The 55,008-nt window shown below is 68.7% G+C and carries 55 protein-coding genes, 1 tRNA gene, 5 pseudogenes and 1 riboswitch (2 of these 62 only partly in view); of the genes and pseudogenes, 37 read left to right on the plus strand and 24 right to left on the minus strand.

What is annotated here, in order from left to right:
* The 4 genes from C7T91_RS34540 to C7T91_RS02735 all read right to left on the minus strand — a co-directional run.
* Positions 1 to 83, minus strand: the 5' portion of a protein-coding gene (locus tag C7T91_RS34540) for a hypothetical protein (protein WP_236638057.1). Its footprint begins 64 nt before the window's first position; the window shows 83 of its 147 coding nt (coding positions 1–83); it begins with the start codon at positions 81 to 83; its stop codon lies beyond the left edge, outside the window.
* Positions 71 to 1,102: a 5-oxoprolinase subunit C family protein gene (locus tag C7T91_RS02725; RefSeq protein ID WP_108257893.1), complete on the minus strand. Its 1,032-nt coding sequence runs from the start codon at positions 1,100 to 1,102 to the stop codon at positions 71 to 73. The genes C7T91_RS34540 and C7T91_RS02725 overlap by 13 nt, the downstream gene beginning before the upstream one ends.
* Before the next feature lie 19 nt (positions 1,103 to 1,121).
* Positions 1,122 to 1,334: a hypothetical protein gene (locus tag C7T91_RS02730; protein ID WP_108257894.1), complete on the minus strand. Its 213-nt coding sequence runs from the start codon at positions 1,332 to 1,334 to the stop codon at positions 1,122 to 1,124.
* A 96-nt stretch (positions 1,335 to 1,430) separates the two neighbouring features.
* Positions 1,431 to 4,100 (minus strand): translocation/assembly module TamB domain-containing protein, encoded by a 2,670-nt coding sequence (locus tag C7T91_RS02735; protein ID WP_108257895.1) that lies wholly within the window; start codon positions 4,098 to 4,100, stop codon positions 1,431 to 1,433.
* Between C7T91_RS02735 and C7T91_RS32140 the strand changes: the two genes are divergently transcribed.
* From C7T91_RS32140 to C7T91_RS02770, 8 genes are all read left to right on the plus strand, one after another.
* On the plus strand, positions 4,038 to 4,565 hold the full coding sequence (locus tag C7T91_RS32140) for a hypothetical protein (RefSeq protein ID WP_108257896.1): 528 nt from the start codon (positions 4,038 to 4,040) through the stop codon (positions 4,563 to 4,565). The two genes, C7T91_RS02735 and C7T91_RS32140, sit on opposite strands and share 63 nt — an antisense overlap.
* A 3-nt stretch (positions 4,566 to 4,568) precedes the next feature.
* On the plus strand, positions 4,569 to 5,105 hold the full coding sequence (locus C7T91_RS32145; RefSeq protein ID WP_161555708.1) for a hypothetical protein: 537 nt from the start codon (positions 4,569 to 4,571) through the stop codon (positions 5,103 to 5,105).
* Positions 5,048 to 6,439, plus strand: coding sequence for an aminotransferase-like domain-containing protein (locus tag C7T91_RS02745; protein WP_108257897.1), 1,392 nt, complete (start codon positions 5,048 to 5,050; stop codon positions 6,437 to 6,439). The genes C7T91_RS32145 and C7T91_RS02745 overlap by 58 nt, the downstream gene beginning before the upstream one ends.
* A gap of 385 nt (positions 6,440 to 6,824) precedes the next feature.
* Positions 6,825 to 7,463 (plus strand): DUF1326 domain-containing protein, encoded by a 639-nt coding sequence (locus tag C7T91_RS02750; protein ID WP_108257898.1) that lies wholly within the window; start codon positions 6,825 to 6,827, stop codon positions 7,461 to 7,463.
* Positions 7,464 to 7,478: 15 nt separating this feature from the next.
* Positions 7,479 to 8,102 (plus strand): copper chaperone, encoded by a 624-nt coding sequence (locus C7T91_RS02755; protein ID WP_236637933.1) that lies wholly within the window; start codon positions 7,479 to 7,481, stop codon positions 8,100 to 8,102.
* A 150-nt stretch (positions 8,103 to 8,252) separates the two neighbouring features.
* Positions 8,253 to 9,488 carry a CaiB/BaiF CoA transferase family protein gene (locus tag C7T91_RS02760; RefSeq protein ID WP_161555709.1) on the plus strand — a complete coding sequence of 412 codons (1,236 nt, stop codon included), beginning with the start codon at positions 8,253 to 8,255 and terminating at the stop codon, positions 9,486 to 9,488.
* A gap of 26 nt (positions 9,489 to 9,514) precedes the next feature.
* A complete protein-coding gene (locus C7T91_RS02765) occupies positions 9,515 to 10,696 on the plus strand; it encodes an acyl-CoA dehydrogenase family protein (RefSeq protein WP_236637934.1) in 1,182 nt (393 codons plus the stop codon).
* Between the two features lie 7 nt (positions 10,697 to 10,703).
* Complete coding sequence (locus C7T91_RS02770) at positions 10,704 to 11,162, plus strand: MaoC family dehydratase (RefSeq protein ID WP_108257900.1); 459 nt, start codon at positions 10,704 to 10,706, stop codon at positions 11,160 to 11,162.
* Between the two features lie 172 nt (positions 11,163 to 11,334).
* Here C7T91_RS02770 and C7T91_RS37705 read toward each other — a convergent pair.
* The 7 genes and pseudogenes from C7T91_RS37705 to C7T91_RS02805 all read right to left on the minus strand — a co-directional run.
* Positions 11,335 to 12,072 (minus strand): annotated as a pseudogene (locus C7T91_RS37705) (OmpW family outer membrane protein); the annotation flags it as partial.
* 143 nt (positions 12,073 to 12,215) lie between these two features.
* Positions 12,216 to 12,413: a hypothetical protein gene (locus C7T91_RS02780; RefSeq protein WP_108257901.1), complete on the minus strand. Its 198-nt coding sequence runs from the start codon at positions 12,411 to 12,413 to the stop codon at positions 12,216 to 12,218.
* 109 nt (positions 12,414 to 12,522) lie between these two features.
* The gene (locus C7T91_RS02785; RefSeq protein WP_161555710.1) at positions 12,523 to 13,116 is read right to left on the minus strand and encodes a phosphotransferase; all 594 of its coding nucleotides are present in this window, start codon (positions 13,114 to 13,116) and stop codon (positions 12,523 to 12,525) included.
* A gap of 96 nt (positions 13,117 to 13,212) precedes the next feature.
* A complete protein-coding gene (locus tag C7T91_RS02790; protein WP_108257903.1) occupies positions 13,213 to 13,983 on the minus strand; it encodes an ABC transporter ATP-binding protein in 771 nt (256 codons plus the stop codon).
* A 202-nt stretch (positions 13,984 to 14,185) separates the two neighbouring features.
* The gene (locus tag C7T91_RS02795) at positions 14,186 to 14,998 is read right to left on the minus strand and encodes an ABC transporter permease (RefSeq protein WP_108257904.1); all 813 of its coding nucleotides are present in this window, start codon (positions 14,996 to 14,998) and stop codon (positions 14,186 to 14,188) included.
* 57 nt (positions 14,999 to 15,055) lie between these two features.
* Positions 15,056 to 16,111: a putative urea ABC transporter substrate-binding protein gene (locus C7T91_RS02800; protein WP_108257905.1), complete on the minus strand. Its 1,056-nt coding sequence runs from the start codon at positions 16,109 to 16,111 to the stop codon at positions 15,056 to 15,058.
* An 86-nt stretch (positions 16,112 to 16,197) separates the two neighbouring features.
* A riboswitch (guanidine-I (ykkC/yxkD leader) is annotated at positions 16,198 to 16,305 on the minus strand.
* Between the two features lie 535 nt (positions 16,306 to 16,840).
* On the minus strand, positions 16,841 to 17,149 hold the full coding sequence (locus C7T91_RS02805; RefSeq protein ID WP_108257906.1) for a helix-turn-helix domain-containing protein: 309 nt from the start codon (positions 17,147 to 17,149) through the stop codon (positions 16,841 to 16,843).
* Positions 17,150 to 17,319: 170 nt separating this feature from the next.
* On the opposite strand from C7T91_RS02805, the gene C7T91_RS02810 reads away from it, so the two are divergent.
* Positions 17,320 to 17,919, plus strand: coding sequence for a helix-turn-helix domain-containing protein (locus C7T91_RS02810; RefSeq protein WP_269099623.1), 600 nt, complete (start codon positions 17,320 to 17,322; stop codon positions 17,917 to 17,919).
* A gap of 241 nt (positions 17,920 to 18,160) precedes the next feature.
* Here the strand turns inward: C7T91_RS02810 and C7T91_RS02815 are convergent.
* From C7T91_RS02815 to C7T91_RS33235, 5 genes are all read right to left on the minus strand, one after another.
* Positions 18,161 to 18,237: transfer RNA gene (locus tag C7T91_RS02815), tRNA-Arg, on the minus strand.
* Between the two features lie 50 nt (positions 18,238 to 18,287).
* Positions 18,288 to 19,694, minus strand: a complete 1,407-nt coding sequence (locus C7T91_RS02820; RefSeq protein WP_108257908.1) for a sensor histidine kinase — start codon at positions 19,692 to 19,694, stop codon at positions 18,288 to 18,290.
* A 7-nt stretch (positions 19,695 to 19,701) separates the two neighbouring features.
* The gene (locus C7T91_RS02825; RefSeq protein WP_236637935.1) at positions 19,702 to 20,526 is read right to left on the minus strand and encodes an FAD-dependent oxidoreductase; all 825 of its coding nucleotides are present in this window, start codon (positions 20,524 to 20,526) and stop codon (positions 19,702 to 19,704) included.
* On the minus strand, positions 20,523 to 21,554 hold the full coding sequence (locus C7T91_RS34550; protein WP_161555712.1) for a multicopper oxidase family protein: 1,032 nt from the start codon (positions 21,552 to 21,554) through the stop codon (positions 20,523 to 20,525). Before C7T91_RS34550 ends, C7T91_RS02825 begins: the two co-directional genes overlap by 4 nt.
* 283 nt (positions 21,555 to 21,837) lie before the next feature.
* The gene (locus tag C7T91_RS33235; RefSeq protein ID WP_201741945.1) at positions 21,838 to 22,161 is read right to left on the minus strand and encodes a flavin reductase family protein; all 324 of its coding nucleotides are present in this window, start codon (positions 22,159 to 22,161) and stop codon (positions 21,838 to 21,840) included.
* Positions 22,162 to 22,424: 263 nt separating this feature from the next.
* On the opposite strand from C7T91_RS33235, the gene C7T91_RS02840 reads away from it, so the two are divergent.
* The 16 genes and pseudogenes from C7T91_RS02840 to C7T91_RS02920 all read left to right on the plus strand — a co-directional run.
* Positions 22,425 to 23,261, plus strand: coding sequence for a MurR/RpiR family transcriptional regulator (locus C7T91_RS02840; RefSeq protein WP_161555713.1), 837 nt, complete (start codon positions 22,425 to 22,427; stop codon positions 23,259 to 23,261).
* 150 nt (positions 23,262 to 23,411) lie between these two features.
* Positions 23,412 to 25,025, plus strand: a complete 1,614-nt coding sequence (locus C7T91_RS02845) for an ABC transporter substrate-binding protein (RefSeq protein ID WP_201741946.1) — start codon at positions 23,412 to 23,414, stop codon at positions 25,023 to 25,025.
* A 16-nt stretch (positions 25,026 to 25,041) separates the two neighbouring features.
* Positions 25,042 to 25,365, plus strand: a complete 324-nt coding sequence (locus C7T91_RS34555; RefSeq protein WP_236637936.1) for an ABC transporter permease family protein — start codon at positions 25,042 to 25,044, stop codon at positions 25,363 to 25,365.
* A complete protein-coding gene (locus tag C7T91_RS34560) occupies positions 25,362 to 26,222 on the plus strand; it encodes an ABC transporter permease subunit (RefSeq protein ID WP_456237830.1) in 861 nt (286 codons plus the stop codon). The genes C7T91_RS34555 and C7T91_RS34560 overlap by 4 nt, the downstream gene beginning before the upstream one ends.
* Positions 26,223 to 26,237: 15 nt before the next feature.
* Positions 26,238 to 26,438, plus strand: a pseudogene (locus tag C7T91_RS34565) (RsmB/NOP family class I SAM-dependent RNA methyltransferase); the annotation flags it as partial.
* A 151-nt stretch (positions 26,439 to 26,589) separates the two neighbouring features.
* Positions 26,590 to 28,119 carry an ABC transporter substrate-binding protein gene (locus C7T91_RS02865; protein ID WP_108257912.1) on the plus strand — a complete coding sequence of 510 codons (1,530 nt, stop codon included), beginning with the start codon at positions 26,590 to 26,592 and terminating at the stop codon, positions 28,117 to 28,119.
* A 71-nt stretch (positions 28,120 to 28,190) separates the two neighbouring features.
* On the plus strand, positions 28,191 to 29,147 hold the full coding sequence (locus C7T91_RS02870; RefSeq protein WP_108257913.1) for an ABC transporter permease: 957 nt from the start codon (positions 28,191 to 28,193) through the stop codon (positions 29,145 to 29,147).
* Positions 29,144 to 30,691 carry a dipeptide/oligopeptide/nickel ABC transporter permease/ATP-binding protein gene (locus C7T91_RS02875; RefSeq protein WP_108257914.1) on the plus strand — a complete coding sequence of 516 codons (1,548 nt, stop codon included), beginning with the start codon at positions 29,144 to 29,146 and terminating at the stop codon, positions 30,689 to 30,691. The genes C7T91_RS02870 and C7T91_RS02875 overlap by 4 nt, the downstream gene beginning before the upstream one ends.
* A gap of 863 nt (positions 30,692 to 31,554) precedes the next feature.
* Complete coding sequence (locus tag C7T91_RS02885; RefSeq protein WP_108257915.1) at positions 31,555 to 32,319, plus strand: SDR family NAD(P)-dependent oxidoreductase; 765 nt, start codon at positions 31,555 to 31,557, stop codon at positions 32,317 to 32,319.
* Positions 32,320 to 32,333: 14 nt separating this feature from the next.
* Entirely contained in the window at positions 32,334 to 33,101 is a 768-nt protein-coding gene (locus C7T91_RS02890) for a crotonase/enoyl-CoA hydratase family protein (protein ID WP_108257916.1), read from the plus strand.
* 83 nt (positions 33,102 to 33,184) lie between these two features.
* Positions 33,185 to 34,225 carry a TRAP transporter substrate-binding protein gene (locus C7T91_RS02895; RefSeq protein WP_108257917.1) on the plus strand — a complete coding sequence of 347 codons (1,041 nt, stop codon included), beginning with the start codon at positions 33,185 to 33,187 and terminating at the stop codon, positions 34,223 to 34,225.
* A 4-nt stretch (positions 34,226 to 34,229) separates the two neighbouring features.
* Positions 34,230 to 34,769, plus strand: a complete 540-nt coding sequence (locus C7T91_RS02900; RefSeq protein ID WP_108257918.1) for a TRAP transporter small permease — start codon at positions 34,230 to 34,232, stop codon at positions 34,767 to 34,769.
* On the plus strand, positions 34,769 to 36,091 hold the full coding sequence (locus C7T91_RS02905) for a TRAP transporter large permease (protein ID WP_108257919.1): 1,323 nt from the start codon (positions 34,769 to 34,771) through the stop codon (positions 36,089 to 36,091). The genes C7T91_RS02900 and C7T91_RS02905 overlap by 1 nt, the downstream gene beginning before the upstream one ends.
* 9 nt (positions 36,092 to 36,100) lie before the next feature.
* A complete protein-coding gene (locus C7T91_RS02910; RefSeq protein WP_236637938.1) occupies positions 36,101 to 36,574 on the plus strand; it encodes a MarR family winged helix-turn-helix transcriptional regulator in 474 nt (157 codons plus the stop codon).
* 11 nt (positions 36,575 to 36,585) lie between these two features.
* Positions 36,586 to 38,400: a feruloyl-CoA synthase gene (locus C7T91_RS02915; RefSeq protein ID WP_108258474.1), complete on the plus strand. Its 1,815-nt coding sequence runs from the start codon at positions 36,586 to 36,588 to the stop codon at positions 38,398 to 38,400.
* Between the two features lie 88 nt (positions 38,401 to 38,488).
* Positions 38,489 to 38,779: pseudogene (locus C7T91_RS02920) on the plus strand (4-hydroxyphenyl-beta-ketoacyl-CoA hydrolase); the annotation flags it as partial.
* On the opposite strand, the gene C7T91_RS39005 reads toward C7T91_RS02920, so the two are convergent.
* From C7T91_RS39005 to C7T91_RS02945, 5 genes are read right to left on the minus strand one after another with little or no spacing between them, the layout of a single operon-like run.
* On the minus strand, positions 38,679 to 39,080 hold the full coding sequence (locus C7T91_RS39005; protein ID WP_108258475.1) for a pepsin/retropepsin-like aspartic protease family protein: 402 nt from the start codon (positions 39,078 to 39,080) through the stop codon (positions 38,679 to 38,681). The pseudogene C7T91_RS02920 and the gene C7T91_RS39005 overlap by 101 nt on opposite strands.
* On the minus strand, positions 38,971 to 39,435 hold the full coding sequence (locus C7T91_RS02930) for a M15 family metallopeptidase (RefSeq protein WP_145962752.1): 465 nt from the start codon (positions 39,433 to 39,435) through the stop codon (positions 38,971 to 38,973). The genes C7T91_RS39005 and C7T91_RS02930 overlap by 110 nt, the downstream gene beginning before the upstream one ends.
* A gap of 8 nt (positions 39,436 to 39,443) precedes the next feature.
* Positions 39,444 to 40,175: an FAD binding domain-containing protein gene (locus C7T91_RS02935; protein WP_236637939.1), complete on the minus strand. Its 732-nt coding sequence runs from the start codon at positions 40,173 to 40,175 to the stop codon at positions 39,444 to 39,446.
* On the minus strand, positions 40,176 to 40,664 hold the full coding sequence (locus C7T91_RS02940; protein WP_108257922.1) for a (2Fe-2S)-binding protein: 489 nt from the start codon (positions 40,662 to 40,664) through the stop codon (positions 40,176 to 40,178).
* Positions 40,665 to 40,684: 20 nt separating this feature from the next.
* Entirely contained in the window at positions 40,685 to 41,125 is a 441-nt protein-coding gene (locus C7T91_RS02945; protein ID WP_108257923.1) for a CoxG family protein, read from the minus strand.
* 260 nt (positions 41,126 to 41,385) lie between these two features.
* Here C7T91_RS02945 and C7T91_RS02950 point away from each other — a divergent pair, with 260 nt between their 5' ends.
* The 4 genes and pseudogenes from C7T91_RS02950 to C7T91_RS02960 form a co-directional block, all read left to right on the plus strand.
* Positions 41,386 to 43,503, plus strand: a complete 2,118-nt coding sequence (locus C7T91_RS02950) for an acetate--CoA ligase family protein (protein ID WP_236637940.1) — start codon at positions 41,386 to 41,388, stop codon at positions 43,501 to 43,503.
* A 55-nt stretch (positions 43,504 to 43,558) separates the two neighbouring features.
* Complete coding sequence (locus tag C7T91_RS02955; protein ID WP_108257925.1) at positions 43,559 to 44,356, plus strand: DMT family transporter; 798 nt, start codon at positions 43,559 to 43,561, stop codon at positions 44,354 to 44,356.
* A 31-nt stretch (positions 44,357 to 44,387) separates the two neighbouring features.
* On the plus strand, positions 44,388 to 44,909 hold the full coding sequence (locus C7T91_RS34570; RefSeq protein ID WP_236637941.1) for a hypothetical protein: 522 nt from the start codon (positions 44,388 to 44,390) through the stop codon (positions 44,907 to 44,909).
* Positions 44,906 to 47,437, plus strand: a pseudogene (locus C7T91_RS02960) (efflux RND transporter permease subunit); the annotation flags it as partial. The gene C7T91_RS34570 and the pseudogene C7T91_RS02960, both read left to right, overlap by 4 nt.
* A gap of 34 nt (positions 47,438 to 47,471) precedes the next feature.
* Here the strand turns inward: C7T91_RS02960 and C7T91_RS39010 are convergent.
* Together C7T91_RS39010 and C7T91_RS02965 are read right to left on the minus strand one after the other, a co-directional pair.
* A pseudogene (locus tag C7T91_RS39010) lies at positions 47,472 to 47,906 on the minus strand (DUF1028 domain-containing protein); the annotation flags it as partial.
* A complete protein-coding gene (locus tag C7T91_RS02965; protein ID WP_108257927.1) occupies positions 47,903 to 48,370 on the minus strand; it encodes a hypothetical protein in 468 nt (155 codons plus the stop codon). The pseudogene C7T91_RS39010 and the gene C7T91_RS02965, both read right to left, overlap by 4 nt.
* A 349-nt stretch (positions 48,371 to 48,719) precedes the next feature.
* On the opposite strand from C7T91_RS02965, the gene C7T91_RS37710 reads away from it, so the two are divergent.
* Genes C7T91_RS37710 through C7T91_RS02980 form a run of 3 tightly spaced genes read left to right on the plus strand, consistent with a single transcriptional unit; the run spans position 48,720 to position 50,929 of the window.
* Positions 48,720 to 49,520 (plus strand): ABC transporter substrate-binding protein, encoded by an 801-nt coding sequence (locus tag C7T91_RS37710; RefSeq protein WP_108257928.1) that lies wholly within the window; start codon positions 48,720 to 48,722, stop codon positions 49,518 to 49,520.
* Positions 49,424 to 49,909 carry an ABC transporter substrate-binding protein gene (locus C7T91_RS37715; protein WP_161555715.1) on the plus strand — a complete coding sequence of 162 codons (486 nt, stop codon included), beginning with the start codon at positions 49,424 to 49,426 and terminating at the stop codon, positions 49,907 to 49,909. The genes C7T91_RS37710 and C7T91_RS37715 overlap by 97 nt, the downstream gene beginning before the upstream one ends.
* A 36-nt stretch (positions 49,910 to 49,945) precedes the next feature.
* The gene (locus C7T91_RS02980; protein ID WP_108257930.1) at positions 49,946 to 50,929 is read left to right on the plus strand and encodes a branched-chain amino acid ABC transporter permease; all 984 of its coding nucleotides are present in this window, start codon (positions 49,946 to 49,948) and stop codon (positions 50,927 to 50,929) included.
* On the opposite strand, the gene C7T91_RS02985 is transcribed toward C7T91_RS02980, so the two are convergent.
* A complete protein-coding gene (locus C7T91_RS02985; protein ID WP_108257931.1) occupies positions 50,844 to 51,590 on the minus strand; it encodes a hypothetical protein in 747 nt (248 codons plus the stop codon). The two genes, C7T91_RS02980 and C7T91_RS02985, sit on opposite strands and share 86 nt — an antisense overlap.
* Positions 51,591 to 51,795: 205 nt before the next feature.
* Here C7T91_RS02985 and C7T91_RS02990 point away from each other — a divergent pair, with 205 nt between their 5' ends.
* The 5 genes in view from C7T91_RS02990 to C7T91_RS03010 are tightly spaced (at most 30 nt apart) and all read left to right on the plus strand, a layout consistent with a single transcriptional unit that may run on beyond the window.
* Positions 51,796 to 52,944 (plus strand): amine dehydrogenase large subunit, encoded by a 1,149-nt coding sequence (locus C7T91_RS02990; protein WP_108257932.1) that lies wholly within the window; start codon positions 51,796 to 51,798, stop codon positions 52,942 to 52,944.
* 1 nt (position 52,945) lies between these two features.
* Positions 52,946 to 53,473: a MauE/DoxX family redox-associated membrane protein gene (locus tag C7T91_RS02995; RefSeq protein WP_108257933.1), complete on the plus strand. Its 528-nt coding sequence runs from the start codon at positions 52,946 to 52,948 to the stop codon at positions 53,471 to 53,473.
* 21 nt (positions 53,474 to 53,494) lie between these two features.
* Positions 53,495 to 54,088, plus strand: a complete 594-nt coding sequence (locus tag C7T91_RS03000) for a redoxin domain-containing protein (RefSeq protein WP_108257934.1) — start codon at positions 53,495 to 53,497, stop codon at positions 54,086 to 54,088.
* Between the two features lie 30 nt (positions 54,089 to 54,118).
* Positions 54,119 to 54,643, plus strand: a complete 525-nt coding sequence (locus tag C7T91_RS03005; protein WP_108257935.1) for a methylamine dehydrogenase light chain — start codon at positions 54,119 to 54,121, stop codon at positions 54,641 to 54,643.
* 5 nt (positions 54,644 to 54,648) lie between these two features.
* On the plus strand, positions 54,649 to 55,008 hold the 5' portion of the coding sequence (locus C7T91_RS03010) for a c-type cytochrome (protein WP_108257936.1). The gene runs 87 nt beyond the window's last position; the window shows 360 of its 447 coding nt (coding positions 1–360); its start codon is at positions 54,649 to 54,651; its stop codon lies off the right edge, out of view.

Consider the following 55,008-nt stretch of genomic DNA (forward strand, 5'->3'; position numbering starts at 1 on the left):
GCCAGGCTGCCGTCGAGGATCATGCCGATGATGCGGCGGTGCGCTTCGGCGGCAAGCCCGCCGGAGGCGTTCAGCTCTGCCATACGACCTCCTCGGGGGACCAGATGCCGCCCACCAGGTCGCAGGACAGGAGGTAATGCGAGCTGAGCGCTCCCTCGGGCTTCGGCCGCAGCGCTTCCAGCCGGGCGCGCAGGCGGCGGCGGCTGTCGATCCAGATCTCTTCGGCCGCGTCGCGGGCGACGGGAACGAACCGGAACCGACTGCCGGTCGGCAGCTGCGCCAGCCGGGGCAGGTCTGCGCCGATCACGGTGGCGATCTTGGGATAGCCGCCGGTGGTCTGCGCTTCGGCCATCAGCACCAGCGGCCGCCCCGATCCCGGCACCTGGACGGAGCCCGGCACGGTACCGTCGGAGACGATGTCATGGCCGCCTTCCGCCGGGAGCGCGGGTCCGTCCAGCACCATCGCCATGCGGTCGCGCTGCGGCGTGACGGTGAACTCCTCCGCGGCGAAGCGGTCGAGGGTCGCCGCGGAAAAGCGGTCGTCCTGCGGGCCGGGCACGACGCGGATCTCGGCGGGGCCGTCCTTGTCGTCAGGCGCGGAGACCGCCGGGGCGAGGCAGGGATCGAACGGGTCGAAGTCGCCGAGCGGAAGCGCGTCTCCAGCCTGCAGCGCCCGGCCGTGCAGTCCGCCGAGCCCGCTGCGCAGATGGGTGGCGCGCGATCCCAGCGTTGCCGGGATGGCGATGCCGCCCGAGATCGCGAGATAGCCCCAGGTTGCGCCTGCGATGGCGCCGATGCGGACCTCCTCGCCTGCGCGGAGCCGGTAGGCTTGGCCCGCGACGCCCTTGTGGCCGGGCAGGGCGATGTCGATCCGCCCGCCGGTGACAGCGATTCGGCAGTCGGTTTCGGCGCGGAAGCTGCCGCCGAAGCCTGCGAATTCGATCGCCGCTGCACCCGGATCGTTTCCGGCCAGCGCATTGGCCAGCATCATCGCGGGCGGGTCCATCGGCCCGGCGGCCGAAACGCCCTGATGGCGCAGCCCGGCGCGGCCCGGATCCTGGATCGTGGCCAGCGGTCCGGGGGAAAGGATGGTCAGGGTCATGCGGCCTCCTCCGGCGCGATCAGGGCGGAGCCGGCCTCGGCGCCGGGTTCCCGGCCAGCACCTCCAGCCCCTCGGGGCCTTCCAGCGCCGCCGGATCGATGCCGAGCTCGGCGGCCAGCGCGCGGTTGACCTTGATCAGCCCCGGCGCCCGCACCGGCACCGGCGCCTGGCGGACATGGAACCGCTCGGGCAGGCGGCCATAGCTGTTGTCGAAGGGGATCTGCAGGGTCATGGTCGGCTCCGTTTCTGCTCCATCATATGGGCAATCGGGCCGCCGGTTCCAGTGCGGCCGGGGCGCGCGCGCGGAAGCCCGCGCCCCGGCGGAAGATCAGTAGTCGCGCTCGTAGGAGAAGCCGAGCCGCGTGTCGCCTTCGCTGTCGAAGCCGCCGCGCGCGGTGAAATTCGGCGTGATCTTGTAGTTCAGCCGGATCCGGCTGGTGCCGGCCGCGCCGACGGTGACGTCGGTATAGACATCCTCCGACAGGTACTTGCCCGCGGTGACCTCGGTATTGCCCTCGTCATCCGCCCCGACATTGAGCTGGTCGACGCCGACGCCCTGGCGGATCTTGCCGAAGAGCCCGCCGCCGCCGCCGGTCAGCGTGTTGATCGCGCCGAGCAGCTGCGCGACCTCCAGCGGCGACAGCTCGCTGATCGGGCGGCCGAAGAACAGATGCGACAGCACCTCGTCCTCGGGCAGGTCCGGCGAGGAGGAGAAGTCCAGCTCGGGGCTGTTGACCGGGCCCTCGATGATGATCTGGGCGTCGATCGGCGCGTCCTGGGAGGTCGCGACCATGTAGACATCCGGCACCAGGTCGCCGCCCAGGCGGATCTCGGCGGTGTCGAGATTGAGCACTTGGGTCAGGATGTCCATGCGGCCGCGGATCACCTCGAACTGGCCCGAGGGGATGATCCGCTGCGTGGTGCCGCCGATGGTCAGCTCGCCGCCGAACTCGGTGTCGAGGCCGCGGCCGCGCACGAAGAGGCGGCCCGGCGCCGAGATGGTGATGTCGAGCGGATAGGCCACCGGCGCCCCGGTCGATCCGTCGCCGTTGCCGGTCTGGATCAGCCCGGCCCGGTCGCGGGTGCGGTAGCTGCCGCGCGGCTCGCCGACATGGGTCATGTCGGGAATCGGCCCGCCGCCGCCCATCGCCGAGGGGATCTGGATTTCGGCGCGCGCAATGTCGATCTGCCCGTTGATCGAGGCACCCCCGGCCAGCGGCCCCGACAGCTCGATCCGGCCGCCCAGATCGACGTCGTAGAGGTTCGGATCGATCAGCTTCAGCTCGTTCAGCGCAACCGCGATGTCGCCATTGAAGGGCGCGGTCAGCGCGACCGGGCCCGAAACGGTGACGGTGCCGCCGGTATTGAGGTTGCCGCGGAAATCGACATTGGCCTGCGACTGGGCGAAGCTGAGGTTCAGCCCCATGTTCTCCAGCACGATGCGGCTCGCGGGATCGACGAAGCGCGCCCCGCCGAAGGTCACCGACCCCGACAGCGCGTCGAGCCCCGGCGCACCCGCGAGCCTGAGATCGATCCCGGCATTCCCGGTCAGCGACATCGGCGCGATGAAGGCATTGGCCAGCGCCAGCGGAATGCGGCCGGTGATGCCCAGATCCGACGTGCCGTCCGGTCCCCAGGCGCGGCCGTCGACATCCGCGGTCAGCCCGCCCGGTCCGGTGGCGGTGACATCGGCGTAGAAATCGGTGCCGTTGCCCGAAACCTTGCCGGAAACCGAGGCCGGGCCGGGGATCTGGGGCACGAAGGCGCCGATATTCGACAGCCCGGCATCGATGTCGATGTCGAGATTGGTCGGCGCCACGTCGCCGGTCACTGCTGCGCGCAGCCCGGCCGGACCGTTCGCGTTGAGATCGACCGTCCAGTCGCTGCCGGCGCCCTGGGCATTGCCTTGAAGCGTCAGCGGGCCGGAGAGCTGCGGCACGAAGAGGCCGAGATCGGCAAGCCGCGCCGAGATGTCGAGATTGCCGCCCTCCGGCGCATAGGTGCCGCCGCCATTGACCTGCACATCCGGGTTGTCGACGGTCAGCCGCTCGATGGTGATGGTCCCGTCCTCGCGGCGCGCGGCCGCGTCGATCCGGGTGGTGCCGTCGAGCAGCTGGTCGACCTGCGGATTGCCCATGGCGATGTCCTGGCCGTTGCCGGCCAGCGCGCCCGAGAAATCGCCGGTGGCGGTGTCGTAGGCGCCGGACAGATCGGCCGAGAGCGTGCCGTCGAGGGGCAGGCCGGTCAGGCCCGAGAGCCGCGACAGGTCGCCGGTTTCGAGCACCAGCTCGGCCGAGGCCGAGAGCGCGTCGTTCAGCCCGGCAAGCGCCGCCTCGCCGCGGGCCGAAAGCTCGCCCGCGCTCAGATGCAGGTCCGGAATGCCGAGCGTTCCGGCCTCGGCTTCATAGACCAGATTGGTGTCGAGGCTGACATTCGCGCCCAGCTTGTCGGTGATCGCCGCGCCGCCGGCATCGAGGGACAGGGTGAAATTCGGCGCCGTGCCCTGGGCCGAGGCAGCCAGTTCGACCGGGCCGTTCAGATGCGGCACGAAGGGATTGATCTCGGCCAGTTCCGCAGCGATGTCGAGATCGGCGGCCTCGGGCGACAGGCTGCCCGCGCCGCGCAGCGCCATCGCCGGGTTGTGGATGTCGAGCCGCTCGATGTCGAAGGAGAGGCCGCGGCCTTCGGCGGCGACATCGATGACGGTCCCGCCCGCCAGCAGCGGATCGACCTGCGGATTGCCGATGGCGATGTCCGCGCCGGTCCCCGAGAGGACCACGCCGAAGGAGCTGTCGAACGCGTCGAAGCGCGCCTCCAGGTCGGCATCGAGCGCCCCCGCCAGCGGCAGGCCCGATAGCCCGGCAAAGCGCGACAGGTCGCCGGAGCGCAGCGCCAGTTCGCTGTCGGCGGCAATCGCGACAGCACGGGCGCGGCAGTGCCCGTTCCGGCCAGCGGCGGCGGCAGCAGCCCGCTCGATGCCCCGTATGACTATGCGCAATGGGGCTTCTTCTTCGGCGACACCGTCACGCGCGAGGGCGCGCGGCGCCATGTGCATCTGGGCACGTTTGCGGCCGCGACGCCGATCGACCGCGCGGTCCTCGACACCGCCAGCGGCACCGCCACGTATCGCGGCCATGCGGCCGGCAACGTCATGAACGGCGGCGCAGTCTATTCCGCCATCGGCACCTATTCGGACACGTTCGATTTCGACCGGCGCCGCGGCAGCACGATGCTCGACTTCGACAGCCGCCGCTATGGCGGCAGCAGCAGCCTGGACAGCGCGACCTACCGCGCGCGGCTCTCCGGCGGCGACCGGCAGGCAGCGCTGCAGGGCCAGTTCGGCGGCGGGATGGAAAATGGCAGGCCGCGGGCGGTGACCGGCGGCTTCGAGATCTCGAACGGCCGCTCGGGCGGCAGCGCCTATCGCGCCACCGGCATCTTCGCCGGCGAGGCGGGGCGGTGATCCGTGCTGCTTCTCGACCCGCTCGACCCGGACTCGCCGCTTGCACTGATGCTGAAGGGCTGGGGGCCGCCGCTGGTCAGCATCGTCATCGGCGGGCTCTTCGCCTCGATCCTGTTCCCGCGCTGGCAGGACCGCTTCTCGCGCAGCCGGGCGGGGCTCGACAAGCGGATGGAGCTTGCCGAATGCATCGCCGCACAGCTGGCACGCTACCTGACGGCCTGGCGCCGCCTGATCGACATCGCCCGGCTCGAGGCTGCGCGCCGCGCCGGAGGAGCCGCGCTTGCCGAAGCCGAAACAGCCCGCAAGCTTGGCTTCGTGGCTGACCGCAATGCCGCCCGGGACGAGCTGCTCGATCTCTGCGCTCGGGCACAGCTCTATTTCGGCGAGGCCGCGCTGCGGGAGATCGCGGGCTTTGCCGCCTGGGACGAGAGCCAGGCGGCGAAGCAGCTCGACGACCTGCCACCGATCGAGGAGTGGAGAACATGGGAAAGACGCGTCCTCGGCGCCATGAGGCGCGACCTGGGCATCTCGCCCCGCTGATCGTCGCGGCCCTTCTGGCACACGGCCCGGCCCTGGCGGCCTGCCAGGGCGCTTCATGCCATGCCATCCGCTTCGGCGCGGCCGGGCTCGACGACTGCCCGGGCGCCGGCTGCCCTGCGCTCCGGGACGCGATCGAGGCCCAGCAGCGCTATCTCAACCTCTTCGGCGCGCTGCAATCCGCCCCTTCCGCATCGCGCCCCGCCGAAGCCGCCGCGCAGGCGCAGCCCGACGAGGCCCGCGCCGCCGAGGCGGATCTGAGCATGAACATGCCGCCCGAACCGGACGATCCGGAGCTGCTGGCGCGGATGCAGGCGGGGCTGTCCTATGTCGGCGCGAACCTCGTGCCGCTCCTGCGCTACCAATCGGCCGTGGGCTCCGAGAAGGACCGTGCCGCGGCCTCCACCTGGCTCTCCCTGCGCGGCATGGTCCCGCGGCTCGAACGCATCGCGGTGACGCCGGGCGCGCATGCCACCATGACCGCGATCCTGACGCTGCTGGCGCGGCCCGGCGACCGGGTGCTTTGCGAGCGGATCACCTATCCGGGGCTGCGCAACATCGCCGGGCGGCTGGGGATCGAGCTGGTCGGCGTGCCGATGGATCTCGACGGCATGCTGCCCGATGCGCTCGACGCCGCGATCCGCGGGACGGCGCCGCGGGCGGTCTACATGAACCCGACGCTGCAGAATCCGACGACGCTGACCGTGCCGCTGGAGCGGCGCCTGGAGCTGTCGGAGGTGATCAACCGCCACGGCATCCCGCTGATCGAGGACGATGCCTACGGCTTCATCCCGTCCAAGGCGCCTGCGCCGCTGGCGGTGAGCGCGCCGGAGCTGACCTGGCATATCGGCGGGCTGGCGAAATGCATCGGCGCCGGGCTGCGGCTGGCCTACACGGTGGCACCCTCTGGGCGGGAGGCCCATGCGCTGGCGCAGGCGCTGCGCGCGGTCTCGGTGATGCCCTCGCCGATCAACATGGCGCTGGCGACGCAATGGATCGAGGACGGCACCGCCGACAGCATCCGCCGCTTCATCCGCGCCGAGAGCGCCGCGCGCCAGCAGATCGCCGCCGAGGCGCTGGACGGGCACCGCTACTGCTCGGAAGAGAACGCCTTCAACATCTGGCTGGCCCTTCCGGACGGCATCGGCCGTGCCGACATTGTCGCCCGCATGGCCGGCCGCCCGCTCGGCCTGATGCCCGCCGATGCCTTTACCGTGGCAGGTCCGGTCAGCGACAAGCTCCGCGTCTGCCTCGGCGGCGCCATTTCCCGGGACGCGCTCCGCGAACAGCTCTTCTTCCTCGCAAACGTGATGGCCCCGAACGCCTTCATGGGCTGAGCGGGCGCCGCGGGGGGAGGACCGGCCGCGGCCCTCCCGGACTGCACGGCGATGTCCGGCGGCGCCGGGCCCGGCGCTGAATCCGAAGCGGGGGCGTGCAGGACGCTCCGCGCCGATCGGTCTGCGTGCACAAGTTTCGGGCAGGGCAGCCGGAGGCCAGCAGGGCATGGCGATGCCGTGACTTGTCCACAGGGATATCCCCGCGGGATGGGGAGAAGCCGGCCGCGCTCTTCGGAAAGCCGGATGCCGTCCGCGCAAACGTCTTGACCCGGCAAGCCGCTTCCGGGCGTCTCGCCAAGGGTGTATTCCGAAATTAAAATGCAATTTCAGGGTGAATTCGTGGTATCCTTTTCCCATTCAACGATCATTCGGGGAGGCACCCAAAATGGTGGAGTGGGAAGTTCACGGACAGGAGCTCGCCAATTGCAATTGCGACTCCGGCTGTCCCTGCCAGTTCATGTCCCTGCCGACCAAGGGCCATTGCGAGGCGATTGCCGCCTTCCGCTTCGACTCGGGACATTACGGAGATGTCGATCTGGGAGGCACGGTGGCCGCCATGGTGGTCCAGTGGCCCGGTCCGATCCATGATGGCAACGGCACGATGCAGATCATTGTCGACGAGGGCGCCAGCCCGGAACAGCGCGATGCGATCGCCAGCATCATGACCGGCGGGGATACTGCCGAGATGGCGACCATGTGGTGGGTGTTTTCGGCGATGGCGCCGAACAAGCTCGAGACGCTGAGCAGGCCGATTTCGCTGGAGATCGACATGGAGGGCCGCACCGGACGCTGTTCGGTGCCCGGCGTGTTCGAGACCTCGGCCGGGCCGATCCTCAACCCGGTGAGCGGCGAGCCGCACCGTGCGCGGATCAACCTTCCCCAGGGATTCGAGTTCCGGGTCGCCGAGATTGCCCGCGGCACCACCCGGACCAGCGGCGCCATCGCGCTGGACGGGGTGACGGACAGCCATGTCCATATCGTCGACATCCATCTGTCCGGCGGCGGCGTGCTGGACGCGGCCTGACGGGGGAGGGGACGCATGGCACAGGCGACGGCCGTGGAGCGCCTGCTGCGCCGGGACCGGGCGCTTCTGGCCGCGGCGATGGGCGCGCTCTTCGTGCTCTCGGCGCTCTATACCGTGCTGGGCGTCGGCATGGAGATGTCGGCGCTTGAAATGACCGGCGCGCCCGGCATGGCCGGAATGCCGGAGATGGCGCAGGGACAGGCGGCCATGCCGGAGATGCAGGCGCCGGGCGGCTGGAGCCTGTCCCATGCGGTCCTCGTCTTCCTCATGTGGTGGATGATGATGATCGCGATGATGCTTCCGGGCGCGGCGCCGGTGGTGCTGCTGCACGGCGCGCTGATGCGGCAGGCCGGACCTGGCTCGGCGGCGGTTCCGGCGGCCTTCCTGTCGGGGTATCTGGCGGCTTGGGCGGGATTCAGCCTGGCGGCGGCGGCGGCGCAATGGGCGGCGCAGTCCGCCGGGCTCGTCTCCGGGGCGATGGTCCTGACCGGTCAAGCACATCCTCCGCGCCCGCGGAGCCGCCGGGCCGCACCTTCCCGCTCCGCGCCGCCGGCTGCATTGTCCGGCCCGGCCGGTCGGGGTCCCCGACCGGCAGTTCCGGCCATGTTTCACGGTCGTTTTTTCTTACCGAACCTATAATTCATATTACTTTACTTAACCCGCCCAACCGGGACATCCTGCCTCCGAGGAGAAAGTTCAGCCAGCGTTTCAGTCCATGTTTCCAGTGCATTGCGCATGCACCGGGACTGTTTCCGGCTGCCTGGCGAACCGGCCATCGGAGGAATGTCCATGTCGACACCGCATGTCGAACTGCCCTTGGCGGGCATCAAAGTCGTAGAGCTGGCCCATCTGGTCGCCGCCCCCCATGCCGCCATGCTGATGGCGGAGGAAGGAGCGGAGGTCATCAAGGTGGAACCGCCGCAGGGAGAGCTGTCGCGGTCCCGCGAACCGACCCGGAAGATGGGCCCGCACCGCGTTTCGGGACATTTCGGCGCCTGCAACCGCGGCAAGCGCAGCATCGCGCTGGATCTCAAGGCCCCGGCCGGGCGCGAGGTCATGCGCAGGCTACTCGGCCGGGCGGATGTCTTCGTCACCAACCTGCGCGCCGAAGCGCTCGGGCGGCTGGGACTGCATCCCGACACGCTGCACCATGACTTCCCCCGCCTCGTCATCGTGGTGATCAGCGGCTTCGGCTACCGGGATGCCGGTCCCTATGAAGGCCGCGCCGGACTGGCCATGGTCGGCGAGGCGCTGTCGGGATCGACCGGGCTGGCGCGCGACCACCAGGGCAACCCCGTCTGGTGCGGCTTTGCCCTGGGCGACGTGGCGGCCGGCATGACCGCCCATTCCGCCGCGCTGCTGGCGCTGCGCCTGCAGGAGAGGACCGGCAAGGGCCGCGTCCTCGACATCACCCTCGCCGAGAGCATGCTGCCGATGGTGGCCTCGGCGATCGCCCGGGTGCAGCTGGCGGATGCGGAGGCGAAGGAAAGCGCCGGTCCGAACAACTATCACGGCGTCCCCTACGGGACCTTCCGCGCCAAGGACGGCCATATCAACATCGGCGTCAACAACGACAGGCTCTGGCGCCGGTTCTGCGCCGCCATCGGCCGCCCCGAGCTGGGCACCGACCCGCGCTATGCGCTCTACATGGACCGGGCCGCGCGCATGGCCGAGGTGCTGCGGATCACCGAGGACTTCACCTCGCAGCGGACCCGCGACGAGCTCACCGCGATTTTCGAGCGTGCGGATGTGCCGGTCGCGGCGATCCTGAGCATCCCCGAGTCCATGGACAACGCCTATTACGCCATGCGCGGCGCGTTCTGCACCGCCGATGACGGGCTCGGCGGCGAGCTGAAGCTGCCGGTCGACCCCACCCGCATGTCCGGCCCGGCGCGCAGGCTGTCGCTGCCGCGGCTCGGCCAGCACCGCGTCGAAATCCTCGCCCAATGCGGATTTGCCACCGCCGAGCAGGAGCGGCTTGCCGCCGGCGGCGCCTTCGGCCCCGCCATGGCGCCGGCCGGCTGAAACGACCCCAGCAAGGAGAACACCCAATGATGGAAGCTCTTGATCCGCCTCTCGAAGGCACCCTCAAGGACGTCCTGGAGGCCACCAAGAACGTCACCCGCCAGTTCCCGGAAGAATACTACCGCGAACTCGACCGCACCGACGGATATCCGCACGACTTCATCAAGACGGCCATGGAGGCCGGGCTCGGCGCCGTCATGGTCCCCGAGGAATACGGCGGCATGGGGCTCGGCGCGCGCGAAGCCTCGGTCGTGGTCGAGGAGATCCACCGCTCCGGCGGCACCGGGTCGATGATCCACGGCCAGCTCTTCATGATGGGCATCCTGGCCCGCCACGGCTCGGAGGACCAGAAGCGCAACATCCTGCCGAAGGTCGCGGATGGCAGCGTCCGGCTGCAATCCTTCTCGGTGACCGAACCCAACGCAGGCACCGACACCTCGAAGATCCGGACCCGCGCCAGGCGCGGCGGCAAGGGCTGGATCATCAACGGCCAGAAGGTGTGGACCTCGCGGATGGACCACACCGACTATTTCATCGTCTTCGCCCGCACCAGCGACGCGCCCGAAGGCAAGCCGTTCCGGGGCCTGTCCTGCTTCCTGGTCGACAAGCGCGAGGTCGATCCCGAGCAGCTGACCACCCGCAAGATCCCGGCCATGTTCAACCACCACACCTACGAGGTCTGGTACGACAACATGGAAATTCCCGAGGACGCGCTGATCGGCGAGGAGGGCAAGGGGTTCTACTACCTGCTCGACGGCCTGAACGCCGAGCGGGTGATGATCGCCGCCGAATGCATCGGCGACGGCAAGTGGTTCATCGAGAAGGCGGTGAAGTACTCGCAGGAGCGGGTCATCTTCGGGCGCCAGATCGGCCAGAACCAGGGGGTGCAGTTCCCCATCGCCCGCGGCTATGCCAACCTGATGGCAGCGGATGCGCTGCGCTGGAAAGCAGCCGAGCAGTTCGACGCCGGCGCCGACGCCAGGGCCACGGGCGCCAATGCCAACATGGCGAAGATGCTGGCCTCGGAGGCCTCCTGGGATCTGGGTTTCCATTGCCAGCAGACCCATGGCGGCTTCGGCATCGCGGTGGAATACGACATCGAGCGCAAGGTCCGCGAGAACCGCGTGTTCCAGATCGCGCCGATCTCCACAAACATGGTGCTCAACTATATCGGCCAGCACGTGCTCGGCATGCCGCGGTCCTATTGAGCGCGCCATGGAAACCGGCCTTTATTTCGAGGACTACACGCCGGACTGGTCCTTTGCCAGCGCCTCCCTGGAGGTGACCGGCGAGATGATCGGACGCTTCGTCGAGCTGTGCAAGTTCACCTCGCCGACCTTCACCGACCGGCACTATGCCGACCGGCACTATGCCGGGCGCATGGCGCCCGGGATCTTCATCCTGTCGCTGGCCGAGGGGCTGGTGCTCGATGCCGGGCTGACACGGCGGCGCGGCATCTTCCTGATGGAGCTGCAGCCCCGGTTTCTCAGGCCCGTCCATGCCGGGGACAGCATTTCCAACGCCGTCACGCTCAAGTCGAAGCGCCTGACAAGCAAGCCCGACCGCGGCGTCGTGGTGACCAGCCACGAGGTCCGCAACCAGGCCGGCGAGCTGGCGGTCTCCTACCTGTCGACACGGATGATCCGGACACGGGATTTCGCCGAAGCGCAATGAGCCGGAGGGGGCAGCGCGGGCTGCCCCGCTCCGGACCCGCCGGCAAAGGCCGGCCGCGCACCCTTCCGGGCGCCGCAAGAAACACCGGGACCGCCCATGCCAGACGTTTTCATCGCGTTCCGTTTCCCCGCGCTGCCCCGGCGGCCTGCCGGCATTGCCGCCGCGCTTGCCCGGCGGCCCGCGCCAGCGCGACGCGCTGCTGCTCGCCGCCCGACATCTGCGACGGGTAATGGTCCAGCCGGTGGCCGAGGCCGACGGCCTCGAGTTCCTCGGCGGCGCGCGCGAAAGCATCCCTGCGCCCGGCAAGCTCAAGCGGGGTCGCGACATTCTCCAGCGCGGTCATCGTCGGAATGAGGTGGAAGGACTGGAAGACCACCCCCATATTGTCCCTGCGAAACACGGCGAGCCGGTCCTCGTCCATCGCGGAGAGATCCTGCCCCATGCAGGCGATCGTCCCGCCGGTGGCCCGTTCCAGCCCGCCCATCAGCATCAGGAGCGAAGACTTGCCCGATCCCGACGGCAGCGGGGTGAAGGCGGTGCCGGTCGGGATGTGGTACTGCAGCGACAGGGTCGGCGGCAGCTGGCTCAGCGCGGCGACCTTGCCCAGCCCGTCCAGATCGACGTCATGGCGGAACGGGGCCGCGGCCAGCAGCTCGATCCCGACATTGTCCATGACGAAGTATTCCAGCGTCAGCGTCGGGCTCGTGGCGTCGCTGGCATCCAGATCCAGCCCCAGCGCATCGCCGTTGTCGTCCTTCGGCATGACATAGCCGAGGCCGAGGCCAATGGTGATATCGCCTGCCTGCTGCGCCATGGCAGCAGTCGCACCGAAGGCGGTCATCGCCGCTAGCGCGGCCGGAATCATCACGTGTTTCATGTCTGGTCCTCGTTCATGCGTGTTTTGCGCCATCTACGCCGGACGGGACCGTCCCGGCCTTGACCGGGATCACGGAATTTATTGATCGAAATCAGAAACGCAAAAATTATCCGAGCATCATGTTTTGCGCTGCCGGCGCCGCGTCCGCAGCCCGGCAGGCAGGAGCTGCGGACGGATCAGGTGGCGCCGCCGCGGCGCTTGGCCAGCAGGTAGCCGAGCTCGGTGACCGCGAAGCCCATGAGCCCGGCGGCAATCATGGCGGCATTCTCGCTTGCGGCGATGCCGGTGCCCAGCTGGGGCGACACCGCCCCGGCCGAAACCAGCGCGCCGGAGGCGTATCTGAGGAGGATGCGAGCGATGGGAAGCATGTTCATGGCCTGTCCTTTCGGGCTCTGACGGTCGGCGCTCCGCTGCGGCGGCCGCGCTGCCGTCCTTCCTGCCAGCCAAAGGTGAACGCGCTCTCCCGGCACCGTGCGGCGCCCGTCAGCGTCCGGTCAGCTTGCCCGGATGCAGCGACAGGAGCCCGCGCCGCGCGCCCGGCATCTCGGCATCCGTCCATTCCGCGCCGTTCAGGCCCGCCACCAGCCGCCCGGGCCGCGGCCCCGCAGCATCGCCGACCAGACCCCGCGCGCGCATCATGCCGTCGAGCACCGAACTGCCGCGCCGCTTGATCCCGCGGTTCCACAGCCGGAACGCCACCAGATCTTCGGCCAGGTCGAAGGCCGCGACAGTCTCCGGATCAAGCCGGCCATAGCCCTCGAAAAAGCATCTCCGGTCGGTGTCCGCATCGCCGTCCCAGGGCGTGCCCTCGGCCTCGGCCTCGGCGCGGCGCATGCCCAGATCGACCAGGAACTTGGCCAGGTCGTGATGCGCCGGGCCATGGACATCGTATTCGCGGTCGAAACCCAGCATCCGCCCGTCGCGGACGAACAGGTTGCCGGCATGGAAATCACCATGCAGCAACGTCGCCGGTCCGGCCGCGCCCGCGGCCCGGAGCCGCCGCCGCCGGAGCCGCGCCAGGCGGGCGCGCAGCCGGGCGGGGTGGTGCGATCGGGTCGCGCGGAGGTCTGAAAACATTGCTGTCTCCATCTTGTGCGGGGGCGCTGCCCCCAGGGGGTCCGGACCTTGGCGAGGCCCGCGCGGAGGGTCCGGGGTCGCGCGGGGGCCTGGGCCTCACTCCGCGGCGCGGAGCGAGGGATACTTGTCGAGCAGCCCCTGAAAGGGGATGCCGCCCTCGCGGGCGTCGAAATCATAGGTGATGGTCGCGCCGAAGGCGGCCGGGTCCTGCGGGTCCCAGCGCGGCTTGTCGAAGACCAGAACGCGGTCGCCGAGCTTGAAGCCTTCGCCGAGGTCATGGGTGACCATGAAGACGGTCATCGGCGTCTCGGCGCGCAGCTCGGTCAGGAAGTCATGCATCTGGATCCGCGTGCCCGGGTCGAGCGCGCCGAAGGGCTCGTCGAGCAGCAGGATGCGCGGCCGCGCGGCCAGCGCCTGGCCGATGGCGAGCCGCTGCTGCATTCCCCCCGAGAGCGTGGCCGGAAAGTTCCGCGCAACATGGGACAGCCCGATCCGCTCGAGGATGGCATCGGCCCGGGCGCGGGCCTCGCGCAGGCGCTTGCCGCGGAACCGGCCCCAGGGCGTCTCGAAGGCCTCGCCCGCGACGATGTTGTCGCGCACCGTCATGTGCGGAAAGACCGAGTAGCGCTGGAACACCACGCCGCGTTCCCGTCCCGGCTCGCGGGCGCGGGGGCCGTTCTCGATGCGGATGGCGCCGCGGGTCGGCTGTTCCTGCGCCAACAGCAGGCGCAGGAAGGTGGACTTGCCGCAGCCGGAGGCGCCGACGATGGAGACGAACTCGCCTTCCTCGACATCGAGATTGACCCGTTCGAGGATCGGACGGCCGTCATAGGACTGCCAGAGGTCGCGGACGGTGACGAAGCTCATCGACGGGTCTCCTCTCCTGTGCAATCCAGCGCCGGGGGCCGCGCCCGGGCCTCGGAGTGCGTGCCGGACGGATGGCCTGCGCGGGCGCCCCGGAGCTTGGATGGCGCACCGGCTGCGGGCGGCGTCGCCCTGCCCCCTCGCGGGGCGAGGTTCGGACGCGTCCCGGGACGGGATGCGGCTGCGGCGGGATGGCATTTTGCGGTCACAGGCCTGCTCCCAACCAGGGGAAGGCGCGCTGCGACAGGCGCTTCAGCGCCCAGTCGATCACGAAGGCCAGGAGCGTGATCCAGATCACGTAGGTCAGGATGATGTCCATCGCCAGGTAGCGGCGCACCAGGAAGATGCGGTAGCCGAGCCCGGTATCGGCAGCCACCGCCTCGGCGGCGATCAGGAAGAGCCAGGCCGAGCCGAGCGACAGCCGCACGGCCGAAATCAGCCGCGGCAGCACCTGCGGCAGCGCCACGCGGGCGGCGACGACGAAGGACGAGGCGCCGAGCGTCTGCGCCTTGACGATCTGCTCGGCGGGGATGTCGAGCACGCGCTGGCTGAGATCGCGGATCATGAAGGGGGTGATGCCGATGACGATCAGCACGACCTTCGAGGTCTCGCCGAGGCCGAAGACGATGAAGAGGATCGGCAGGAGCGCCAGCGGCGGCACCATCGACAGAACGGCGACGGCGCCGGTCAGGCTTTTCCTGGCATAGGGCAGCAGCCCGATCGCCATGCCGGCCGAGAGCGACAGCAGCGCCGCGATGCCGACGCCGAGCACCAGGCGGCGCAGGCTGGCGAGCGTGTCCTGCCAGAGCAGGATCTCGCCCGAGCGCCGGTCGGCCTCGGTGAAGAGCCGGACGGCAGTGGCGCGGACGGTGTCGAGCGCGGGCAGCAGCTTGTCGGCGGGGTTGGCGGCGAGGCGGATTTCCGAGCCGATGACATAGGCGGCCAGGATCGCCGCGAAGGGCAGGGCGCCGAGCAGCAGGCCCACCGGCCGCGACGGCACGCGGTTGATCAGTCGCATGGGGCAGTCCTCCGGGGAAGCGGGGAGGCCCCGGCTCAGGGCCGGGGCGGGACAGGCTCAGAGGGCGCCGTCGGCGGCCATCTGCATGTAGGTCGCGTCGAAGCGGAACTTCACGTTGTCCGTGTTGCCGGTGACCGCGCCGTCGGGATAGGCGATGCCGACGAAATCCGCCGAGGGCGCGCCGACGCCGAGGATGCCCTTCTCGAAGAGGAAGGTGGCAACGTTGGTCATGGTGTCGGGCAGATCCTCCGCCTCGGCCTGGGCGACGGCCGCGGCCGGATCGTAGAACATCTCGGTCGCGGCGAGCTGGGCCTTGTAGCCCGCGAGATCGGTGCCCGAGGCCTCGGCCATGGCGCTCAGAACCTCCTCGTCGCCCGAGGCCATCAGCCCCATCAGCTCGTACCAGGCCCCGGCCAGCGCCTTGCCGAAATCCGGATTGTCGGCCAGCGTTTCGGTGTTCACGACCATCAGGTCGAGGATCTCGCCCGGAATCTGCGAGCTGTCGAACACGTTGTTCGCCTCCGGGTCGGAGGCGAGGATTTCCGAGACCAGCGGGTTCCAGGTCACCACCGCCTCGACCTCGGGGGCGGCGAAGGCGGCGATCATGTCGGCATCGGAAGTGTTCACCACGCCGTCCAGGTCGGCCTCGGCCAGCCCCGCGCTGTCGAGCCCGCGCGCCAGCAGGTAATGCGAGACCGAGAGCTCCACCAGGTTGACCGGCTTGCCCGCCAAGTCGGCGATCGTGCCCTCGCCCTTGAGGATCACCGCGTCATTGCCGTTGGAATAGTCGCCGATGATCAGCGCCGTGGTGTCCACCCCGCCGCCCGCGGGGATCGACAGCGTGTCCATGTTGGTCGCCGAGACCCCGTCGAAGGCGCCGGCCGTGTACTGGTTGATCGACTCGACATAGTCGTTGATCTGCACGATCTCGACGGAGATGCCGTATTTCTCCGCCCATTTGTCCATGATGCCCGAGTCCGAAAGATAGCCCCAGGGCATCCAGCCGACATAGATCGACCAGGCGATCTTGAAATCGGCCTTCTCCGCGGCCGAGGCCGGGGCGCCGAGAGCGGCGGCAAGGATCGTCGCGGACAGAATCGTCGTTTTCAGCATCTTCCAGCTCCCTGTCGTTCCGCCAATGTCGTCGGATGGCTCGCGGGCGGAACGGAGAGATGAAGCGCGGGCGAACCAACACAGTACTCTCCCGGGATTTTGGCCCGCCGTGTACCTGCGCGGAATTTGCCGCGCGGGCGGGGCTTCTCGGACCAGGCATCGGCGAACCGACCGGAACCCTAAGCCCCCTGCACGTTCAGGAAACCCGCCCGCCCCGCCGCCGGGCAAGCCGCTTGGCCGCCGCGACAGCGCTTTCGCCGCGGGGTGCCGCGAATTTGGGCGCAAAAACCCGCCCATGGCTGGCCGATTGGGCGGCGCCCGTGCCGCTCAGCGTTGGATGGGGCATCCACCGCATCAGTTCATTTTCGCTCAAGGTGGCTCTCGAAGATCAGCTGCCGCCAGACGGCCTGGGCACGCAGTTTCGCGGCCAGAAATCCTCGTGCACTCGGCCGCGATCGGGCCAGGAACATCCGGGTCGCGCGCGTCCGCTCGGGCGGGGCGTACGGCCCCCCGATATCTTCGTCACACATAGGCTGTTGCTCCCGGCACCGCAGGCATGCCTGCCGATGCAAAGGGGTCCTCTTTCATGGAGACACGGAGCCCCGGCCCGCAGAAGTCTCTGCACGCTTGACCGGGGCCGAAAGTTGGGTCATGAATGAGGTGTATCGGGCTTCAACTTGATACACCTGAAGGGCCTCTGGAGCTGCAACTCCGAGGCCTTTTGCTTTTCTAGGTCATGTTCGCTCCTTCCTCCTGGTCCGCAGGAAACAACGCCTCCGGCGGCATCCCGACGGCCAGGGCCAGCGCTTCTTCAATGCGCTTGGACCGACACATCCGCTTACCGACCAAGGTCAGCGCAGAGTCACTGACTCCAAGTTCTCGCGATATCTGCGCCAGTGACGTTCCCCGGATTCTGAGTTCCGCCTTCAAACGCTCGTGGGCGTCCAAATCTGCTTTCGTCGGGGTGCGCATCGAGGCGATCTCCAGATTCCGGAAGAGCAAGGGCAGCCGGATTCGCTCCCAGCTAAGGAACTCCATCTGGCAGCGTCAACGACGCAAGCCATTGCCACAGAATAAAAATATGACCGGACCATTTGGTCCGGGCGGACCGAATGGTCCGTTCGCCTTGTTTTCCTGGGCGCGCGCACGCTTTCCCGGCTAAGGTTCCTGAGTCCCCCCTCGACTCCGCAGTTCCGGGATCGCGCCCCATGCCCGCTGAGCCTGAAGACCACGACTCGATTGCAAGGCAGGTTGGCGCGGCCAGCCTGCGTGCGCTCCGCGAGGACACCGGGATGAGCCAGTCGCAGCTTGCCGAGGCGCTCGACCTGTCCGAGCGGGCGCTGCGCCGGTACGAACGGGGCGAGCGCGCGCTGCCGCTGCGCACGCGGATCGCCTTCATCCAGCGCTTCCGCGTCGACCCGCTCCCCGGTGGAGCGCTGGCTGCCAGGCTGGGGCTTGGCAGCGCGGATCTAGCGCCGGTCCCTCATGCCCGCACAGCGGCGGCGGAAAGCTTCTGGAAGGGCCTCCGGCAGGAGGGACGGGAGTTCAGGCTGAAAAACTATTCTCCGGCGGGTCAGGTGGCCCTGAAGATTCGCGACTGCGCCTATCTGGCCGCGACGACGTATTTCACGATGAAGCATGCCGCCCTGGCGCTCGGGCTTCCCTCAGGCTTCGAGAGCGGCGGAACCGACTGGATCTTCCTCGCCTCTGCCGGGGTGATACTGCTGCTGTTCTCTTCCTTCACCGCAGAGCTGCCCCTGCTTAAGATCGCCCGGCACCTGCTGAAGAGAAAATCCGCCCAAGGATAGGCCCCGGCGACCGCGCGGGCCCGCGCGACGGCGAGGGGCAGTTCGGGAAGGCCTGAACCAGATTTATGGGGAAAGTTCCGGAGGAAGCGCGTCCGGCGGAGAAGCCGCAGATCAGGTTCCACCTGATGTCGCTATCTGATGCTCAGCTGGGCAACGCCATCTCCCTTCCGGGAGCCCCCGTCTGCTGGGTCAGAAAACTGACAGAAAAGTCAGCTTTGCTTGACACCCCACAGAGAGGTTATGGCGCGCTGGGGAGGATTCGAACCCCCGACCCCTTGATTCGTAGTCAAGTACTCTATCCAACTGAGCTACCAGCGCCTTGTGGAGTGCGTCCTAAAGTGAGCGGCGGGTGGCTGCAAGCGGAAAATTCATGCCGGAGCAAAATTTTCCAAAATTTCCGATTTCGGCAGCCAGATGGTGAAGACCGTGCCCCGGCTGTCGGTGCGCGTCAGCTCCAGACGGCCGCCATGGCCGCGCACCAGTTCGGAGGCGATCGCAAGGCCGAGCCCCGAGCCGCCCTTGCGCGCGCCGCCCTGGAACGGCGTGAAGAGATGCTCGCGCGCCTTCGGCGGCAGGCCCGGCCCGCTATCCTCGACCGAGATCATCCAGGCCGCCTCGTCCTCCGAGGCGCGCACGGTGACCGCGCCCTCGGTTCCGGTGGCCGAGATCGCCTGGCGGGCGTTGCGCACCAGATTGCCCAGCACCCGGTACATCTGTTCGGGGTCGCAGCGCACCAGCAGGCCCGGCGGCACCTCCGCCACCAGCCGGCAGGATTGCGCGTCGGGCGCCAGCCGCTCGCTTTCCAGGACGTCCTCGACGATCGTGCAGACCTCCACCCGGGTCAGGCTGGGCGGCGGCTCCTCGGCGCGGCCGAAGGCCAGGGTCGACTCGCAGAGATTGACCGCCCGCGAAATCGATCCGACCAGCTTCGGCGCGATCCGCTGGATCCGCGGGTCGTCGCTGTTCTCCATGCTGTCGGCGAAAAGCTGGGCCGATGTCAGGATGTTGCGCAGGTCATGGCTGACCTTGGCAACCGCCCCGCCGAGCTGCGCCAGCCGGTCCTTCTGCTTCAGCGCCGCGGTCAGGTGCTGCTGCATCGAGCGCAGCGCCTCCTCGGCGGCGCGCAGCTCGGTCAGCGAGGCATTCGGCTCGATGATCCGCCGCACATCCTCGGGGGCGGCTGCATAGCTCTGCATGTGGCCGACCACCTTGCGGATCGGCACCACGAGGATCCGCCGCACCGCGAAGAACAGCAAGGCCGCCGTCACCGCCGAGATCATCGCCGAGAGCACGAGGATGCGCTCGCCGTAATCCAGCATCGCCCGGCGCAGCGGCTGCGATTCCATCGTGACCTCGATCAGCAGCCCGGCATCCTGCGTGGGCGCGCCGATCACCCGGATGATCGTGTCATCCGTCTCCAGCAGGCTCTGCAGCGCATCGCCGATCAGCGTCAGCACCGACGGGTTGCGCAGGTCGAAGGTCTCGGCCACCGGCGCCGGGATCGGCGAGGACAGCATCAGCTGCCGCATCTCGTCCCGCCGCAGCACGACGTTGAAGACCCCGGCATTGTTCAGCAGCTCCTTCTCGAGATCCTGGTCGAGCGCATCGTCGGCCAGGAGCGCCAGCGAGGCGATCTGCGCCCGCTCGAGCCTGGCCAGAAGGTAGTCTTCGCGGAACCGCGCCACGGAGGGCACGAAGATCAGGATTTCCGCCAGCATCACGAAGATGACGGTCAGGACCAGGAAGCGGCCGGAGAGGGAGTTGAGGAACGGCATTGTCGGGTCAGGGCACCACGCGCTGGATGAAGCGGACAACGCGCTTCACGGTGGCGCTGCCGAAGAGTCTCGGGGAGAAATAAGCGCCTGCGGCCCGTTTGTTAAGCTCTCCCAGCGTCGGATAGGGCAGAACCGTGCCCGCCACGGCCTTCAGCTTCAGCCGCGCGGCGATGGCCAGCGCCCAGGGACCGATCAGCTCGCCCGCCTCCGCACCGGCGATCCCGGCGCCGACCGGCCGCCCCTTGGCCACCATCAGCTTCAGCAGACCCTGCCCCGCCGCGCCCGCCAGCGCGCGGTCATTGGATGCATAGGGAATGCGGATCACCTCCAGCCGGCCGCCATGCGCTTCGCGGGCCTCGGCCTCGGTCAGCCCGACCTGCGCCAGCTCGGGCTCGGTATAGGTGACGCGCGGCACATGCGAGGTCGCGGCTTTCGCGGGCAGGCCGAACAGGATCGGCCGGATCACCACCCCGGCATGATAGCCTGCGAGATGGGTGAACTGCCCCTGCCCGGCCACGTCGCCCACCGCATAGACCCGCCGGTTCGTGCTGCGCAGCCCGGCATCGACCTCGATTCCCTTCCGGCCGGCCGCAATGCCCGCCGCCCCGAGACCGAGGTCCTCGACATTCGGCAGCCGCCCGGTGGCGCAGAGCAGGTGCGAGCCGGCAATCTCCGTGCCGTCCGCCATTTCCAGGACCGGACCGGGCCGCACCGCCTTCACCGCGGCATCTTCCAGGATCCGCACGCCCTCCGCAACGAGCCGGTCCCGCACCACTGCGGCCAGCTCCGGGTCCTCGCGCGGCAGCAGCCGGCTGCGAACGACCAGCGTCACCTCGCGCCGGGATGGCCCTGGTCGAAGGCCAGCGCGCGCAGCGCGTAGCGGCCGGGCGGACCGCCCTTGACGATCACCTCGGCGCGCTGGCCCGGCGCCAGAAGGAGCGTCTCCAGTTCGCGCGCTGCGGCGAGCGGCACCCCGTCCTGCGAGATCTGCCACAGGCTGTGGCCATCGAGCTTCAGCTGGAAGAACCGGTGCGGCCCGGCCGCCAGGATGCGCCAGCGCTGGGTTTCGCCCGGGTGGATGGCGATGTCGGGCTGCAGCACGCCGTTCACCGGAAAGAGGATGTCCATCGGCATCGCGGGCACCGAGGTGAAGGGCACCGGCCCGACCGTCGGCACGATCGTCGCGCTCGGCACTTCGCCCGCGGCATTCACCAGGATCTCGTTGAGCACCATGACGCGTTCGCGCGCCGCCGCCACCTCGGGCACCGCGTCGATATCGCCCTCGATCACGATCGGCCCGGCCAGCCCCTGCCAGCCCTGATGCGAGGTCGAGCCGTGCTTGTGGGGATGGTACCAATAGAGCCCGGCGGGCTGCGGCCGCCCCGTTTCCGGTCCGGGAATGTCGTAGCTGTAATCCAGCGTGTCGCCGGGCTTCACCACCGCATAGACATTGTCATGTCCGTCGCCCGGCGAGACCTGCAGCCCGTGGACATGGACATTGGTGTAATCAAGCGCTTTTTGCGCCTGCGTCGGGCCGCCCTGCTGGAAGGGCGGCAGGCCGGCAGGCTCCATGTCGTTGGCCAGCGTCCATTCCAGCCGGTCGCCCGGACGCAGCCGGTAGAGCGTGCCCGGGACGGTCCCGTTATAGGCGGCCACCTCGATCACCGTGCCGTTGCCCAGATCCCAGGCGACCGGCGCCATCCGCAGCTCGGTCTTCAGCAGGCCGTTCTCGGCGCGCATTTCGGGCAGGTCGCGGAAGGGCGGACCGCTTTCCGGCACGGCCTGCGCAACGGCACGGACAGGATGCACCATGCTCAGCGCAAGCGCAGAGCCGGTGCCGAGGAATTCCCGGCGTTTCATGCGGAACTCTCCCTTGGGGTGCCGCATGATGGCACGTGGCTTCCCTTGCGGCAAGACGAGTGTCCCGCCGGGTCAGTCCTCCCGGCCCGCTCCGCCGAAGGTCTCGGGGGACGGCGTGGCCCGCTCGAACTGGTCGAACTGGCGGGCATAGAGATGTCCGCCAAGGCGGCCGATGCCGTCGAAGCCGATCTGGTCGACATGGAGCGTCTCCGCATCGAGGATGCGACTCCCGCAGGACCATCCGCTGCACCTGTCCCAGCGCGATCACCCGCGCCGGGCTGGCTTACAGAGACTGCACCAGGCGGCATTCGAAGGCGGCCGCAGCGCGCATCCTGCGCGGCCTGCGGGCGGTTTCGTCCGGCGCGAACTTGACCGAACAGACCTCCAGCTCGTCCACCATGGCATGGTCGGCGATGTGGATGGTGAATTCGCCGGTATCGAGGATGTCGCGCCCGGTATCCTTCGGGCTGTCGTCGGTCTTGCACTCGATGCCGACCGCGATGATCGCCGGGTCATGGGTCAGGATATTGAAGAAGCCGAAGGCCCCGGCATTCGGCACCCCGTCGGCCGAAAGCGTGGCGGCCAGCGCGATCGGGCGCGGGATCACCGTGCCGATCAGCAGCTTGTAGCGATCGCGCGGGCTCAGCGCCCCGCAATCAAAAGGAGACCGAGGTCATCCGGCGCCTCGGAGGGCAGAGCGGCCGAGGCGGGCTGTCGTGCCGGTCGTCATCCTGGTCTCCATCCGGACGCGGGTCAGGAGGTTCAAGCTGCCAGCCTGCGCCGTCTCCTTCCAATCGGACCGATTGTCCGGAGCGGCGATTGACTTCCCTGGTGAAAGCAGGATTTCTTGCGGGAACCAGGAGAATGCCCATGTCCGATCCCAGCTTCCTCGACCGCGTCCGCAACAGCCTCGACGGGCTGCATCCGGCCGAGCGGCGCCTGGCGGTGTTCCTGCTGAACTTCCCCGGCGAGCTGGCCGCCTATACCGGGCAGGAACTGGCCGCGCTGGCCAATGTCTCGGCGCCCACCGTGTCACGCTTCGTCAAGCGGATCGGCTATGCCAATTACGAGGAGGCGCGACGCCATGTGCGCACCGCCAGGAAAACCGGCGCGGCGCTCTACATGGTGGCCTCGAGCGAAGACGGTCCGGACAAGATGCTGCAGACGCATCTGCAGCAGGCCGAGGCGAATATCGGCCAGACCTTCCTCACCCTGCCCGCCAGCGAGATCGAGGCGCTGGCCGCGGCGGTGCTTGCGGCGCGGCGGGTCTGGATCATCGGCTTCCGGAGCAGCCATGCCCTTGCCTCCTATCTGCACTGGCAAATCTACCAAGTCTGTCCGCAGGCCACGCTGATCCCCTCGGGCGGCCATACCATGGCCGAGCATGTCGCCGCAATCGGCCCCGGGGACTGCGCCATCGTGATCGGCATGGCGCGCAGGCCGAAATCCCTGCCGCCGCTGATCGAAGCGCTGAAGCAGCGCGGCGCGCAGATCGCCTATGTCTCCGACGAGGGCGAGGAGCGACGGACGGATCTCGGCTGGCACATGCAATGCGCGACGCTGGCGCCGGGGCCGCTCTACAGCCATGTCTCGGCGATGCTGCTGATGCAGGTGCTGGCAACGCGAATCCTGCAGCTTTCGGGCCAGGACGGGCGGCGGCACCTCTCGGTGATCGAGGAACTGCACCGCGACTTGGACGAACTCTGACCATTTGGCAGGCAGTTTTCCCCTGCCCTTGCCCAATCCGGACGCAGCGGAAGGCCGATTTCAGAAATGACAGATTTATTTCTTTACATGCTTCTATGAAATTGCAATTTCATACCTCCAGTAGCAACGCATCCCTGCTGGAGACCCCCAATGACCCATCCCATCCTGAAGGCGCCGCGCCGCGCGGGACTGCTGGCCACCGCCGCGCTGGCACTGGCGCTGCCCTCGCTGGCGACAGCCGGCGGCACGCTGCGCATCGCCATGACGGCCGCCGACATCCCGCTGCCGAACGGGCAGAGCGACCAGGGCGCCGAAGGCATGCGCTTCATGGCCTACCAGGCCTTCGAGGCACTGATCGGCTACGACCTGAGCTCGTCGGACAAGCCGGTCACGCTGGTGCCGGGCCTTGCCAAGGACTGGTCCGTCGACCCCGAGGACCAGACGAAATGGACTTTCACGCTGCGCGAGGGCGTGAAATTCCATGACGGCTCGGATTTCGATGCCGAGGCCGTTGTCTGGAACTTCGAGAAGATCCTGAACCCCGACGCGCCCCAGTTCGACGAGAAGCAATCCGCGCAGGGCAAGGGCCGCATCCCCACCGTCGCCTCGGTCCGCGCCGTCGATCCGATGACCGTCGAAATCACCACCAGCTCGCCCGACGCGCTCCTGCCCTTCAACATCGCCTGGATCGTGATGTCCTCGCCCGCCGCCTTCGAGGCCGCCGGAAGCTGGGACGCCTTCCTGCAGGCGCCGTCCGGCACCGGACCGTTCAAGGTCGAAAGCTACACGCCGCGCCAGAGCGCGCATCTGGTGCGCAACGATGCCTACTGGGACGAGAGCCGCATTCCGAAGCTCGACGGCCTGGAGCTTCTGCCGGTGCCCGATCCCTCGGCCCGCGTCGCGGCGCTTCGCTCGGGCCAGGTCGACTGGATCGAGGCCCCGCCCCCGGATGCGATGGACAGCATGAAAGCCGCGGGCTTCCAGATCGTCTCGAACGTCTATCCGCATGTCTGGCCGTGGCATTTCTCGATGCTCGACGGCAGCCCCTGGACCGATATCCGCATCCGCAAGGCCGCGAACCTCGCCATCGACCGCGAGGGCATGAAGGCGCTGCTCGGCGGCATGATGGTCCCGGCCGAGGGCTTGGTCCCGCCGAGCTCGGACTGGTTCGGCGATCCCGAATTCGAGGTGGCCTACGACCCGGAGGCGGCAAAGGCGCTGATGGCCGAAGCAGGCTATTCGCCGGAGAATCCGGTGCATGTGAAGACCATCATCTCGCCCGCAGGCTCGGGGCAGATGCAGCCGCTGCTGATGAACGAGCTGATCCAGCAGAACCTGGCGGCGGTCGGCATCGAGGTCGAGTTCGACGTGCGCGACTGGAACGCGCTCCTGGCCAACTGGCGGGCTGGGGCGACCGATCCGGGCACCGACGGGGCAACGGCGACGAATTCCTCCTATTTCAGCCAGGACCCGTTCACGGCGCTGATGCGCCATGTCGACAGCCGCCTGGTGGCGCCGAAGGGCACCAATTGGGGCCACTATGCCTCGCCCGAGGCGGACCAGCTGATCGACACGATCCGCACCACCTTCGACCCCGCCGAGCAAGCCACGGCGGTGCAGGCACTGCACGAGCACTATGTCGACAACGCGCTCTTCCTCTTCGTCGCGCATGACGTGGCGCCGAGGGCGATGGCCCCGGAGGTGACCGGCTTCGTGCCGCCGCAGAACTGGTACATCGATCTCACCAGCGTCGATCTCGAGTGATCCGGAGGGGCCGTCCATGTGGAACTATGCCATCCGGCGCCTTCTGGCGGCCCTCCCGGTCGCCTTCTCGGTCAGCCTGATCTGCTTCTTCCTGGTGCAGCTGGCGCCCGGCGACCCGCTTTCGCTGGTGCTGCCCGCCGATGCCACGCAGGAACAGATCGACGACACCCGCGCCCGCTACGGGCTCGACCGGCCGCTGCCGGTGCAATACGCGCTCTGGCTCGGCAACGTGCTGAGCGGGGATTTCGGCNAACTCGNATCGCCACCGGCCGCCCGGTGGCGGCCGAGATCGGCCAGGCGCTCGGCTATTCGCTGGCGCTGGCCGCGCTCGCCTCGGTGATCGGCGTCGCCCTCGGGCTGGGGCTGGGGCTGATCGCAGGCTACAATATCGGCGGCTGGGCCGACCGGATCGCCTCGGTCGTGGCGATCTCCGGCGTCTCGGTGCCGCATTACTGGCTGGGGATCGTGCTGGTCGTGATCTTCTCGGCCAACCTGAACTGGCTGCCGGCCATGGGCGCCTCGCGCAGCGGCGCGCCGCTCGACCAGCTCAGGCACATGATCCTGCCCGCGCTGACGCTGGCGGCGATGCCCGCCGGGATCATCACCCGATCGGTCCGCGCGCTGGTCGCCGAGGCGCGGGCGCGCGACTTCGTCCCGGCGCTGATCGCCCGCGGGCTGTCCGGGACGGAGGTCTTCCTGCACGTCCTGAAGAACATCGCGCCGACCGCGCTTGCCGTGATCGGCGTGCAGATCGGCTATCTGATGGCCGGCTCGATCCTCGTCGAGACCGTCTTCGCCTGGCCCGGCACCGGCACGCTCCTGAGCCAGGCCATCCTGCAGCGCGACCTGCCGCTCCTGCAGGGCACCATTCTCGTCCTGGCGCTNGATCTTCGTGGCGTTGAACCTGGCCGTGGACCTTGTCCAGCCGCTCTTCGACCGGAGGATCAGCCGCAAATGACCGCCATGACTGCCACTGCCGCGGCCGCCGCCGTCGCCGCCGCGCAATCCCCGGGCTACTGGGCCCGGGTCTGGAGCCGCCTGCGCCGCGATCCGGTCGCGCTCATCTGCATCGCCGTGCTGTCGGTGCTGTTCCTCGCCTGCGCNCTTCGCGCCGCTGCTGACCCCGCACGATCTCTGTCCCGATCCTATCCCGGGGCCGGATCCGCGTCATGCGGGTCCGGCCCTTTTCTTTTCTGACGCAGGAGCCTGCCCGTGACCCCAGCCGCCCGCATCGCCGCCGCCATCGACATTCTCGACCGGGTCCTCGGCGGGGAGCCCGCCGAGAAGGTGCTGACCACCTGGGGGCGCGCGAACCGCTATGCCGGGTCCAAGGACCGCGCCGCGATCCGCGACCATGTCTTCGGGGCGCTGCGCCGCAAGCGCAGCCTGGCTGCGCGCGGCGGGGCGGAAACGGCGGCGGCGGCTACGGCCCGGCCGCGGAGCGGACCGAAGCGGACAAGGCGCGCGACGCCCGCGACGGCATCGCGGCCGCCTGAGGGCATCAACAGGACAAACCGGACGGGGCCGCCAAAGGCCCTGCCACATCCCAACAGGAGCGACAGAGATGACCTTGAAGATGAACCGGCGCGGTTTCCTCAACACCGCCATGGCCGCCGGCACGCTGACCTTTCTCGGCACGGCGGGGCTGCGCGCGCAGGAAGGCGGCACGCTGCGCTTCGGCCTGTCGGCCTATCCGCCCTCCTTCGACATGTGGGCCTCGACCGGCACCGCGGCGGGCACCGTCAAGCTGATGATCCACCGCGGCCTGACCTCCTTCGACCCCGAGGGCGCACTGCGCGGCGAGCTGGCGGAAAGCTGGGAGGTCGACGATGCGGGCGTCTGGACCTTCAAGCTGCGCGACGCCACCTTCCATGACGGCAAGCCGGTCACCGCGGCGGACGTGAAATACACCATCGAGCAGGTCGCCGCCGAGGACAGCACCGCCTTCCGCCGCGCCCAGATGGCCTCGATCACCTCGATCGAGACGCCGGACGACAAGACCGTGATCCTGACCACCGCCGATCCGACCGCGGTCGTGCCGGAATGGTTCGCGCATTACCACATGCCGATCCTGCAGGAGGGCGCCGAGGCGACCTCGATGGTCGGCGCCGGTCCCTTCGTCTTCGACAGCCTCGAGCGCGGCGTGTCGCTGCGGGTCACCGCCTTCGACGGCTACTACAAGGACGGCGAGCCGAAGGTCGATGCGATCGAGGTGATCGTCTATTCCGACGAGAACCTGCGCGTCGCGGCGCTGGAAGCCGGCGATGTCGACATCATCGAATACGTGCCCTGGGCGGCGATGGAGCGGATCGAGGAAAACGATGCGCTGACGCTCGACACCGTGCCGGGCCCGTTCATGTACCTGACCTTCAACGGCACCAAGGCGCCCTTCGACAATCCGCTGGTGCGCAAGGCAATCGGCCATGCGATCAAGCGCGAAGACGTGGTCGCCGCCGCCTTCTACGGCCATGGCGCGCCGCTGGCGCATCTGCCGCTCGACGAGTCCTCGCCCTACTACAACGAGGATCTGGCGAATGGCTGGGAATACGATCCCGAGAAGGCCAAGGCGCTCCTCGCCGAGGCCGGCTATCCCGACGGCTTCAGCTGCACCATGCTCTCGACCGCGCAATACGGCATGCACCAGTCGACCGCCGAGGTCGCGCAGGCCTATCTGATGATGATCGGCATCAACGTCACGCTCGACCTGCCGGACTGGTCGACCCGCGTGCAGAAGGGCAACGAGGGCCAGTACGACATCGCCGTGATGGGCACCTCTGCCGACAGCAACGATCCCGACGGGCTGACCACCGTGCTCGACGGCTCGGCCAAGCCGAGCTACGTGCGCAGCTTCGGCATCGAGACGCCGGAGATCACCGAGGCGCTGAACAAGGGCCGCGTGACCTTCGCCGAAGCCGAGCGCCAGGCGATCTACCGCGGCATGGAAGAAGCGGCGATCGAGCAGTCGCCCTGCGTCTTCCTGTGCTCGCGTGCCCAGGGCTATGCGATGGCGTCGAACGTCACCGGCTTCTCGAATCTCCCCGGCCAGCTCACCTTCTATTCCGGCATCTCGCTGGAAGAGACCGCGCTGAGCTGAGCCCCTCCGCCCCCGCCCGTTCCCCTGCGGGCGGGGGCGCCTGACCTTTCCGAAAGGGACACGCTGCCCCGATGCTCCGATATGTCGCCCTCCGCGTGCTGATCGCGCTCGTGCTGGTCTGGCTGGTCTCGACGCTGGTCTTTCTGGTGCTCCATCTCGTGCCCGGAGATCCGGCCGAGCTCCTGCTTTCCGCCGGCAATTCCGCGCCCGATCCCGTCGCCGTGGCCGAGCTGCGCGCCCAGATGGGGCTCGACCGGCCGGTTCTGGCGCAATACGCCTCCTATATCGCCGACCTCACGCATCTGGATTTCGGCGTCTCGCTCAGGGACCAGAACCCGATCGCGCCCGAGCTGGCGCTGCGCCTGCCGCGGACGCTGGAGCTGATCCTCGCCGCTGCCGTCATCGCCTGCCTGATCGGCGTGCCGCTCGGCACGCTCGCGGCGATGCGCGACGGCGGCTGGTCCGAGAAATTCGTGTCGCTCCTGGCCTCCGCCGCGCTTTCGACGCCGGTCTTCGTGGTCGGCACCACGATGATCCTGGTCTTCGCGCAATGGCTGGGCTGGATTTCCGCGGGCGGCTACGTGCCCCTGGCCGAGGATCCGCTGCGCCACCTGTCGCTGCTGGCCATGCCCGCCGCCACCATCGCGCTGCCGCTGACCGCGGTCATGATCCGCATGACCCGCGCCTCGGTGCTCGAAGTGCTGGAGAAGGACCATGTCCGCACCGCCCGCGCCAAGGGCCTTGCCCGCGGCCCGATCATCCGCCGCCATGTGGTCAGGAACGCGCTGGTCCCGGTGATCACCGTGCTCGGCCTCGAAATGGGCACGCTGATCGGCGGCACCGTCCTCGTGGAGTACGTGTTCAACTGGCCGGGGCTCTCGGGCTATCTCGTCCGCGCCGTCGAGGCCCGCGACTATCCGGAAGTGGTCGGCATCGTGCTGGTGATCTCCTTCCTCTTCGTGCTCCTCAATCTTCTCATCGACATCACCTACGCGGTGCTCGACCCAAGGGTGAAACTGGCGAAATGACCCGAGCTGAACGTTCCCTCTACATCTGGCTGGGCGTGGCGGCGATCCTGATCGCCTTCCCGATCCTCGCCCCGGTGCTGCCGCTGCAGCCGACCATCGGCATGGACATCCCCAACCGCTTCGCCGGGCCGTCGGCCGCGAACTGGCTGGGCAATGACGAATACGGCCGCGACGTGCTGTCCCGCATCATCTGGGGCGCGCGCGCCTCGCTGGCCGTCGCCTTCGGCTCCGCCTTCTGCGCCGCGGTGATCGGCACGATCCTCGGCCTGCTCGGCGGCTATTTCCGCGGCATCACCGAGATCCTCGCCGTCCGCTCCACCGAGATCGTGATCTGCCTGCCGCCGCTGCTGCTTGCCATGCTGGTCATCACCATCCTCGGTGCCGGCGTGCTGACGCTGACCGTGGCGCTGACCATCCTCTTCGTGCCGAACTACACCCGCGTGGTCTATGCCGCGACGCTGCAGACCGGCGGGCTGGATTTCGTCAAGGCGCAGGAGGCGATGGGGACCCATCCGCTGAAGATCCTTGCCCGCACCGTGCTGCCGAACATCGTGCCGCCGCTCCTCGTGCAGTTTTCGCTGACCGTCGCCTCGGGCATCCTGCTCGAATCCGGCCTCTCCTTCCTCGGCCTCGGCGTGGTGCCGCCGGCCCCTTCCTGGGGGCTGATGATCCGCGCCGCCCGCGCCGCGATGGACCAGCAGCCGCTGCTCCTGCTCTGGCCGTCGCTGTCGCTGGCGGGGACCGTTCTGCTTCTCAACGTGATCTGCGACCGCCTGCAGGACGTGCTCAGCCCCAAGACCGCCGCCCGCGGCGGGGCGGCCTGGCTGCGCCGCCAGATCAAGCGGACGCCGGACGCGCCCGCGCCCGACGTGCCGCTCCTGAAGATCGAGAACCTGTCGGTCGGCGTCGATCTGGACCATGCCTCGCTGGGCCTGACCAAGGAGATCGCCTTCGAAATCAAGCCCGGCGAAACCATGGCGCTGGTCGGCGAAAGCGGCTCGGGCAAGACCCTGACCGGGCTGGCGATGACCGGGCTGCTGCCGAATGCCCTGTCGGTCACCGGCGGCCATGCCTGGTTCCGCAGCTCCGGCGGCGCGGTCGATCTGGCGCATCTTACCGAGGACGAGTTCGGTCCGCTCAGGGGCAACGAGATCTCGATGGTCTTCCAGGATGCCGCCGCCGCGCTGAACCCGGTGCACCGGATCGGCGACCAGCTCTGCGAGATCATCCAGCGCCACCGCCCGATGCCGAAGGCCGAGGCCGAAGCCGAGGTGGTGGAGCTCCTGCGCAAGGTCGGCATCCCCGATCCCGAGCGCCGCATCCGCGCCTATCCGTTCGAGCTGTCGGGCGGCCAGCGCCAGCGCGCGATGATCGCCATGGCGGTCGCCAACGCGCCGAAGCTCCTGATCGCCGACGAGCCGACCACCGCGCTCGACCCGACGATCCAGGCGCAGATCCTGCGGCTTCCGCCGCCACGTCGAGCGGGCGGTAGGGGTCGAGCTTGTGGGTGTATTCCCAGGTCAGCCAGCCCAGCACCACGATGATGGCGATCGGGCCGCCCCACACGATGGCTTCGAGCTTGTTGGAATGGGCGAATTCGGGATCGTAATCGGACTTGTCCTCGCGGTCGGCACGGTACTTCATGGGGAAGTAGACGGCCATGTAGATCACGGGGACGATCACGATCAGCATCAGCAGGGTGGAGATCACCAGCAGGTTGCGTTGCTGTTCCCCGACCCATCCGGCCGGGAGCAACACGTCGTACTGACACCCTGAGAGGGCAGCGGCCGTTACGGCCAGCAGGACGGTTTGCAGGAGAGTTTTCACACGTACCTCTCGGTTTTGGGTCGAGAGGTCATCGCTGGTGATCCTCTCGCAAGGAAACACAGACACCCCCCGAAGGACATGCCAGGAATGGGCGCGGCGATACGCGTGGCCCGCGGGTGGCCGTAGGTGTCACGGCGTCGCATTTGCTGCAACCGCAAAACACATTCTAGTCCCTTGACGCAAATTCACTTTCGCGGGACTGTCGGCGCAGCACCGCGCTGCGGTGGCCTTGGAGCGGAAAAGTTTCCAAGGTTAACAAAGTACAAACCGGCCAAGCAGGCTTGATGCCGCGGGCAGGGTTTCGTGCGCCAAACTTTCCGTGACTGCCCTTCCGGCCTTGCCGCCGCGCACCTAGCCAACCGCCGAGTGCATGGCGGATTTCCGCTCAGCGCAAGGCTCGCCGGAGCCGGGACATTGAACCCCGCCGCCGCCGCGCAGGTCGAGTCGCATTTCTCCTCCCCCGGGCCCCTGCATCCGCTCCGCCGACGCGCCCGTTCGAGGGTTTTGTTTCCGGCACAATTTGTTGATTGACAGAACAATCATTCAGGGCAATTGTTTTGGCCAAGAGGGAGGAGACTCGATGCAGATCGACGGAGCTGTGGCGCTGGTGACAGGCGCCGGCAGCGGTCTCGGCGCGGCCACCGCGAAGAGGCTTGCTGGGTGCGGCGCGAAAGTGGCCGTTCTGGACCGGAACCAAGAGGCCGCGGATGCGGTCGCCGCGGAGATCGGCGGGCTGGCCTTCGCCGCCGACGTCACCGACAGCGCCGCGCTGGAAGCGGTCTTCGCCGAGCTGGCCGAAACGTGGTCGTCGCCCCGCATCGCCGTCTCCTGCGCCGGGATCGGCACGGCGAGCCGGATCCTGCCGCGCGACGGCAGCCTCACCCTCGACCTGTTCGAGAAGACAATCAAGGTGAACCTGATCGGCACCTATGCGGTGACGAACATCGCCGCCCGCGCCATGGCCGCGCTCGATCCGCTCGATGCCGACGGTACGCGCGGCGTGATCGTCAACACGTCCTCGGTCGCCTGCGAGGACGGGCAGATCGGCCAGGCCGCCTATGCCGCCTCGAAGGGCGGCGTCGCCTCGATGACGCTGCCCGCCGCGCGCGAGCTCGCCCGCTTCGGCATCCGCGTCATGGCGATCGCGCCCGGGCTCTTCGAGACCGCGATGAGCGCGGGCCTGCCCGACGACGTGCGCGCCGAGATCACGAAGAACGTGCCCTTTCCATCCCGGATGGGCCTGCCCGACGAATACGCCCGCCTCGTGCAGTCGATCGTCGAGAACCCCATGCTGAACGGCTCCGTCATCCGCCTCGACGGGGCAGCGCGGATGCCGCCGAAATGAAGAAGGAAACCCCCATGGCCGATGACATGCTGAAGGTCGGGATCGACGGCCCCGTGGCCACGCTGACCATGAACCGCCCCGCCAAGCGCAACGCGATGTGCGACGAGCTGATGGAGCTGATCGACGGTTTCTTCCGCAAGCCGCCCGAAGGCGTGCGCGTGGTGATCCTGACCGGCACCGAAGGGCATTACTGCTCGGGCCTAGACCTCAGCGAGCACGTGTCGCGCGATGCCGAAGGCACCATGCGCCACAGCCGCAACTGGCACCGGGTGATGGAGACGATCCGCTATTCCGGCCTGCCGGTGATCTCGGCGATGTTCGGCGCGGTGATCGGCGGCGGGCTGGAGATGGCCTGCGCCACCCATGTCCGCATCGCCGAGCCGTCGACGATCTTCCAGCTGCCGGAGGGGATGCGCGGCATCTTCGTCGGCGGCGGCGCGACGGTCCATGTCGGCCGCATCATCGGCGCCGACCGGATGTGCGAGATGATGCTGACCGGGCGCAAGTTCGGCCCGCAGGAAGGCTTCATGCTGGGCCTGACCCACTACACGGTCGGCGAGGGCGAAGCGCTTCCGCTCGCGCGCAAGCTGGCGGCGAAGATCGCGAGGAACGCGACGCTGTCGAACTACATGATGATCCAGGCGATCAGCCGGATCGACGACATGAGCCGCTCGGACGGGCTTTTCGCCGAAAGCCTCTGCGCCGCGGTCAGCCAGACCAGCCCGGACGCCGAGGAGGGCCTGAAGGCCTTCCTGGAGAAGCGCGCCCCGGCCTTCCGCTAGGATCAGGGGACCGTCCCGCCGGGAGGAGAGCGGCAGGGCGGTCCATCGAGACAGAGACGGTCGTTTTTCAGGGAGGAAACACAATGACCAGACTGACCCGCCGTGCCGCGATGACCGCGATGGGCGCCGCCCTTGCCACGCCGGCCTTCCTGCGCCGCGCGCAGGCCGCCGAGGTGACGCTCAGGCTCCACCATTTCCTGCCCGCTGTCGCGCCGATGCAGAGCCAGTTCTTCGAGCCCTGGGCCAAGGAGATCTCCGACGCCTCGGACGGCGCCATCGACATCCAGATCTTCCCCTCGATGCAGCTCGGCGGCAAGCCTCCGCAGCTGGCCGACCAGGTCCGCCAGGGCATCTGCGACATCGCCTGGACGCTGCCGGTCTACACCCCCGACCGCTTCCCGGTCGCCGAAACCCTGTCCCTGCCCTTCATGGTCCGCAATGCCGAGAAGACCTCGGTCGCCATGCAGCAGCTGATGGACGAATTCGGCGGCGGCGAGTACCGCGGCATGAAACCGCTCGCCTTCCACGCCCATGACGGCGGCAAGCTGCATACCCGCGGCAAGGCGGTCACCAGCCAGGCCGACATGCAGGGCATGCGCCTGCGCGCCCCGAACCAGGCCACCGGCGAGCTCCTGGCCGCGCTTGGCGCCGAGACCGTGTTCTTCCCGGTGACCGAGATGGTCGTGGGCCTGTCGAACGGGCTGATCGACGGCTGCTGCCTGCCCTACGAGGTGGTTCCGGCCTTCAAGCTCCAGGAACTGACCCAGTTCTCCGCCGCCCCGGCTCCGGGCGCGCGCGGGCTCTATACCAACACCTTCGCGCTGCTGATGAGCGAACGCAGCTATGACCGCATGTCTCCGGATCTGCAGAAAGTGATCGACGGCGCCTCCGGGGCGGCGCTCAGCCAGCGGATCGGCGCCCAGTTCGACGCGTTCGAGGCCTTCGGCAAGTCCAAGGTCGAGGAGCAGGGCAACACGATCGCCGAGATCCCGGCGGAGGAAATCGCCAAGTGGCAGGAGATGGCGCAGCCGATCTACGACAGTTGGGCGGGCAAGCTGGGCGATGACGGGCTGGACGGCGCCGCGGTCCTGAAGCGCGCCAACGAGCTCCTGGACGCGGCCTGATCCGATGGCCGGGAGCCTGCATTCCGCGCTGGGACAGGGGGGGCGCTCCCCCCTGTTCCGCGGCCTCCACGCGCTCTGCACGGTCTCGGCGGGGCTCGGCGGCGTGGCGATCTTCGGGGCGGCGCTCTTCGTTACCCTCTCGGTGATCCTGCGCACGCTCGGGATCGGCGGCTTCCGCGGCGATTTCGAGCTGGTGGAGCTGGTCTGCGCCGCCTGCGCCTCGCTGTTCCTGCCGCTCTGCCAGCTGACGCAGGGCCATGTGATGGTCGATCTCTTCACCTCCTGGCTGCCTGCCCGCGCGCAGCGGCGGATCGACGGGCTGTGGATGGCGGTCTTCGCGCTCGGCTGGGGGCTGATCTGCTGGCGCCTGTCGCACGGGCTGTTCGAGATGGCCGATTACGGCGACCGCACCATGCTGCTGAAGGCCCCGCTCTGGTGGGTCTATGTGCCCGCCGTCTTCGGCACCGCGCTGGCGGCGCTGGTCGCCCTTCTCATGGCGCTGCCGCGCCTGTCCTCCGCGTTCCGCGTCCTGGAGTCCGGCTGATGGATCCCGTCACCATTGCCCTGATCATGGTAGCCGTCCTCCTGGGACTGATCTTCCTCAGGATGCCGATCGCGCTGGCGATGGGCGCCGTCGGCGCCGCAGGCTACATGGTCCTGGCCTCGCCCTTCGCGCTGATGGCCTACATGAACACCGCCTGGGTGGACAAATTCATGTCCTATGAGCTCGCCATCGTGCCATTGTTCATCCTGATGGGCCATCTGGCCACCCGCACCGGCATCTCGGGGGCGATCTTCTCGGCGTCGAATGCCTGGATCGGCCATCTGAAGGGCGGGCTCGCCATGGCCTCGGTCATGGGCTGCGCGATGTTCGGCTCGATCTCGGGCTCGTCGCTGGCCACCGCCTCGACCATGGCCAAGGTGGCGCTGCCCGAGATGAAGAAGCACGGCTATTCCGGCGCGCTCTCCTCGGGCTCGCTCGCGGCGGGCGGCACGCTCGGCATCCTGATCCCGCCCTCGGTCGTTCTCATCATCTATGCGCTGCTGACCGAGCAGAACATCGTCAAGCTGTTCCTTGCGGCCACCATTCCGGGCACGCTCGCCGTGATCGGCTTCTGCACCGCCATCGCCATCTATGTCCGGCTCTTCCCCGAGGAAGGCCCGACCCATGAAAAGGCCGGCATGGCCGCGCGGCTGCGCGCGCTGAAGGACATCTGGCATGTCGTCGCCATCTTCGTGATCGTGCTCGGCGGCATCTACGGCGGCATCTTCACCCCCGCCGAGGGCGCCTCGGTCGGCGTGACGCTGACGCTCGTCTTCGGCATTCTCAAGGGCGGGCTGACGCCTAGGATCGTCATGGAATGCCTGATCGAGACCGCCGCCTCGACCGCGATGATCTTCGCCATCGTCTTCGGCGCGGACATCTTCAACGTGGCGCTGGCGCTGTCGCGCATGCCTGCAGAGGTCGCCGCCTATTTCTCGGCTGCCGACATCGCGCCGATGGCCATCATGCTCGCCATGATCGCCTTCTACCTGGTGATGGGCTGCGTGATGGACAGCCTGTCGATGATCCTGCTAACCGTGCCGGTCTTCTTCCCGACGGTCATGGCGCTCGATTTCGGGCTCCTGCCCGAGCAGCAGGCAATGTGGTTCGGCATCATCACCCTCGTGGTGGTGGAGATCGGGCTGATCACCCCGCCGGTGGGGATGAACCTCTTCGTCATCGCGTCGATGGCACGGGACATCCCGATGAAGCAGATCTTCGCCGGCACCATCCCCTTCATCATGGCCGAGGCGGTGCGCATCGCGCTCCTGGTCGCGGTCCCGGGCTTCAGCTTCTGGCTGGTCGACCTGGTGGCAGGATAGGAACGAGACATGGCAACCCCCACCCCGATGCCCCGCACGGCAGAGATCCCCACGGACGAGAACCTGCGCCAGTTCGCCGGGTACAACATGAAGCGCGCCTACATCCTGGTGCGCGAGGACATGATGCGCACGCTGGAGCCGCTCGGGCTGCGGACCACGACCTTCTCGGCGCTGGCGATCATCGTCGGGAACCCGGACATCACCCAGACCCAGCTGAGCCAGGCAATGAGCATCGACCGATCGGGCGTGGTGGTGATCGTCGACCAGCTCGAAGAAGCCGAGCTGATCTCGCGGGGGCGGGTGCCGGGGGACCGGCGCTCCTACGCGCTGCGCGCCACCATCCAGGGGCGCAAGACATGGAAGGAGGCGGAGCAGGCGGTTCGCGCACATGAGGCGCGGCTGTTCTCGGCGCTGACCGAGGAGGAACGGTCGGTGCTGGCGGATCTGCTCCGGAGGTTTACCGACAGCAACCGCGAGGGCTGAGGGAGGACATGATGAAGGACATGGCAACGGGGCTGAGCATGGTCCCGCATGACGTCGCGATGGAACGCCGGGGCGGCGACATCGTGCTGAGCACCCGCGTCCCGATGGACGAGATCGTCTCCCATACCGGGGTCTGGCTGCACCGCTGGGCCGCCTATACGCCGGACCGCATCTTCCTGGCCGAGCGCGCGGGCGAAGGCTGGCGCGAGCACGGCTATGCCGAAGTGCTGGAAATGGTGCGGTCGCTGGCCTCGGGGCTGCTGGCCCGCGGCCTCGGGCCCGGCACGCCGATCGTGATCATGTCCGGCAACGGCGTCGACCACGCGCTGCTGAGCTTCGCCGCCCAGTATGTCGGCATCCCGACCGTGCCGCTAGCCGAGCAGTATTCGCTGATCGAGGAGGCGCATGGCCGGCTGGTCTACGTGCTCGACAAGATCCGCCCCGCCATGGCCTTCGTCGACAGCGCGCGCCGCTATGCCAAAGCGCTCGAGCTGCCGCAGCTCGCGGGAGTCGAGATCGTTGCCGCCGATCCCGCAGGCGCGCCGCGCCCGGTGACGCCGCTGGCCGAGCTGATGGCCGGGGACGCCTCGCCCGGCCTCGAGGAGGCGCATCGGCGGGTCGGTCCCGACACGGTGGCCAAGGTGCTCTTCACCTCCGGCTCCAGCTCGGACCCGAAGGGCGTGCTGACCACCCAGAGGATGATGTGCGCCAACCAGGCGCAGATGTCCTCGGTGCTGCCCTTCCTGAAGGACCGCCCGCCGAAGATCACCTGCTGGCTGCCCTGGAACCACGTCTTCGGCGGCAGCCACAACGTCAACATGATGCTCGCCCATGGCGGCACGATGCGCATCGATCTCGGCAAGCCCACCGCGCGGGGCTTTGCCACGACGCTGGAGAACACCCGCGCCCATCCCGGCACGCTCAGCTTCAACGTCCCTGTCGGCTATTCGATGCTGGTCCAGGCGATGGAAGACGACCTGGCGCTGCGCGAGGCGTTCTTCCGCGATCTCGACCTGATCTTCTATGCCGGCGCCTCGCTGCCGCAGCCGGTCTGGACCCGGCTGGAGGAGATGGCGATGGAAATCCGCGGGCGGCTGCCCTTGATGATCTCCTCCTGGGGAATGACGGAAACCGCCCCGGCGACGATCATGCTGCATGAGAATGTCGGCCGCTCCGGCATCATCGGCGTGCCGCTGCCCGGCACCGAGATCAAGCTGATCCCCGATGCCGGGATGCGCTGCGAGCTGCGCGTCAAGGGGCCGAACATCATGCCGGGCTACTGGGAGGACGCGAAGAAGACCGCGGAGGCCTTCGACGCGGACGGCTACCTTGTCACCGGCGACGCGGTGCGCTTCGTCGATCCCGCCGATCCCGACCGGGGGCTCGTGTTCGACGGCCGCGTCTCGGAGGATTTCAAGCTGACCACCGGCACCTGGGTGCAGGCCGGGAAGCTCCGGCTCGACGCGCTGGAGGCCTTGCGCGGCCTGGTGCAGGACGTGGTGATCTGCGGCCATGACCGCGGCGAGATCGGGCTCTTCATCTTCCCGCGCCCCGAGCAGGTCCATGGCGACAATACCTCCGAAGGCGCGGTGATCGACGCGCATCTGCAGGCCGGGATCGAGGCCGTGATGCGCGAGATGGAGCGCAGCGCGACCGGCAGCGCGAAGAAGATCACCCGCGCGATCATTCTCGCCGAGCCGCCCTCGCTGAAGGACGGCGAGGTGACCGACAAGGGCAGCCTGAACGTGCGCAAGATCATCACCCGCCGCGCCGGGCTGCTGGAGCGGCTCTACGACAACGAGGACCCGGGCCTGATCCGCGTCTGACGCGAGTCCCGGGGCCCTGTCCCGCCCCGGGCCCGACCCGGGGCCTCCTCTCTGACCGCCAAGACCTTACTTCCAGGAAAGACACGACATGGTCGATTTCTCCACCATCCGCGCCATCGACTTCCACACCCATGCCGAGGAAGCCTGCGGCTGCCATGACGATGACGGCTATGACGAGCTGCAATCGACCATGGCAAAATATTTCGGCGCGCCCTGGGCGCATCCGCCGACCATCCCGCAGACCGCCGCGCATTACCGCGAACAGAACATCGCCGCCGTCATCTTCCCCGTCGATGCCGAGCGCGAAACCGGCTACCGACGCTATTCGAACTACGAGGTCGCCGATCTCTGCGCCGAGCATTCCGACATCCTGATCCCTCAAAAAGTACTGTTGCAGGGATTGAGTTAACAGGAAACGTACCCAGTACGACCTCTGGTGCTGCTTGTGCCTCTTCTGCAGACGCGTGGTTGACACGAGCCTGGATNGGCCTGACTGTGCCGGTGCCATTGGTGGGCGTGGAGCTGCACCGCGGTTGGGCTGGCCTCCATGGTGGTTCTGACTGCCACTGGTCAGGCCCGCCAGAACAGCGCAGCGTCGGGCTGCGCCAGGCGGGCGGTGGCAGCGGTGGAGCGGAGGCCGTTCCGCACCGGGTCGAAGTCGATGGCGATGCCCCAGCTATGCAGGCTGTAGCGGTTCGCGCCGCGCATCAGCCGCGGGGCATAGTCGCCGCCGAACAGATCGAGCCCGAGGTCGCGGATTTCGGCCTCGGTGTAGCTCGCCGCGATCCGGCCGAGCGCGCGGGCGGCGCTATCCGCGGCCCGCTCGTGGATCCAGAGGAAGGACCGCGTCGCCGAGGTGTCCCAGGCAAGCCGCATGACCCACGGCACCGGCACCTGCACCAGCGGCGGGCGGTAGCCGCCCTGCCGCCCCGGCAGCCCATAGAAGGCATCCAGCTCCCGCTGCCCGCGGGTCTCGACGGGGAACGGCGCGGGCTGGATGGCGTCGATCCTGTCACGCCAGAGCGGATCAGCCACGCCCATCATCACCTCGACCGCTGCCTCGGTGCGCGGCCCCCACCAGCCGTCGACCGGCCCCCATCCCAGCGGAGCGACAGCGCGGCTTCGGCCTCCGCCCAGCGGAACACCCCGTCGGACCCGGCGCCCGTGACCGCGACGCGCACATCCCGGCCCGTGCGGCTGGCGAACACCCCCGCCACCGCATAGCGCGAGGCCTGGCTGCACAGCTTGGCATAGCCGGCCGCCTCCGGAACCGGAACCGAGATGCGCAGGACGATCTCGCCGTCCTCCAGAGCGGTGGTGAAGAGGCCCTCGAAGAAATCGTCCGCCGGGACGCTCCGCCGGTCGGTGACGATCTCCGCGCCGAGGCCCAGAAGCGCGGCCGGATAGTCGGCGGCGGGATCGTTGTTGGCGACCGAACCGCCGATCGTGCCGACCCGGCGGACCTGCGGATCGGCGATCGAGCCCGCCAGCGCCGCCAGGGCGGGAATGGCGGCGCGCACCTCCGGCGAGGCCGCCACCGCCTCATGGGTCGAAGCCGCACCGATCTCCAGCCGCCCGCCCTGGTGCCGGATGCCCGCAAGCTCGGGGATTGCCCGCAGGTCGATCAGCAGGTCCGGCATGGCCAGCCGGTTCTTCATCGTCGGCAAGAGCGTGTGCCCCCCCGAAAGGAAGGCCGGGCTGTCGGCCCCGGCGAACAGCGCCGCCGCCTCGGCGAGCGTGGCGGGGCGCCGGTAGGTGAAGTCGTACATGTACATCTAGGCCCCCTCCCCCTGCGCCGCGCGGTACTCCGCGGCGGCGGCCAGCACCGCCTTGACGATGTTCACGTAGCCGGTGCAGCGGCAGATGTTGCCCTCGAGTTCGCCGCGCACCATGCGCTCGTCGACCTGCCCGCCATGGCGGCGGATCAGGTCGGTCCCGGCCATCACCATGCCCGGCGTGCAGAAACCGCATTGCAGCCCGTGATGGGTGCGGAAGGCCTCCTGAAGCGGCGACAGCCTGCCGTCCGGCGCGAGCCCCTCGATCGTGGTGACCTCGGCGCCCCCGATGGCGACCGCAAGGATCGTGCAGGATTTCACGGCGCGCCCGTCGAGATGCACGGTGCAGGCGCCGCATTGCGTCGTGTCGCAGCCGACATGCGTGCCGGTCAGGCCGAGATGGTCGCGCAGCAGATGCACCAGCAGCGTGCGGTCCTCGATCTCGCAGCGATGCACGGTGCCGTTCACGGTCAGGGTGAGTTCGGTCATGCCGGTTTCCCTCCCGCGGCTCAGGACGAGGCCTTCGCGGCGAAGCAGTCGAAGAACTGCCGCGCCAGCTTGTCCGAGGTCGACTTGATCAGCCGGGAGCCGAGCTGTGCCAGCTTGCCGCCGATCTTGACGTCGACCTTGTAGCTCAGGACCGTCTCGCCCCCGTCCTCGGCCAGATGCACATCCGCCGCGCCTGCGGCGAAGCCCGCGACCCCGCCCTTGCCCTCGCCCGAGATCCGGTAGCTTTCCGGCGGCACAAGGTCCGACAACGTCACCGCGCCCGCAAAGGTCGCCGAAACCGGGCCGATCTTCAGCTTCACCGAGGCGGCGAACCCGTCCTCGGGGCTGCCCGACAGCTCCTGGCAGCCCGGGATGCAGCCGCGCAGCACCTCCGGATCGTTCAGCATGTTCCAGACCTTCTCCCGCGGCGCGGGAATCCGGTAGTCTCCGGTCAGTTCCATATCCGTGTCTCCTCGCCTCCACCGCCCCTCCGCGGGCGGGCGTTGCCGGAAGCACCGCAAATGACATGCCAGAAAGACATAAATGTCCTGACATAATCTCGCCCCTGCCCCGCGGCGGTGGCACGCCGATTGCACAAGGCGGTCATGCAACATGGATGCGGCGGCCCTCCCCCGCGGGTCGCGGCCCCTGCGCGCCGCAGCCGCCGCATCGACCCGCCCGCCGCGAGAGAGTACGAGAACAGAAAGACCGAGACATGAACATGATGGACAGCAAGACGCCCGCCTATGACGGCATCACAGTCCCGCCGCTGGACAAGGTTTTCCGGGCCGAGAGCGTTGCGATCGTCGGGGCCTCGCCGAAGCCCGGCGCCCGCAACCGGATCGTCAAGGTCCTGATCCAGCACGGCTTCGAGGGCCGCATCTATCCGGTTTCGCCCTCCGCCGACGAGGTCGAGGGCCACAAGGCCTACAAGACCCTCGCCGACCTGCCCGAGGTGCCGGACGTGGCGCTGATCATCACGCCCGCGGCGACCGTGCCGGGCCTGATCGCGGAATGCGGCCAGAAGGGCATCACCTGCGCCATCGTCTATTCGGCCGGTTTCGAGGAGATCGAGTCCGGCAAGGAGCTGGCCCTGGAGCTGAAGGCCGCCGCCGAGAAGCACGGCGTCCATGTGCTCGGCCCGAACGGCCAGGGCGTCTGGTCGGTGCAGGCCAAGACCATGCTGACCTTCGGCGCGGCGGCCTTCGGCCTGAGGGACCTGCGCCATGCGCCCATCGCCATCGTCAGCCAGTCGGGCGCCCTGATGGGGGCGATCGGCGCGCATCTGCAGCGCTCGGGGCTCGGCTGCTCCTATATCGTCAGCGTCGGCAACGAGACCTGCATGGACGCGCTCGACGCGCTGTCCTGGGTGGTGGAGCAGGACGACGTGCGAGTCGTCGGGCTCTATCTCGAGGGGCTGAACGACGCTGCCCGGCTCTTGCCGATCGCGGCCCGGGCGCGGGCGCGCGGCATCCAGATCGTGGTGCTGAAGGCCGGGCGCTCGGCCTTCGGCCAGGAGGCGACCGCCTCGCATACCGGCAAGATCGCCTCGCCCCACGCCATCTATACCGACGTGCTGGAGCAGGCCGGGGTCATCATGGTCGAGAGCCTCGGCGAGGCGATGGCAGCGGTCGAGGCGCTGTCCTACATGCCCGATCCGCGCGTCTCGGGCGATCCGCTCGGCGGCATCGCGGTGCTCAGCTCCTCGGGCGGCGCAGGCGCGCTTCTGGCCGACCACAGTGACGAACGCGGCCTGCCGATGTGCACCTTCAGCGACGCCACGATGGCCAGGCTCGAAGAGACGCTGCCCGAATTCGCCCGCAAGGCCAACCCGGTCGACCTGACCGGCCAGATCCGCCAGTACCCCAACCTGTTCCGCGACACGCTGGCGGTGCTCGCCGCCGAAAGCCGCACCGAGGCCATCGTGATCCAGTTCGCCTCCTCGGGGATGAAGGACCTGATCGACAATGGCGAGGCGTTCAAGCAGGCGGCGAAGGACAGCGGCCTGCCGATCGTGATCACCTTCGCCATGGAGAAGGTCTCGCCGGAAATCCGCGCGGAATTCGCCGAGGCGGGCATCCTGATCTCCGACGACCCGTCCAACACAATGCGCGCGCTGCGCTGGCTCTATGACCGCCGCCGCTATGCGGAGCTCGAGGTCGCGCCGCCGGTCGTCGGCGACGCCGTGGACGTCCCGCAGAGCTGGGGCGGGATGATGGACTACCTCGAAGAGGCCGGCGTGACCCCGGCGAACTGGACGCTGGTCCAGCCGGGCCAGTCCGCCGCCGAGGCCTGCGCCGGGCTGAACTGGCCGGTGGTGGTCAAGGTGCTGCCGGACGCGGCCGAGCACAAGACCGAGCTGGGCCTCGTCAAGCTGAAGTTGCAGACCCCCGAGGAGGTCGACGCCCATGCCGCCGAGTTCCGCCGCATCCTCGGCCAGCCCGACATGCCGGTTCTGGTGCAGGAGATGGTGACGGACGGCGTCGAGGTCGTGCTGTCCTGCCTCGGCAACACCGATTTCGGTCCGGTCCTGTCGATCGGCTCGGGCGGGGTGGCAATCGAGCTCTACCGCGACGTGACCTACCTGGCGCTGCCGGTGACGCCCGCGCAGGTCGAGGCCTCCTTGAGGAAGCTGAAGCTCTGGCACATGCTCGAAGGCTTCCGCGGCGCGCCGAAGGCCGACATCGCGGCGCTCGTCGATGCGGCGGTCGGCTTCGGCAACATGATCCTGCGGACCCGCAACCTGGCCGAGGCCGAGATCAATCCGGTTCTGGTGCGCCCCGAGGGCCAGGGCCTGGTTGCGGTCGACTTCCTCGGCACCGCCCGCGACGCCCACTGACCCTTCCGCGCCCGGGGCGGTCCCGGGCGCGGCCTTCCCCTAGCGCGGAGCCCCCATGCCCACCCTTCCGCGGGACGCCTCCCGCCCGCTCCTGGCCGTGGGCATCGCCGCCCTGGCAGTGATGGGCTTCGCGCTTGGCGATGTGCTGACCAAGACGCTGGCCGGGCGCTATCCGGTCATCTGGCTGATGCTGGCGCGCTACGGCCTGAACCTCCTGATCCTTCTGGCGGTGCTCGGCCCGCGCCACGGCCGCGCGCTGTGGCGGACGGAACGCACCGGGCTCGTCTGCCTGCGCGCCGCTTCGCTGGCCTTCGGCTCGCTTGCCATGGCCTTCGCGCTCCGGGTGCTGCCGGTGGGCGAGGCGGTGGCGATCCTCTACATTTCGCCGGTCGTGGTGATCCTTCTGGCCCGGCCGGTCCTCGGCGAGCCGCTGACCGCCACCGGCCTCGCCTGCGCGCTCGCAGGGTTCTGCGGCGTGCTCGCGATCGTGCGGCCGGGCACCGGGCTGGTGCTGGAGGGCGTGATCTTCGCCTTGATCAATGTCGGGCTGGCGGCCGTCTATCACCTGACCACGCGGCTGCTGTCGCGCACCGAGACCGCGGCGGCGATGCAGGTCAATTCCGCCGCCATCGGCACCGCGATCTTCCTGCCCTTGGCGCTGGCCGGTCCGCCGGGGGCTCGCGCCGCCCGAGCGCGTGCCTCAGCCTGCCCCGGTCGTCGGCTCGCGCGCCCGTCTGCCGCGCGAGCTCCTGCGGCTCGCCTTCGCGGAATTGGCGCAGGACATCGCGGAACTCGGGGCGCTCTGCAGGGACGGGCAAGGTCCCGGTCTTGCCGCAGCCGCCGAGGCGCATAACCTGTTCGCGACCTACACGCTGGAACTCCTGATGTTTGCCACCGGGCACCGGCCGGTCGGCGCGCCCTTCGAGAGGGCAGGGGACTACGACCTGCCCACGGCCATGATGTGGATCTCCGACAAGGCGACCCGCGGCGGTCCCTCCTCGCGCATGGTGGCGCTTCCGCCCGCAGCGGTTGCGCAGCTCGGGCACTGGGAGGCGCATCTGGGGGCGCTTGCGGAGGTGCTTTCGCCGCTCTGTCCCGGCTTGGTGCGGGACCGTCTTGCGCCGCTTCTCAAGGAGCGGTCCGGCGGGTCCCCGCCGCCGCTCTTCTTCTTCCTCGACGGGACAGGGCAGGTTGTCGAGCCCGATCACGCGGCGATCCTGAAGCACCGGGCCACGGTGCTGCCGGTCCAGGACAACGCTGCGCGGCATTTGCTGCGCAGCCATCTGGTCACCGCGGGCGTGGCGCCGAATGCGATCGACGCGGCTTTCGGCCATGCGAGGCTGGGAGAGGAGGCGCTGAGCGCAAGTTCGGCCTTCCGGATCCGGGAACTGCGCGCCGTTGCGTGATCGGCGCGGCGGCGGCGACCACGCCCGCGGGCGATGTCACCGGCGCCAATGCCCGGGTCCGCACCGGCACCGAGCGGCGTGCCGCGGATCAGGTGGCGGAGGTGCCGATCAAGATCCTCGATGACGGCTCGGCGCTGACCGTGGGCGACGTGGCGACGGTGCTGCAGGAAGGCCCCGACCGCAACCGCAGCTATTTCGCCGGGGACCATCCGGCGATCTCGATCCGGGTCGACCGCTCGCCGCAGGGCGATGCCATCGCCATCCAGCGCCAGGTCGAGGAGGCCGCCGCCGAGATGAAGGCCGGGCTGCCGCCGGAGATGGAAATCGACCTGATCCGCACCCGCGCCGAGCAGATCACCCAGCGGCTGGAGATCCTGGTCTCGAACGGCCTGCAGGGGCTGGCGCTGGTGCTGGTGCTGCTGTTCCTGTTCCTCAACGCGCGCACCGCCTTGTGGGTGGCGGCGGGCATTCCGGTGTCGATGCTGACCGCGCTGGGGCTGATGTGGGCGGGCGGGCTGACGCTCAACATGATGTCGCTTTTCGGGCTGATCATCACGCTCGGCATCGTGGTCGACGATGCCATCGTGGTGGGCGAGCATGCCGATTACCGCTACCGCCAGCTCGGCGAAGGGCCCTATGGCTCGGCGGAACGGGCGGCGCGGCGGATGTTCCTGCCGGTCCTGTCGGCGACGCTGACCACGCTGATCGCCTTCTTCGGCCTGACCGCGATCGGCGGCCGCTTCGGCGAGCTGATCGGCGACATCCCCTTCACCGTGATTGCCGTGCTCCTGGCTTCCCTTGCCGAGTGCTTCCTGATCCTGCCGAGCCACATGGCGCATGCGCTTTCGGCCTCGGCGGGCGGGCGCGTGCCCTGGTACGACCTGCCCTCGCATTGGGTGAACAAGGGTTTCGGCCGGCTGCGCGACGGTGCCTTCCGCCGCTTCGTCGCGCTGGTGCTGCGGGCGCGCTACCTGGTGGTGTCGGGCGCGCTGCTGCTCCTGGCGACGCAGGTCGTGCCGCTGATCTCGGGCGATCTCAGGTGGCGGTTCTTCTCGCCGCCGGAACAGGCCTCGGTCGACGGCAATTTCGCGATGATGCCGCTGGCGACGCGCGCGGACACCGTCGCGCAGATGCGCGAGCTGCAGCGCGCGGTCGAGAAGGTCGGCCGCGATCTGGAGGCGGAGACCGGCGTCAACCCGGTGACCTATGTGCTGACCGAAGTGGGCGGCAATACCGGGCGCGGGCTGCAGGGGGTGGAGAACACCGATGCCGACCTGCTGGGCTCGGTCGCGATCGAGCTGGTCGACCGCGACGCGCGGCCCTTCGATGCCTCGGTCTTCGTGGCGCGGCTGCAGGAGGAGGCGCGCCAGCTGCCCTTGACCGAGACGCTCAGCTTCCGCTCCTGGCGCTATGGCGGCGGAGACGACAACCTCGATATCCAGCTCTCCGGCGCCGATCTGCGGCAGCTGAAATTCGCCGCCGAGGCGCTGAAGGCGCGGCTCGCGCAATATCCCGAGATCAGCTCCGTCCAGGACAACCTGCCCTTCGACAAGGACCAGTACGTGCTGGACCTGACCTCGAAGGGGAGGGCCCTGGGCTTCACCACCGAGGAGCTCGGCCAGGTGCTGCGCAACCGGCTGAACGGCATCGAGGCGGCGACCTATCCGGCCGGGCTGCGCACCGGCGCGATCCGGGTCGAGCTGCCCGAGGGCGAGCGCGCGGCGGATTTCCTCGAGTCGATGATGCTGCGCGCGGGCTCGGGGCAATACGTGCCGCTGACCGATCTGGTGACGGTGACGCGCGAGGGCGGCTTCGGCACGATCCGGCGCGAGGACGGGCTGGCGGTGCTGTCGGTGACCGGCAACCTGTCGGATGACGACCCGGCGCGGGCTTCGGTGGTCGAGGCCGAGCTGCGCGACGCGGTGCTGCCCGGCTTCGCCGAGGCGCAGCAGGTGAACTACCGCTTTGCCGGCATGGCCGAGGACGAGGCGCGCTTCCTTGCCGATGCCGAGACCGGCTTCGTGCTCTGCCTGCTCGGCATCTACCTGGTGCTGGCCTGGATCTTCGCCAGCTGGACGCGGCCCCTGGTGATCATGGCGATCATCCCCTTCGGGCTGGTCGGCGTCTTCTGGGGGCACCGGCTGTGGGACATGCCGGTCTCGATGTTCTCGGTGATCGGGCTGATCGGCATGACCGGGATCATCATCAACGATTCCATCGTGCTGATCTCCTCGATCGACGAGCGGGCGCGGGCGCGCGGGCTGGTGCCCGCGATCCTCGACGGCACCGCCGAGCGGCTGCGCCCGGTGCTCTTGACCACGCTGACCACGGTGCTGGGGCTGGCGCCGCTGATGTATGAAAGCTCGCGCGCGGCGGAGTTCCTCAAGCCGACGGTGATCACGCTGGTCTACGGGCTGGGTTTCGGCATGGTGCTGGTGCTGATGCTGGTTCCGGCACTGCTGGCGATCGGCCAGGACCTGTCCCAGGCGGCGGCCAGCCAGCGCCGCGCGCTTGACCGGCGGTCGGGGCCGGCAGCAGGCGTTCGTCCATCGGCTCGCCCGTGGAACCGGTCCAGACGGCGGCGGCAAGGTCCAGCGCGGCGCCTTCGCCGGGCAGGCCGTTGCCGAGGCACAGCATGTTCTCCGCTTCGAGATGCCCCGCCCAGCCGCGCGCCATGCTGCCGGTATGGGCCGCCGCCTGGCCGTCGGCGCGGATGATCCCGATCTGGCGGTAGTCGAGCCAGCGGTCATGCTGGCGCAGCGCCTCCAGCACCTCCTCGCTGCTCAGGCCGCAGCGGATCAGGTCCAGCGCCAGCGGTCCGACCTTGAGATTGGTGAAGCCCTGGCTGGCCAGCACGGCGCGGCCGGTCTCCAGATGCGGACAGCGCGAGCCGATCGCGATCGAGCTCGAGGCCAGCGCTATCCCCAGCGTTCCGGTCGCCGGATCGCAGGCCAGCACCGACAGCATCGTGCCCTTGTGCGCGAGATCGATGTTCATGCGCCCTTCTCCCTCTGCCGCGCGCCGAGGAAGCTCTCGATCACGTCCTCGGCCAGCTTGCGGATCAGTGCCTCCATCCGCGCCTGCGCCGCCGGGTCCTGCAGGTCGGGCACCGCGATCGCCAGCCCGCCATGGGTCTGGGCATAGAGATCCGGCGCCCGCTCGGGATGCGCCGCCAGGTAGGCTTCGAGGAACACCCGCTCCTCTTCCGGGGTCAGCTCGGCGATCCGCACGATCGCCCGCGCCTGCGCCGCCGGGATCGCCATGTCATAGGCCGGGCTGGTGATCTGGGTGACGAAGCTGCGGGTATGCCCGAGCCCCTCGGCAATCGCCTGCCGCGCGCCCGGTCCGCGCCGCTTGAGGAAGGTCTGCAGGAGCAGCTTGTAGCGCCGCACCGGCATCTGTTCGTCGAAAAGTTCGAAGGACCGGCCAGCCGATCCCGGGGATTTGCGCGCTTTCGTCATGCCGCGACTTGAGCCGATTCAGCGCCCCCGCGCAAGCGATTTGTTTAGTAGGTGAAAACCCACCGCTAAACTTCAAGGCCGTTTCAATGGCCCTGGCCCCGGACCCAATCGCGGCAGCGCCTCTGTCGTCGGAACCAGAAGAATCGGCCTTTTCTCGATTTAATGGCTACTTTACCGGCACATTCTGCAAGAAATCTGTAAATTCTGCCCGGTTTTTCGGCACCTCTTGCCGGAGCGGCAAGACTTGCGTCGCGATTGCGCATTTTTCGTTTTGAGCTGCACCAGATTTAATTCCTAAACTTTTTACATGAGGCGCCAGACCTCGCCCCCAACAGCCTAGGAGACCCCCATGAAGAGACCCGTCCTTCTCGCCGCCGCCTTTCTCGCGGCCGGTTTCGGCACCGCCCTGCAGGCCCAGTCCGACGATCCGGTGGTGATCGGCGTCTTCGGCCCGATGTCGGGCGAGCGCTCCGCCCTCGGCGCGCGGTTCCGCGAGGCCGCCTCGCTCTTCGCGGAAGGGGTCAATGCCGATGGCGGCATCGGCGGCCGCCCGCTGGAACTGATGGTCGAGGACAGCCGCGGCAACCCGCGCGAGGCGGCCAACATCGCCCAGAAATTCGCCTCGGACGACAGCGTGCTGGCGGTGATCGGCGGCCAGACCTCGACCGAGTCGATGGCGGCGGGCCCGATCCTCGCCGAGGCGCAGCTGGCCCAGGTCGCCCCGACCGCCGGCCATCCCGACTATGTCAAGATCAGCCCCTACCAGTTCCGCACCACCCCCACCCATGCCGCGCAGGTCGAACCGCAGACCGTGATGCTGATGGACAAGATGGGGATGACCAGGATCGCCATCGTCTATTTCCGCGACGACTGGGGCATGATCACCAACGAGATGATGACCGAAAGGCTCGAGGAACGCGGCGCCGAGGTGGTGCTGTCCGAGGCGATGATCCCCGAGACCCGCGCCTTCCGCCCGCTGGTCACCAAGGTGCTCGCCGCCGCACCCGACGGCGTCTTCCTGGTCAGCCATTACGCCGNCCGCTGGTCACCAAGGTGCTCGCCGCCGAACCCGACGGCGTCTTCCTGGTCAGCCATTACGCCGAATCCGCCCTCTTCATGCAGCAGCTGCGCCAGGCAGATCCGGAGCTGAAGGTCGCCGCCACCGACACGCTGAACGATCCCAAGTTCATAGAGCTGGCCGGGGGCGCCGCCGAGGGCGTCGTCATGCCCACGCCCTTCCTGGCCAGCGCTCCCGCCGCGCAGGACTTCACCGCCGCCTACAGCGCCGCCTTCGACAAGGAGCCGAACTACTATTCCGCCTTCACCTGGGACGCGATGCTGATCGTCACCAGCGCGATGGATGCGCTCCTCGAAGCGGGCGAGCCGCTGACCCGGCAGGGCATCCGCGACCGGATCGCCGACGCGCCGCCGATCAACGGCGTCAGCGGCGCGCTGAAATACGAGGGCAGCGGCGATCTCGGCCCGCGCGAGATCAACTACATCGTGGTGCGCGACGGCGGCTACGTGCCCTTCGACTGACCTCCGCCGCGGCGGCCATCCAGCAGGGATCCCCCCATGATAGAACTCTTCAGCCAGATCCTGAACGGGCTGGTGATCGGCAATGTCTACGCCCTCGTCGCAATCGGCTTCGCGCTGATCTTCGGCGTCACCAACCTGATCAACTTCGCGCAGGGCTCGCTCCTGATGCTCGGGGCCTTCCTGGCCTATACCGGCACCATGATCGGCCTGCCGCTGGTGCTGGCCGCCGCACTCTCGGTCGTCGCGACCACCGGGCTCGGCATGCTGATCGAGCGGGTCGCGCTGCGCCCGCTCGAGAACGCGCCCTTCATCGCGCCGCTGCTGTCGACCCTGGCGATCACCTTTATGCTCGACCAGGCGGCCGAGATCGTCTGGTCGCCCGAGGCCCATCCCTTCCCCAGCCCGCTGTCGCAATACAGCCTGCGGATCGGCGCGGCCTATGTCACCGGCATGGACGCGGCGATCCTCGGCGTGTCGCTGGCGGCGATGGGCGGGCTATGGCTGTTCCTGACCCGCAGCTGGCACGGCCGGGCGCTGCGCGCCATGTCGCAGGACATGGACGCGGTGCGCCAGATGGGCGTGCGCACCGAGCGGCTGCGGCTCCTGGCCTTCGGTCTCGGCGCCGCGCTCGCCGCGGTCGCAGGCATCATGGTGGCGATGTACTACCAGACGGTCTATCCGCAAATGGGCATACCCTTCGGCCTGAAGGGCTTCGCCGCGGCGCTGCTCGGCGGGCTCTCCAGCATTCCCGGCGCGGTGGTCGGCGGGCTTCTGCTCGGCATGTTCGAGGCGCTGGCGGTCGGCTATGTCGGCGAGGGCTTCCGCGACATGGTAGCCTTCGGCCTCCTGCTCCTGATCGTCACCTTCCGGCCGCAGGGGCTCCTGGGCGACCGGCGGCTCGACGCGCTCGGCGGCTCGCGCGGCGCCTCGGGCGTCATGCCCTCGACCAGCATCCTGATGGGCCAGGGCGGCCAGCCGCTTCCGCGCGGGGACGGCCGAGGATCTCCGACAGGCCGGTGACCGACACCGCCTCGGGCAGCGCCGCATCCGCCGCCGCCAGCATCTCGTCGAACAGCGCCATGCTGCGCCGTGCCGACAGCTCCGGCGCCGCCGCCATGTCACCCCAGAAGGACAAGGCATCCGCCACCAGGTCCGGCGCCATCTGCAGCAGGCTGTCGCTGGCATGGCCGGACTCCACGCTGCCCAGAAGCGACAGCAGCCATTTCGCGGTCTGCGCCTGCGGGTCATCCGCCAGCCGCGCGGTGCCGCGCAGCCCTTCGGGCATCCGGTCGCGCGGCAGGCCGACGATCAGCGCATCGAAGCCGCCCTCCGCATAGGCCCGGTGATCGCGCCCCGCGCTGAACATCAGCGGCTCCCAGGGCGCCAGCGGTCCCAGATCGGTGTTGAACATCTTCGACCCCGGCAGGTTGAACCCCACGACGACCGTGTCGCCCGGCACGCGGAACTCGTTCTCGACGCTGGCCTCGACCCGCTCGCGCTGCAGGCTCATGCCGCCGAGAGCCAGGCTCTCGACCCGGCCCTCGAACCGCCCCGCCGAGAGCTGCCGGTAGGTCTGCTCCCAGCCGTCGAGGGCATGCTCGTGCTCGAGAAAGCTCTTGGTGATCCGGCGCGACAAGCGCACCGCCCCGCGGGCCGGGCCCGCAGATTGCTGCATGTCCATGAAGATGTTCCCCTTTCCGCCCCATATGGCGGTCCAAGGATATGATTAGACATTAATCGGCAGGCACCAGAGGACCCTCACGGCAACGTGGCCTCATTTTCGTCATTTGCAAATTTTTTAAGCACATTTTCCGGCCGGGCGCGGATAGCGGGCAGGATAGCGGCGCGGCTAAGCCGGGCCGAGACCCCGTTGAGGAGACTGATCCATGAAAGCAACCTATGCCGTCACGCTGGCCTCTGCCGTGGCCGCAGGCCCGGCCCTGGCCCAGGACAGCGCCGCGGACTTCGTTCCCGAGACGCTGACCATCGAGGAAACCATCTCCGAAGGCCCGAATGTCTTCGTGATGGACCAGGCCTGGGCCGGCCCGAGCAAGGTCAACGTGCTGGGCGCCGAAGACTTCGCGATGAAGGGCAACATGGGCCCGGGCACCACCGCGCAGATGGTGCTGTCGGCCGATGGCAGCACGCTCTACACGACTTCGGTCTACATGGAGCGCTATACCTACGGGCCGGTCACCGCGGTGATGCATGAATGGGACGTGCAGACCCTGTCGGTGCGCCGCGAATTCGAAATCTCGAACCGGCTGGCCCATGTGGAATCGCAGAACGCGCTGCTGGCGCTGACCGCGGACGAAGGCTATCTGCTGGCGCAGAACGCGACGCCCGCCACCTCGATCACCGTGGTCGACCTGGGCGCCGGCGCGGAGCTGGCCGAGATCCCGACCCCGGGCTGCTGGGGCGCCTTCCCGGCCGTCGAAGGGATGAAGTTCACCACGATCTGCGGCGACGGCACGCTGGCCAGCTACAGCTTCGCCGCCGATGGCAGCTTCGGCGACCCGGCCAAGTCGGAAAAGATCTTCGACGTCGACGAGGACGCGCTGTTCACCAACGGCGTGCGGATCGGCAGCGAGCTGGTCTTCGTTTCGTTCAACGGCAACCTCTATTTCGTCGACGACTCGGGCGAGGCTCCGGTGCTGACCGGAACCGCGGCGCTGACCGAAGGCGTGCTGGGCAACTGGGCGCCGTCGGGCTCGGAACTGATCGCCTACAACGCGCCCACGAACACTGCCTTCGTTCTGATGCATTCGGGCGCCTATGACGGCTCGCACAAGGATGCCGCCACCGAGATCTGGTCGGTCGACATGGAGACCCGCACGGTCACCGGCCGCTCGCCCGCGCATCACGAGAACGGCCTTGCCGTGACCCAGACCGAGGAGCCGGTGCTCTACGGCGCGACCGAGGAAGGCAACGTCGTCCGCTACGACGTGGCGATGGGCGACGAGGTGTCCCTGAGCATGGCCGAAGAGTTCGAGACCGCCGCCGGCTTCGTCACGCTCCTGAAGCTGGACCGGTAAGATGGAGGCGCTTGTCCCCTACGCCTCGGCGACGGTGACGGGTTTCACGGTGCTCGTCCTGGCGCGGGCCGCCTGGCACAAGCTGGCCGCCTATCACGAGACGGTCGGCTTCGCCCAGGGCTACGGTCTGGTCCCGGCGGCCTGGACCTATCCGCTGGTGCGGGCGCTGACCGCGGCGGAGATCCTGGCGATCGCGCTGATGTTCCTGCCCCAGACCCGCGGCTTCGGCGGGCTGATGGCGGCAGGGCTGTTCGGCGGCTACGGCTTGCTGATGGTCCTCGCCCTGCGGCAGGGCCGCAGCGAGATCGACTGCGGCTGCGGCGGCGCCCCGCAGATCGTCTCGGGGCTGACGCTGGGGCGCAACGCGCTCCTCGCGGTCCTCGCCCTCGGCATCGCCCTGATCCCCGCCGGTCCGGTGGGGGTGGCGGGCGCCCTCGCCAGCCTCGCGGCCGGCCTGACCCTCTTCGCCGTCTTCGGCGTCGCGGAAAAGCTGGCCTCGCATCTCCCCAACATCCGGCGGACCGCCTGACCGGAAGAAGGAACCAAGACCATGGAACTCCTGATGTTCATGAACATCGCCCTCTGGGTCGTCGTGCTGGTCCTGATCGGGGTGGTCTTCGCCCTGGCCCGCCAGATCGGCATCCTGTTCGAGCGCGTCTCGCCGGTCGGCGCGATGATCTCGGACAACGGTCCCGAAATCGGGGCGCCGGTCCCGGCGCTCACCCTGCCCAACCTCAATGGCGCGAGCCTGCCGCTCGGCGGCGGCGAAGGCCGGGCACAGCTCGTGTTCTTCCTCTCCACCACCTGCCCGATCTGCAAGGCGCTCCTGCCCGCGATCCGCTCCATCCGCGATGACGAATCGCGCTGGCTCGACGTGGTGCTGGCCTCCGACGGGCGCGAGGCGGCGCACCGGCGGCTGATCGAGGCCGAAGACCTCGGCAGCTTCCCCTATGTGCTCAGCTCCGAGCTCGGCATGGCCTTCAAGGTCACCAAGCTGCCCTTCGCGGTGCTGATCGGCCCGCATGGCACGGTGCTGGCCAAGGGGCTGGTGAACTCGCGCGAGCAGCTCGAGAGCCTGTTCACCGCCTCCGAGACCGGCATCCCCTCGCTCCAGGCGGCGATGTCCGCCCCCGTCACTGCCTGATCCGGATTCCAGACAGAAAGGATCCCCAACATGCCCAAGTTCTTCGACCACCTGCTCGGCAGCCTCGACAAGGCCGTCGAGAAGACCGCGCGCGGCTCGGCCCGCAATGTCGGCCGCCGCAGCTTCCTGTCCAAGGCCGGGATGGCCATGGTCGGCGCCGCCGCCGCCACGCCGATCCTGCCCTTCGACCGCCGCGCCTCGGCCGCCGGCGCCGCCGATGCGGACGAGTGCAGCTACTGGCGCCACTGCGCGCTCGACGGCAATCTCTGCTCCGCTTCGGGCGGCTCGCTGACCTCCTGCCCGCCCGGCTCCTCGGCCTCGGCAGTGTCCTGGGTCGGCACCTGCACCAATCCCGAGGACGGCAAGGACTACCTGGTCAGCTACAACGACTGCTGCGGCAAGCCGACCGTGTCTTCGGCAACCTTCTGCTACACCTCCGAAGGCGAGCGCCCCGGCTACCGCATGGGCCTCTACAACGACATCAACTGGTGCATGGCCAATACCGACAAGGGCTATCACTGCACCGTGTCGGTCGTCGTCGGCCTGGCGGAGTGACCCGGATGACCACCAAGCTGAAGGCAGCCCTCGCGGGCTGCCTCCTCTCCGCCGCCGCCCTGCCCGCGCTGGCCGCCGACGGCGCGGAGATCTTCTCCGCCGCCTGCGCCGCCTGCCACAACGAGGGCGGGATCGGCAATCCGGGGCTCGCCCCTGCGCTGAACCGTCCGGGCTTCTGGTCCGCTCTCGGCAATCAGGCCGTTCCCTATGTCTCGGGCGTGCTGGTCTCCGGGCTGGCGGGCAAGATCGAGGCTGCGGGCCAGAGCTATATCGGGCTGATCATGCCCCCCGTTGCGGGCTATGACGATGCCGACCTGGCCGCGGCCGCGAGCTACGTGCTGCAGGACCTCGGCGGGCTGGAGGCC

Source organism: Mangrovicoccus ximenensis (genome assembly GCF_003056725.1).
In the GTDB taxonomy this organism is placed as follows: domain Bacteria; phylum Pseudomonadota; class Alphaproteobacteria; order Rhodobacterales; family Rhodobacteraceae; genus Mangrovicoccus; species Mangrovicoccus ximenensis.

Coding starts and splice junctions, on each gene's coding strand:
- C7T91_RS34550 (WP_161555712.1), bottom strand. CDS start 21,554: ATGAAACGCCGGGAATTCCTCGGCACCGGCTCTGCGCTTGCGCTGAGC.
- C7T91_RS02940 (WP_108257922.1), bottom strand. CDS start 40,664: ATGACCGAACTCACCCTGACCGTGAACGGCACCGTGCATCGCTGCGAG.
- C7T91_RS02900 (WP_108257918.1), top strand. CDS start 34,230: ATGGCCGGGAGCCTGCATTCCGCGCTGGGACAGGGGGGGCGCTCCCCC.
- C7T91_RS02845 (WP_201741946.1), top strand. CDS start 23,412: ATGACCCATCCCATCCTGAAGGCGCCGCGCCGCGCGGGACTGCTGGCC.
- C7T91_RS02895 (WP_108257917.1), top strand. CDS start 33,185: ATGACCAGACTGACCCGCCGTGCCGCGATGACCGCGATGGGCGCCGCC.
- C7T91_RS02725 (WP_108257893.1), bottom strand. CDS start 1,102: ATGACCCTGACCATCCTTTCCCCCGGACCGCTGGCCACGATCCAGGAT.
- C7T91_RS02770 (WP_108257900.1), top strand. CDS start 10,704: ATGGAAACCGGCCTTTATTTCGAGGACTACACGCCGGACTGGTCCTTT.
- C7T91_RS02765 (WP_236637934.1), top strand. CDS start 9,515: ATGATGGAAGCTCTTGATCCGCCTCTCGAAGGCACCCTCAAGGACGTC.
- C7T91_RS02785 (WP_161555710.1), bottom strand. CDS start 13,116: ATGTTTTCAGACCTCCGCGCGACCCGATCGCACCACCCCGCCCGGCTG.
- C7T91_RS02820 (WP_108257908.1), bottom strand. CDS start 19,694: ATGCCGTTCCTCAACTCCCTCTCCGGCCGCTTCCTGGTCCTGACCGTC.
- C7T91_RS02910 (WP_236637938.1), top strand. CDS start 36,101: ATGGCAACCCCCACCCCGATGCCCCGCACGGCAGAGATCCCCACGGAC.
- C7T91_RS02935 (WP_236637939.1), bottom strand. CDS start 40,175: ATGTACATGTACGACTTCACCTACCGGCGCCCCGCCACGCTCGCCGAG.
- C7T91_RS03000 (WP_108257934.1), top strand. CDS start 53,495: ATGGAACTCCTGATGTTCATGAACATCGCCCTCTGGGTCGTCGTGCTG.
- C7T91_RS02870 (WP_108257913.1), top strand. CDS start 28,191: ATGCTCCGATATGTCGCCCTCCGCGTGCTGATCGCGCTCGTGCTGGTC.
- C7T91_RS02915 (WP_108258474.1), top strand. CDS start 36,586: ATGAAGGACATGGCAACGGGGCTGAGCATGGTCCCGCATGACGTCGCG.
- C7T91_RS02790 (WP_108257903.1), bottom strand. CDS start 13,983: ATGAGCTTCGTCACCGTCCGCGACCTCTGGCAGTCCTATGACGGCCGT.
- C7T91_RS02875 (WP_108257914.1), top strand. CDS start 29,144: ATGACCCGAGCTGAACGTTCCCTCTACATCTGGCTGGGCGTGGCGGCG.
- C7T91_RS02745 (WP_108257897.1), top strand. CDS start 5,048: ATGGGAAAGACGCGTCCTCGGCGCCATGAGGCGCGACCTGGGCATCTC.
- C7T91_RS02840 (WP_161555713.1), top strand. CDS start 22,425: ATGTCCGATCCCAGCTTCCTCGACCGCGTCCGCAACAGCCTCGACGGG.
- C7T91_RS03005 (WP_108257935.1), top strand. CDS start 54,119: ATGCCCAAGTTCTTCGACCACCTGCTCGGCAGCCTCGACAAGGCCGTC.
- C7T91_RS02810 (WP_269099623.1), top strand. CDS start 17,320: ATGCCCGCTGAGCCTGAAGACCACGACTCGATTGCAAGGCAGGTTGGC.
- C7T91_RS02995 (WP_108257933.1), top strand. CDS start 52,946: ATGGAGGCGCTTGTCCCCTACGCCTCGGCGACGGTGACGGGTTTCACG.
- C7T91_RS02945 (WP_108257923.1), bottom strand. CDS start 41,125: ATGGAACTGACCGGAGACTACCGGATTCCCGCGCCGCGGGAGAAGGTC.
- C7T91_RS02955 (WP_108257925.1), top strand. CDS start 43,559: ATGCCCACCCTTCCGCGGGACGCCTCCCGCCCGCTCCTGGCCGTGGGC.
- C7T91_RS02990 (WP_108257932.1), top strand. CDS start 51,796: ATGAAAGCAACCTATGCCGTCACGCTGGCCTCTGCCGTGGCCGCAGGC.
- C7T91_RS02800 (WP_108257905.1), bottom strand. CDS start 16,111: ATGCTGAAAACGACGATTCTGTCCGCGACGATCCTTGCCGCCGCTCTC.
- C7T91_RS02965 (WP_108257927.1), bottom strand. CDS start 48,370: ATGACGAAAGCGCGCAAATCCCCGGGATCGGCTGGCCGGTCCTTCGAA.
- C7T91_RS02865 (WP_108257912.1), top strand. CDS start 26,590: ATGACCTTGAAGATGAACCGGCGCGGTTTCCTCAACACCGCCATGGCC.
- C7T91_RS02980 (WP_108257930.1), top strand. CDS start 49,946: ATGATAGAACTCTTCAGCCAGATCCTGAACGGGCTGGTGATCGGCAAT.
- C7T91_RS02755 (WP_236637933.1), top strand. CDS start 7,479: ATGGCACAGGCGACGGCCGTGGAGCGCCTGCTGCGCCGGGACCGGGCG.
- C7T91_RS02805 (WP_108257906.1), bottom strand. CDS start 17,149: ATGGAGTTCCTTAGCTGGGAGCGAATCCGGCTGCCCTTGCTCTTCCGG.
- C7T91_RS02985 (WP_108257931.1), bottom strand. CDS start 51,590: ATGGACATGCAGCAATCTGCGGGCCCGGCCCGCGGGGCGGTGCGCTTG.
- C7T91_RS02750 (WP_108257898.1), top strand. CDS start 6,825: ATGGTGGAGTGGGAAGTTCACGGACAGGAGCTCGCCAATTGCAATTGC.
- C7T91_RS02730 (WP_108257894.1), bottom strand. CDS start 1,334: ATGACCCTGCAGATCCCCTTCGACAACAGCTATGGCCGCCTGCCCGAG.
- C7T91_RS02890 (WP_108257916.1), top strand. CDS start 32,334: ATGGCCGATGACATGCTGAAGGTCGGGATCGACGGCCCCGTGGCCACG.
- C7T91_RS02780 (WP_108257901.1), bottom strand. CDS start 12,413: ATGAACATGCTTCCCATCGCTCGCATCCTCCTCAGATACGCCTCCGGC.
- C7T91_RS02950 (WP_236637940.1), top strand. CDS start 41,386: ATGATGGACAGCAAGACGCCCGCCTATGACGGCATCACAGTCCCGCCG.
- C7T91_RS02760 (WP_161555709.1), top strand. CDS start 8,253: ATGTCGACACCGCATGTCGAACTGCCCTTGGCGGGCATCAAAGTCGTA.
- C7T91_RS02905 (WP_108257919.1), top strand. CDS start 34,769: ATGGATCCCGTCACCATTGCCCTGATCATGGTAGCCGTCCTCCTGGGA.
- C7T91_RS34570 (WP_236637941.1), top strand. CDS start 44,388: ATGTTTGCCACCGGGCACCGGCCGGTCGGCGCGCCCTTCGAGAGGGCA.
- C7T91_RS02795 (WP_108257904.1), bottom strand. CDS start 14,998: ATGCGACTGATCAACCGCGTGCCGTCGCGGCCGGTGGGCCTGCTGCTC.
- C7T91_RS02885 (WP_108257915.1), top strand. CDS start 31,555: ATGCAGATCGACGGAGCTGTGGCGCTGGTGACAGGCGCCGGCAGCGGT.